Here is a 57,671-nt window from a genome sequence, read left to right as displayed (position 1 = left end):
TCTGCTTCTCTAGCAATATTAGCAGGTAATGCAGAAAAAACAATTTGTACATCAGCTTCTTTCATTGAATCAAAATTAAATTCTTTCATCTTAATATTTTTAATTGAATTTGGCATCTCTAAAGGAAGAATCCAATGAGTAGTTTCAGAGTAATTTAATCCTACTCTTGAAGCAGAAGCAGTTGCATATGCTACATTGAACCAAGGGTGGTCAGCTAGCATCCACATAAATACCTGACCTACTGCACCAGTTGCGCCAATTACAGCTACATTAATCTTTTTTTCCATATCATTTCCTTCTCGGGTTTCCCCTGTTTTTTTTCGATTTTTAACTACATTACATTTTTTTCGTTAAAAAATCAATACATTTTAAAGAAAAATGTTAATAAATTTACAGAATGTTATTATTTTAACATAAAAGTTTATTATATTAAACTTATTCTTTAGGTTATTTGTTCATTTTATTTTTAAAGATAGTTAAATAACTTTCTTCAAAAATGTGCATTTTGATTAATAAACTCCTATTGGTAGGTATGATTTTGCATTTGATAAAAAAAGATTATAAAAATTTATTAAAATATAAAAATGAATAAATGATTGTTAATATTTATAAAAATTTAAGATATTGAACAAAAAAAACTCTACTTTTTTTATAAGTAGAGTTTAAATTCAGTTAAAATCACAGTTAATTTGAAATTTTATTACCAATTTCTTTTAAATTAGCAATAGTAGAATCATCTGGTTCTAGATTAGTAATAAAGCCTTCAGAAACTAAGTTTAAATTATTACTTTCACATCTGTTTTGCCAATTTCTCATCCATTCACCATCGCCCCAATCATATGATCCAAATAAAAAGACTTTTTGTTTTTTTAATAAAGGAAGCAGTTCTTCAAAGAAAGGTTCAAATTCATTTTCTTCTAATACTTCGTTTCCCATTGCAGGACAACCTAATGCTATTGAATCATATTTAGCTACATCACCAGCATTAGTTTCATTAACTTCAAAGATATCACAATTTTCACCACCACCATCTTTGATAGCATCTGCCATTTGCTTTGTATTATCCGTCATTGACCAATAAACTACTACACTTTTCATAAATTTTCTCCTTAAAAAATAGAATATAATATAAATAAATAGTTAGTATTAACTAACTATATTTAAAGTAATAAAATTAAAGTAATAAGTCAAATAAACAAGAAAGAATTATAGTATTTTATATAATTGTTGGATATATAAGGATATAAAAAATATAGAGACTACTTATAAATAGTCTCTATACAACAGGGAAAAATAATGGAGTGACAAATTAATAACATTCTTTATATATTAATTATTATATTATATTATTTTGTTAGCAATATGTAACTTGTGATTTAAATATAATACTACAATGTTAATTTGTCAATATTTTATTTATTAATTTTTTAAATTTTCTAATAAAGTTAATTCAGCTCTCTTTTGAGTATCATTATTCTTTATTAGGATTATAGTATGAAGATGTTTTGTAGTATTATCAAAGCGATAAATATATTTAATTTTCCCCCACTGAAAACCTTTAAAACGATTTGTTAAGGATCTATATCTAATATCAAATTCATTGTTATCTGGAATAATTCCGTTATATGTATGGTTAAAGGTTTTGTTTTTTTCATCTAATAAAAGGTCTATATCATCATTATGGATTACATTATTAATTAAAAAATCAAAATTATTATTTTTTGAGTTTTCAACAAAATCTTTTTGTCTAGTTGGAGAAAACATGAATATTGGTCTATTTGTAAATGAATCATATTCTCCAATAAACTCATAATCTGAAATAATTATTTTAATTAATTCTTGATGTTTATTAAATTTAACTAATATATTTTTTATATCATTTATGTTTGTGATAATGCATAATGCTTTTATTGGCATAGAATTGTTAAAAAGAGTATAACTAATTACTTGATACCAACCAATTTTATTATTCTTTAGGTTTACTCTTCCAATCCATTTGTTTTTTTGTTGTTTTAAAGTTTTATTGTAAAAATCTATAAAACTTTTATTATCATCTTTATATATAATATTTTTTTCTAAAAGAGAGTTTGGTAAGTTATTTATATATTTAGTTGAAAACTTTATTCGTGAATTTTCAAAAACATCTGTTTCAAATCTATTATTCACCATATCTACAATTAGAAATTTAGAATCAATATCATCTTGTAAAAGTACAGAATCAATTTCATTTGCTTTTGAATTATTAATATAATCTAATTCTTCAACAAGTGCTTTTATAATGATTTTATTTGATTTTCTAGTTACTGTTGATAAATTTTCTTTTACCCAAACAATTTTGTTATTCTTATCTATTAATCTATAAGCTACATAGTTTTTAGGTCTATTAGTTGAAAGTTTATTATAGATTTGCTTAAGATATTCTATATCATTTTTATGAACTAAATTAAAATAATCATTTTTAGCATACTTTAATAGTTCATCAGGTGTATAACCTAAAATCTGACAAAATTTATTATTAATTTTTTGTATTGTAAATTTATCATTCATGATATTTTCATGTGTACCAAATTCAGAATAAATTTCTTTCGGGTTAGATATTTTTATTTTGTTTTTATATTCATTGATTTCATCAGCTTCAAGTGGTTGAATAACCATAAAATATTTTTTTGTACCTGATATTTTTTTTAATACTATAGTAGCCATAATTTGAGAATAAGTATCAACTAATTTCAACCTACATTTATAAGAAAAAGGTAAATTTACTTTATTGTTGTTGAATAATTGGTGTTTAAATATAGCAACATCTGCTGTATGAATATATTCAAAGAAGTTTGTATTTAGTATTTTTTTTTCATCATTTAAAGTTAAATTAAATAATGATGCAAATTGGTTGTTTATTGATTCAATGGAAATATAATTTTTATTTTCATGCTTTGCAATTAATAATCCACCTTTTATATGTTGTTTAAATGCACCAGAATTATGCTTTGGCGGAGTTATATAATCAAATTTTAGTGATACTATTTTAGGAATATCTTCTTTGTATAAAATTGTTGAAAATAAACTTAATTCAAAACTAATATTTTTTTGTTTATTATTGAATCTTGCATTATAGTGAACATTATATACATTTTCAGTAACTTTATAAGAATATTCTGATATTTCTTTTATTGTAAATGAAGAGGGTATTAATGATATATCTAGTAAAAAAATAGCTTCTAATTGTTCATAGTTCGAAATTTCTGATAATTTATTTGGACCACACCATAAAACTTCATCTGAAAGATACTTAAATGTACTTTTTATATCTCTTTTTTTGTAAAAAGAAATACAAAAATTTTTTATTAATAATAATGCTTCTTTATTTTTATCAACCATAATTTTCTCTGTTTTTGTTTTCTTTATTATATTATCATTTTTTCATTTATGATATAAGGCATTTTTTTTTAATATTGTGATTTTGTTACTGATTTAAAAATGAATTTATTGTTTATTGATTAAAAATCATTAGTTGGAGTAAATAATGTCAATTGAAGTAGATAAGAATAGATGTCCTCAAAACCATCCATGTCCTGTAGTTAGAGTTTGTCCTACAAAAGCAATAATACAAAAAGGCTATGCTGCCCCTTATATTGATAAAGAAAAATGTATTGATTGTGGTAGATGTATTAGATTTTGTGGTTATGGTGCATTTAAACGTGCTTAAATTTTTTATTTAAGTAGATTAAAAAGCATGTTATTATAATTGTATGGAAAAAAAAGATATTGTTGAGAGATTACAAGAGTTATATATTTATGATTTATATGGCTTTAAAAGAGAATTGAAACCTTTAGCTATGATATTATTAATTGATGAAACAATTAATTGTATGGCTACTGCAATTATAGAAGGCAAGAGAAGACTTGTATGTGTAACTAATTTTAGAGTTATCATCCTATTTACTCCTCTTGTAGGTATTCCAGAAAATACAATTATTTTACGCAAAGCTATTGTAGATTATTCTGCTAATAAAAAATTCTATAATTCTTCATTTTCTTTTTCTACTAAGGATCTAACCTTTGAATGTAGAAATACACAAAAAAGAATAATAGATTTGTTTTTATGGTCTATGGAACAACCCATAAAAGAATATGAAGAATAAAAAAACAACCCCTTTGGTTTAAAAGAGACCAAAGGGGTAATTAATTTACTAAGTAATTAGCTTTATTTCACAATAGAATCTTCTTCTAACATACCAAGTTTTTTAGCAACAAATGTTGTACATGTTAAGTCACCAAATACGTTAAGAGCAGTTCTACCCATATCAAGTATAGCGTCAATACCTAAGATTAAAGCATAAGCACCAGCAATAGCAGTACCAGGTTCAATAGGCATTCTAACTTGTTGCATTACCATAGCTAACATAATAGCACCTGCGCCAGGAACACCAGCAGTACCAATTGAAGCTAAAGTAGCTGTAAGTACGATTAATGCTAAATCACTAGCTCCAAATAAGCCATGACCAACAGATAATGCTATAAAGATTGAACAAACACCTTGATAAATAGCTGTACCATCCATATTAATTGTTGCACCTAAAGGAAGTGAGAAAGAATAAACTTCTTTTTTAACACCTAATTCTTTAGCAGCTTCAATAGTAACAGGTAATGTACCACTTGAAGAACGAGTTACAAAAGCTGTAACAAATGGATTTCTTGCTGATTTCCAGAATGTTGATAATTTGATTTTTCCCATTCTTAAAATGCTTGTGTAAACTAATAAAATATGTAGGATATAACCTAAGAAACAAGCAATTGTAACAATAGCTAAGGAACCAGCTACAGAAGCACCTTGTTTTGCGAATACTCCACAAATTAATGCAAATACACCAATAGGGGCATATTCCATAATTCCTTTAACCATTTTCATCATGATTTCAGCAAAGCCATCAAAGAAGTCAAACATTACATTTCCAACTCTGTTTAATCTTTCGTCATCAGAAACTTTTAGATAAGATAAGCTAATACCAAAGATTATTGCAAAGAAAATAATTTGAAGAATAGCACCTGAAGTTAATGCAGAGAAGATATTCTTTGGAATGATTCCAGATAATGTATTCCATACAGAAACATCAGCGGTTTTACCAGCAGCTTCAGCAGCCATTGTAGCAGCAATTTGAGCATTAGGTCTAAAAATAACACCCATTAATAAACCAATAGCTACAGCTACAGCAGATGTTACTAAATAAATACCAACAACTCTTAAACCAACTTTACCTAAGTTTGCAGGTGAAACAGAAGCAGAACCAACAACTAATGTTGAGAAAACTATAGGAACTAAAATCATTTTTAATAGTCTAACAAAAATGTCCCCAAGCATTTGTAGCCAACCAGGAATTTGTGTAATACCACTAGCAGCTAAAACGATACCAACAATTGCACCTAAAACTAAACCAATTAAGATTCTGTACAATAAATTGAAATTGAAATACCAACCGAATAACCCATTTTTTTTAATAGGTGCATCTTTTGCCATAAAAAACCTCCATCAATAGTTAATTACTAACAAACTAATCTTATCATAAATTTCATATTTTGCAATTTTTTTTATATACAAATTTATGTGAAAAAGGTTACAAAAGTTTAGAATTTGAGTTAAACACAAAAAAACCTTACTAAAATTTAGTAAGGTTTAAAAGTTCGAGAGCGACGGGGATCGAACCCGCGATCTTCGGCGTGACAGGCCGACGCGATAACCATCTTCGCTACGCCCCCAAAGGACAAGACTTAAACTATAGAATTTATCAGTTATTGTCAATAGGATTATTACATTTTATTTATTTTTTTGTAGTTTATTAGCGATATCAAACAAGAAACTAAAAGAGATTTTTCTGTAAATCTTTAAAATTATAGTAAATTAATATTTTAGTTTTGACTATTTTAATTATATGACTTTATTTTAATACATTCTAAGTTTAGCTAATTATATTATTTGTTAAATTTAATTAATCTTAGAGCATTTAAAATAGCTAAGAACGTTACTCCTACATCTGCAAAAATAGCAAACCACATGTTTGCAAAACCTAAAGCTCCTAAAAGCATAACTAAAAATTTTATCCCTATAGCGAAAATAGTATTTTGTTTTACTATTCTCATTGTTTTTCTTGATAATTTAATAACGGATGGGAGTGTGTTTATTTCTTCACCCATTATTACAACATCACTAGCTTCAATAGCTGCGTCACTTCCCATTGCTCCCATTGATATTCCAACATCACTTATAGCAAGAGCAGGGGAATCATTTATTCCATCTCCAACAAATGCTACCGATTGATTTTTTCTTATAATTTTTTCTAATTCAGTTACTTTATCCTTTGGTAACAAATTAGACTTAAATTCATTTATTCCAACTTCCCTAGCAATTGTTTTTGTTGTTTCATAGTTATCACCACTTAACATGTATATGTTTTTGATTTTGTTTTTCTTTAGACTAAGTATTGCATTTTTACTATTCTCTTTTATTTTGTCTCCTATTGAAACAAGTCCACTAAATTCATTATCTATTGCAATATATATTAATGAATCAGTTAAACTTATATCTTTGTAATTTAGAATTTCTATTTTATTATTTATTAATAATTCCTTTTTACCAATAAGTACTATTTTATTATTTACAGAAGCTTTAATACCTAATCCATGAATTTCAATTAAATCTTTAGCCACATAATCTTTTGTGTCATCTTGTAATTTTTTGTATTCTTTAGTAATTGATTTTGCTATTGGATGATTTGATAATATTTCAACACTGTTTAGATAATTAAATAATTCGTTTTTTTCTATATTGTTACATCGGATATCATTGATTTTAAATGATCCTTCTGTAATAGTTCCTGTTTTATCAAAAACTATTGAATCTATTTTAGATAATTTTTCTAGATATATACTTCCTTTAACTAATATACCTTTTTTTGATATAGCACCTATTCCACAAAAATATGATAGAGGAATAGAAACAACAAAAGCACAAGGACAAGAAACAACTAAAAACATTAATGCTCTATATATCCATGTTGAGTATGTGGCATTGGTGATTAATAAAGGAGGTATTGTAGCCAATAGTAGAGCTGAATATACAACAATAGGTGTGTAATATTTTGCAAAACGTCTTACAAAAACTTCATTCTTAGATTTCTTTTCATTTGCAAATTCAACAAGTTTTAATATTTTTGATATTGTTGAATTTTCATATGTTTTATTAACTTTTACTTTTATAGGTGATGTTAAGTTCAAACTACCACTTAATACTGTAGAATTCTCACTTATATCTTTTGGAAGTGATTCTCCTGTTAGTGGGGAAACATCTAATGAAGAAGAACCTTCGATTATTATTCCATCGAGAGGAACTCTCTCTCCAGCTTTAACTAAAATTATATCATTTATTTTTATTAAATTTGGGTTAATATCTATTGTTTGATTATCTTTAATTAAATGTGTAATTTCACTTTTTAATTTTAATAACGATTTAATTGAGTTTCGTGATTTTTTTACTGCATAGCTTTCAAAACTTTCACCAATTTGGTAAAAAAGTAATACAGCAACACCTTCAGCAGAACTTCCTATAATAAAAGCTCCAATAGATGCTATAGCCATTAAAAATGTTTCATCTAAAAAATGTCCACTTTTTATATTCTTTAGTGATTTTAGTATAATATCGTATCCTATAATTATATAAGATACTAACATTAAATATATTTTGAAATCTTTGAATAATGTTAATGCTAATATAAAGAAAACAAAAGTTACAATTATTCTTTTTACTTTAAAATTCATCTTTTTTCCTTTATATATGAATATATATTCATATGTTATGCTAAAAATAAGAATTAGTTGATATCTAATTCTAGATGAATAATATATGAAAAAGTATTCATGTGTCAATTGAATTATTATTGATACTTATGATTTATATGTTTTAAAGCAATACTTATAATATCTTCAACATGATTATCATCGAAAGAGTAGAAGACATTTTTACCTTTTTTTTGAGATTTTATAACTTTTGCTTTTTTCAATATTTTTAGTTGATGAGAAATTGCAGATTGTTCCATGTCTAATTGATCTTTTAAATCATTTACGCATAGAGGCCCATTTGTTAATGCTAATATTATTCTCATTCTAGTTGGATCTCCAAGTACTTTGAAAAATAAACAACAAGAATCAAAATTCGAATTAACTTTGTTTTTTTCTATCATAAAATCTCCTGATATTTCATTCTATAACTTTTTCTAAATACATGTAAAGTATTTTAGATTTTGCACAAAATAATTAATTATTTGTTCAATATGTTAATTTAATTTGACCCTATATATTTTAGTTGTTACACTAAAGCTAACTTTTAAGTTAAAGATAGGAGAGTTTTTATGAAACCAACATTAGTTGTATTAGCTGCAGGGATGGGATCCCGTTATGGGGGAGTAAAACAAATCGACGCAGTCGGTAAAAACGGAGAAACTTTATTAGACTATGGTGTATATGATGCACTACAAGCTGGATTTAAGAAAGTTGTGTTTATTATTCGAAAAGATATTGAAAAGGATTTTAAAGAAAGATTATTTAACAGAATTAGTAGAAATATGGAAGCTGAATATGTTTTTCAATCTATGGATTCTTTATTAAGTGAAGAACAAATTGCTTTAAGTAAAGATAGAAGCAAACCTTGGGGTACTATCCATGCAGTATTATGTGCAAAAGAAGCAGTTAATGAACCATTTTGTGTTATTAATAGTGATGATTATTATGGTAGAGAAGCTTTTGAAATTATGGCAAAGCATTTATCTTCATTAGAAGAAGGTAGTACAGAACATGCTTTAGTGGGTTATGTATTGAAAAATACTATGAGTAAATCTGGAAGTGTTTCTAGAGCTGTTTGTACTGTTAATGATGATTATTTAACAAGTATGAAAGAAAATACTAGGATTGAGTTTGTTGGGGATAAAATAATTAGTTATCTTGATGGCGAAGAAATTGAGATGAAAGGTGATGAATGGGTTTCAATGAATTTCTTTGGTTTTGCTCCTTCTGCATTTGATTCTTTTGAAAAATATTGGCAAGAGTTTATTTCTAAAAATATTTCAACTGAAAAAGTAGAATGTTATTTACCTGAAGGTGCTAGCGAAATTGTAAGATCTAATCAAGGTAAATTGAAATTCTATACAACTGAAGAAAAATGGTTTGGAATGACATATAGTGAAGATAGAGAAAATGTAAAGAAAGAATTAGCAAATAAAACCGAAGAAGGATATTATCCTCAAATACTTTGGGAAAAATAATCTACTTAATTCTAAATAAACCTCTAGTTTTTTCTAGAGGTTTGTTATTATATATGTTTTGTTCTCCATGCAGCAGTTGCTATAGGAGTAAATCCCTCCCCCATGACTTGATAAGCATCATGAACTATTACAAAAGCATCTTTATCTATTAGATGAATATGGTTAATAAATTTTCCAACTTTATTATTAGTTATAACCGTCATTATTACAGGTCTTTCTTGATCTGTATATAATCCTTTTCCTTCTAATACTGTGCCACTATGATCTAAGTCGTCTAAAATGACTTTTTTAATTTCGTCTTTTTTATTTGATATAATATATAGCGTTTTAGAATTATAACTTCCCAATCCTAATAATACTTTATCTATTCCTACACTAGTTATATAAATTGTAATTACTGCATATAAAGCTGCTTCGATACCAAAAATAAATATACTGCTTCCAACTATTAATGCATCAATTATAAACATTGCAGTACCTAATGATAGAGAAGTAAATCTATTTAAAATTTGTGCTAAAATATCTGTTCCACCGGTGTTAGCACCACTTTTCATCACAAAGCCTAATCCAGCACCAAATAGGATTCCGCCAAAAATTGCAGATAATAAATAAGAAACATGAAAATCGTAATTTATAACACCTTCAAAGCCGAACATTCTAGTTTGAATAATTGTGAAACCTGAATATAATAAAGTTCCAATTAATGATTTTAATCCATATTCTTTGCCAAATATAAATAACCCTAAGAAAAATAAAGGTATACTTAATATCAAAATGGTTATACCTAAATCAAAATTTAATGTATGGAAGAGGATGATAGCTATACCAGTTACTCCTCCATTTGCTATTTGAGCAGGATTTGCAAATAATACAGCTCCAAGAGCTGTTAAAAATGTACCAATAATTATATAAAAATATTCTAACAGTCTATATTTTAATGGTTCTTTTTCCATTTTTTCCCTCCTAAACTTTTTGAGGTATATTTAATTCTTTGTTTTTCATATCTGTTATTAGAGTTTCAATATCTGTTGCTATTGATAAAGACTTTAATATGTTTTCTTTCATAAAGCCTTTTTGGCAAGCATGTTCTAAAAATTCATATAATGGTGTATAAAAATTATCTATATTTAATAAACCTATAGGTTTGTTGTGTATATTTAATTGCAACCAAGTATATGATTCAAAGAATTCTTCAAAAGTCCCTATTCCTCCAGGCATCGCTATAAAAGCATCACTTCTTTTATACATTTCTTTTTTTCTTTCATGCATATCTTCAGTAATAATTCTTTCTGTTTCGATATCTTCATTACAAACTTGTGGTAAGTTTAGTCTTTTTGGAAGGACTCCTATAACTTTAGCACCCTTTTTAGAAGCTGATGATGCAACAAGTCCCATTAGTCCAATATTACCTCCACCATAGATTAAATTAAAATCATTCATTGCGATGTAGTTTCCTACATCTATTGCGGCTTCACTATATATAGGACTGTTTCCTTTAGAAGAACCACAAAAAATAGCTATATTTTTTATTTTATTCATATTATCAAGATACATCATTAATAATGAAAGTTGCAAGCAATTAATCTTTTTGCTTTTATATTAAATTAAACGAACTTATTTTCTATTAAATACTCTTCAAACTTTTGTAGACTTTTTTCAAAATTATCTCTTCCAAAGCCCATTCTAAAATAATTTTCATCTATAGAATATATATTAGCAGGTAATAATAAAACGCCTTTTTCAGAAACTAAATTAGAACAAAATTCTTGTATTGAAAAGTCGATATTCATTTTAATAAAACAAACTGGACCCGCCATAGGTTTAATAAAATTGAATAAAGTTGGATATTTACTAAAAAAACTTTCAGCAATATCGATGTTCTTTTGAATAAGATTTAAGTTTTTATTTAATATTTGATCACTATATTTTAATGCTACTGTTGATAAAAATTCAGATGGAGCACTACAACAAATACTTGTATAGTGTTTCATTTTAGTTAGTTTCTTTAATATTTTTTTATCTTGAGTTGCAATCCATCCAATTCTAAGTCCTGCTAATCCGTATGATTTAGACATTACACCTAAAGAAATACCTTTTTCATATAGGTCAGCTAACCAATTTCTTTTCTCTCCATCTAATTCTAAACCTTTATAAACTTCATCACAAAAAATGTATATATTATTTTTTCTTGATATTTCTACTATTTTGTTTAATTCGTCATTCGTAAAAGTGTATCCAGTTGGATTATTTGGAGAATTAAGAATAATTACTTTAGTGTTTTCTTTAATTAAATTCTCTAACTTCTCTATATCCATTGTCCATTGATTATTTTTAAGTTCAATATTCCAATTTGAAATTTCACAACCAATGCTATTAGCTACTTCAAATAATGATTGATAAGTTGGGAATTGAGTAATTATATGATCATCTTTTTCTAAAAGAATATTCATAGTATTAAATATTGCTTCTTGAGCACCTGTATGGATTAATATATTATCATCCTTGATGTTAGAATATAGATTAGATATTCTTTTTCTTAGCTCTAAACTCCCACTAACTTCTGTATATCCTAAATATGATTCTAGAAATAATTCTCTTGAACCTTTTTCATAGCTTAATAATTCATTAATAGTCATAGATTGACAATCTGACTGTGTAAGTAAGTAAGGTGCACTAAATTCATACTTATTAAAATATACTTCTAATTTAAAATCATTTATTTTCATTTTTTAACCTATTTTTGTTTATATATATATAGTATTCAACTATATAGTATTCAACATATTATTTAAACAATGTTAGATAATATAAAAATTAAATTGTAAAGTAAATAAGATTATGTACATCAAAGAAAAAGTTATAATTGATTAGTTTACAAGCTTTTATCTTTTGTTCTTTGCATTTCTTAAAAATAGTATTATTATAATTATATTAGAAACTTTATCGAGAAAATAAATATATATAAAAAGTTATTTATAATTAGCAAATTGTTAATTTTTGTAACAAAAAGTATATTTTTTTGTTATATTTTATATGTTTAAATAAGAATTTTTACATCTATTTTTATTTTTGAGTTGTTTGGTTCATTTTTATTGTGTATTATGTAAAAGACTTCAAGTATTAAGAGAAGGAGAAAAGGGGAAAATATTTTCCCTAAAAGAAATTATGAAAAAAAGATTTATAACATTATTAGCTTTATTAGTATTATTACCTGTAATGGCATTTGCAACAGAAGTTGTAATTACATGGGAATGGATGCTTGATGATCCTCAAATTACTGGTTTTAGATACCAATTAGATGGTGAAGATCCTGATAATTGGACAGTAGTTGATGGTATGACTTCTTCTTGTGTAATTCAGAATTTAGATGGATCAAAAGAATATACCCTTTATTTACAACAAACATATGATGGTGTTAATTGGTCACCTAGTGCTATTTCAATAGCAATGCCTTTATATGCTAGTGAAACTGTAGAAGCTGTAGATGAATTAGTTGAAGCAGATGATACTGTAGTAGTTGCTGAAGCTGAGACTGAAACTGTAGGAGAAGTAGCAGCAGATTCAGAAATGGTTAGTGAAGAATTAGTAGAAGCTGATGTAGAAGAAGTAAAAGTTGCTAAAGTAAAAACACCTAGTGATTATTATACTGGTATTTCTTTAAGAGGTACTGCAGGATATACTATGACTGAAATCTCTGGTGTATCAACAAATTATGATCAATATAGTATCGCAGCAGGATTAGGTTTAGGATTTAATAATATTCTATCAGTTAAAAATGTTGGTTTCGGTTTAAATATTGATACTGACTTATTAGTATTACCTCATGCTGGTCATGCTAAAGACTCATTATTGAGCGTATTTACTGATACTTCAATTACTGATTATAGTTTAAGAGTGACACTAGCTCCTGAAATGCAATTAAACTTCAAAAAGGCAGAAATAGAATTAGCTCCTTTTGTGGATGCAATTTTAGTTGATTATCCTTATATTGGTTCAGCTGATTTAGAAGCAGATTATTTTGGCCATTTATCAATTGGATATGGTGCTCAATTAGGATTTAATTATAATGTTACTGATTTATTACAATTTGGATTAACCGCTAAGGCTAGACACAATAGTGATATTTTAGATTGGGATAATTTAGATTATTGGGGTGTTGAAGTAACTCCAGCTATTACATTTACACTATAATTATATAAGTAATAGTTTATAGGGTCAGTTGTTAACTGACCCTTTTCTTTGTACTACTTTAATGAAATTTAAGTTATATACCTTGCCAAAAATTAATGGTGTTTGTATTATTATATAGAATAAAATATTATATTAAGTAAGGAGACGGAGGTTTTACCTCCTATTGTAAAAAGAGATGAGAAAAAGCCGTATGCAACGTTGCATCGACTATATTAGATTTACTTATGAATCAGAAGGGTTTTCACTTTCTGATGACGATGAGGCTGATATACGAGCAGTATTAGACAAAGATATAACTGCTGATAGTTTGATTGAAAAATATATTATAACCAATTCATTAACGAATCATGACTACGTCGCAAGCGATGATGATTTTAATTATTATGAAAATACAAGATGTCTTTTTAATTTCTTTGATATTAAAGACAGAAAAAAATTGAGAGAAGTTGCAATATATATTACTTCAATTAGGACGGCTGAATTGATGGTGATGCCTATCGATGGTCCTTTTGATTTAGAAAAGTTAGAAGCTATTCATTCATCCCTTTTTAGTGACATTTATCCATCTGCAGGTACACTAAGGACAAAAATGGCTGCAAAACGTACTGAATTTTGTAGACCTGCATATATTGTAAGTTCTTCAAGAGATCTTTTTAATAAATTAAGTAAAGATCATTATTTAAGAAAATTAACAAGAGAAGAATTTATTAATGATCTTGCTTATTATATGGGTGAATTAGAAGCAATTCATCCTTTTAGAAATGGTAATGCTCAAGCCACTAGATTATTCTTTTGGGAATTAATATTTTTTGCCGGTTATGTAATTGATTGGAGAAATTGTGATCCTGATAGATTTTTAGAAGCTGATATATGTGCAATTGATGGAGATTATCAACCCTTAATTGATGTTCTTGAAGAAGTTGTATACGAAAAATAAATTATGATAAAGCAAACCATTTTGGTTTGTTTTTTAATGCTATTTTTAATTATTTATGTTTAGGATATTAAAAACAGAAAAGGAAGGAACAATGAACAGTTTTACTTATTACACTCCAACTAAAGTTATATTTAAAGAAAATGGAGAAAATGATGTTGCAAAAGAGCTATTAAACTTTAATGTGAAAAAAGTTTTAATTCATTATGGTGGAAAAAGTGCTATAAAATCAGGATTAATAGACAGAGTTAAAGCTTCATTAGATAAAGAAAATATCTCTTATGTTACATTAGGTGGTGTTGTTGCAAATCCTCTTTTATCAAAAGTTTATGAAGGTATAGATTTATGCAAAAAAGAAGGTGTTGATTTCATATTAGCTGTTGGTGGTGGTAGCGTAATTGATTCTTCAAAAGCTATAGCTATGGGTTTATATGATGGTGGTAATTTATGGGAACTTTATGAAGGTAAGCGTCCTGTAACAGGCTCTTTACCGGTTGCAACAATTTTAACTATAGCAGCAGCAGGTTCTGAAATGAGTAAAGGTAGCGTAATAACTAAAGATGAAGGAATGTTAAAAAGATCTTGTGGTCATGAAGATGCTGCATGTAGATTTGCTATTATGAATCCTTTATTAACATTAACTTTACCAAAATATCAAACTTTTAGTGGAATAGTAGATATTTTGATGCATACAATGGAACGTTATATAAATACTGATGGTGATCAAAATTTGGATATAACTGATGAAATAGCAGAAGGTTTAATGAGAGCTGTAATTAAAAACGCTATGATTTTATTAGAAGATCCAAATAATGTACAAGCTAGATGGAATATTATGTGGTCTAGTAGTTTATCACACAATGGTCTAACTGGTTGTGGCACTAATTCAGGAGAATGGGCAGTTCACAAAATTGAACATGAATTAGGTGGAAAATATAATGTAGCTCATGGAGCTGGATTAAGTGCAGTATTTACTGCTTGGGCTTTATATGTTTTCGATAAAATTGAAGATAGATTAGAAAAATTTGCTATTAAAGTATTTGATGTAGAACCTCAAGCAACTGCTAAAGAAACTGCATTACTTGGACTAGATAAATTAAATGAATTCTATCGTGCTGTAGATATGCCAACAAATCTAAGAGAATTAGGAGTTACTCCTAATGATAAAGAAATTGAAGAATTAAGTGTTAAGGCAACTAATTTTGGTGGTAGATTGGTTGGTAATGCTATAGGTCTTGATAAAGATGATTTAATCAAAATCTATACAATGGCAAAATAAAGTATTTTGTTTATTTATATTTGATAATAATTCCTTTTGTTGGATTTTTTCTAGCAGAAGGAATTTTTTTTAGTATTAGACAAATATTCTAATAAATTATATTATAATATTGAAACGTTACAAAATAAGAGGAAAATTATGCCAACAATTAAAGATATTGCTCATAAAGCAGGTGTTTCACACGGTACAGTCTCGAATGTATTAAATAATAGAGGCAATGTTAGTGTTGAAAAAATGAATTTAGTAAAAAAAGCAGTTGAGGAATTGGGTTATAAAGTAAATGTTCAAGCAAAAAATTTAAGACAAGGGAAAACTAATCAAGTTGCAATAATTATTCCTAGAGTAGATATAAAGAGATATATTGACTTATATATCGGGATAAATACTGTTTTATCTAAAAAAGGGTTTGATGTTACAATCCATTGTAGTAATGATTCATTTGATCAAGAAATAAAATTTCTTAATACAATAAGTGCTTCTAATCCCACGGCTATTGTTTTGATTAGTACATCTCAGAAAAATAAATTTTATGAAAATAATAATATTCCGTTATATTTTGTTTTGCAACAAGTGAAATTTCCGCCAAAAAATTCTGTTTATATAGGTTTTGATTACTATAAAATAGGATATGAATTAACTTTAAAAAGTATTGATGAAGGGAATACTAATATTTCTTGTTTTTGTGGTCTTCAAAGTTATTACAGTGATTTTTTATTTTATAAAGGTTATTGTGATGCTATAGAAAGATATGATTTTAAGAAAAAAGGCTTTTTTTCAGAAAATTCTACTAGCTTTCATAGAGCTTTTAAAATTATTAATGATTTGAAAAGTTATGATTCATGTATAGTGTTAGGTCAAGAAAGAGTTGAAAGTTTGATTTCAGCTTTAAAGATAAAACATAATGTGGAAGTTTTAAGTATTTATAGTGCAACAAGTAAGAGCTTTAATGAAAAAAATCAAAATTGTTATTATGAATTAAATTATAAATATTGTGGTACATTAGTCGCTAATAAAATAATTAATGAAGATAAAAATGATTTAATAATTAAAGTAAATTCTATTAATAACCATAAGAATAATATTGTAGTAAAGGATAATTTTAAGCAAATAAATTTTTTAGCTTTAGAGAGTCCTACAAGTGATGCATTGAGCTTGTTAGTGCCAAAATTTGAAGAAAAGACAGGTATAAAAGTTAAAATTATTAAATATCCATATCAAGAACTCTATAATAAAGCTCAAAAAGCACAAAATACGAAAGCGTACGATATTATTAGAATTGATATGGCTTGGTTATCAACATTTGGTGAAAAATTGTTTACCCCATTAGATTTGGACAGTAGTCCCTATAAAGATATTTGTGATTCCTTTATGCCAGGGATTCCAAATAATTATTTTTACTCTTATGGTCAGAGTTTTTCACTCCCTTTTGATACTAGTATACAGTTATTATATTATAGGAGAGATTTATTTGAAAATGCTTTGGTAAAGCGTGAATTTTATGAAAACACTAAAAGGCAATTAGAAGTCCCTCAAACTTATGAAGACTTTGATTTTATTGCAAAATATTTTACAAAAGCTTTTAATCCTAACTCACCTACGAAATATGGAACATCAATGATTAAAGGGTCTTCTGTTGCTATAGCTTGTGAGTTATTACCTAGAATAAAAGCTGCAGGTGAAAGTGTTGTATCAAAAGATGGTAAAATTGTAGTAAATACACCAAAAATAAAAGAAATAGTGAAAGAATATTTAACCTTATCAAATTGCACAAGTAAAGGCCAATATTCTTGGTGGGAAGATTCTATCGAAGAATTTGCAAATGAAGAGATTGCGATGACAATAGTATTTGGGAATCATGCCTCTAGGTTAGTACAATCACAAAATACAGAAATAATTAATAAAATAGGTTTTGCTCCTATCCCAGGTGGAGCTCCGATGTTAGGTGGTGGAGTTTTAGGAGTGTCGAAAAATTCAGAAAAAAAAGAAGAAATAGATCTTTTTTTAAAGTGGGTTTATTCAAGAGAAACAACAGATTTTGTTAACTATTTAGGTGGATATATAAATTCTAAAAATAATATAGAAAATATTGATGCGATAAATTTATATCCTTGGACAATAGGGATAGAGACTTCTTTAAAAAATGGATGGAGAATCCCACAGGGTGTAAAATCTAGTTTTGATGAATTTGAATTCGAACAAACTTTTGGTTCAGTTTTAAGCTCTATAGCTTCTGGGTTATTGGATGTTGATGAAGGTTTAAGCGAGGCTCAGAGAGCAATAGATTTACAATTCAATCAATAAAATTGAACGTTCCAATAAATATTTACGTAAATAACCTACATATTAGATCTAAATATGTAGGTTATTTGTATTAAGAGTAAAAATTTTTATTTTTTTTGATTGACACGTTCCAATAATATGGTATTATATATTTATTATTAGGAGTAATTTGATGCGAATTAATAAGAATAATGAAAAAATTGTAAAAAGTTGTATTGAAAATAACTTTTTAATTGCTGCTCATAGAGGGACAGTTGGTGGAAATATTATACCAAATACAAGTCTCTCTTTCAAAAATGCACTTCTTCATGGTGCAGATATAGTAGAAATGGATTTAATTTTAAGTAGCGATAATATTTTTTACGTATTTCATAATGGTGAAGAAAAAAAAGTATTAGGTATTGAAAAAGACATTAGAAAAATGAGTTCAAAAGAGATTGATGAACTGAATTGTTATAATAGTTTATTTTTGAAAACTTCAAAAAAACTAGAACGAGCTGAAGATGTTTTAAAGAAATTGGAAGGTAAATGTTTTATTAATATTGATAGATCTTGGTTTTATTGGAAAGAAATTATTCAATTTGTCGATTCATTAAATATGGGAAGTCAAATAATGATTAAATCTCCTGTTGAAAAAGAATTATTAGATATTTTGGAACAATCTAATTCAAATGTAATGTATATGCCAATTATTAAAAATATAAAGGAATTAGAAATTGTAAAAAGGTATAATATTAATTTAGCTGCAGTAGAATTAATTTTTGAATCTTTAGATTCAGATTTATTAAATAAACAAATAATTAATGAATTACATAATCAATCAATATTGATTTGGGCTAATGCAATTACTTTAGATAATACAATTGTTTTATCAGGATTTCTAGATGATGATATATCGATAGAAAAAGGGTTTGATGCTGGTTGGGGTAAACTTTTGGAATATGGATTTAATATTATTCAAACAGATTGGCCAGCTTTATTAAAAAATTATAGAGATAATATAAAAAATAAAAATTAGGAGAGTTATATGAAAAAAATAATTACTTTATTAATGGTATGTTTAATGGTTTCTTCTTTTTGTTTCTCAAATGGAACTACAGAAAAGAATGATGAAAAATCTGAAGATCAACAATTAGTTATTTACTCAAATTCAAGTAGTGAAGGTAGAGGTGAATGGTTAACAGAAAAGGCTAAAGAAAACGGGTTTGATATTGCAATTGTTAGTATTCCTGGTGGTGAATTAACAAATCGTTTGATTGCTGAAAAAAATAACAGCTTAGCTGATTTAGTATTTGGATTAAGCAGTGTTGATTATGAAAAATTAAAAAAAGAGAATTTATTAAAACAATATAGACCAACATGGGCTGATAATTTTGATACTACAGTAATGGGAGATGCTCAAGGGTATTATTATCCTATAGTAGTTCAACCTTTAGTACTAATTTATAATACAGATATTGCTGATGCACCTAATGATTATATTGATTTATTAAAACCTCAATATAATGATAGATATAATATCTTTCAATTATCAGGTGGAACAGGAAAAACTATTTTTTCAAGTATTTTGTTAAGATATGCTGATGAAAACGGAGAGTTAGGTATTTCTGATGAAGGTTGGACTGTTGCAAAACAATTTATTCAAAATAGTCACATGCATGTTGATGGTGAAGATTTTGTAGGTAATGTGGTAGATGGCTCTCGCCCAATGTCTGAATTATGGGGTAGTGGTGTTATTCAAAATCAAGTTGAACGTGATTATAAATTTGGAATTATGACTCCAGAAATTGGTGTTCCATATGTTGTAGAGCAAGTTGCAATTATATCTTCTTCAGAAAAAACTGAGTTAGCAGAGGATTTTGCTAATTGGTTTGGTTCTACAGAAGTTCAAGCTGAATGGAGTGAGCAATTTGGTTCGATTCCAGCAGATCCAGCTGCTTTAACAAACGTAACCGAAGATATTAAAGAATTTATGGGGAAAGTTCATCCTCAAGATATGGATTGGGGATTAGTAGCTGAAAACTTGGATGCTTGGATTGAAAAAGCAGAGTTGGAATTTGTGCTATAATTATTAAGTTTAGAAAGGAGATGTATTATATCTCCTTTCTAATTAGGAGTATTTAATGATTGATTTTAACAATGTAGAAATTTCATATGGAAAATTTAAAGCAATCCAAAATTTAAATCTTACGATAAATGAAGGTGAATTTTTTACTTTTTTAGGGCCTTCAGGTTGTGGTAAGACAACGACATTACGTTCTTTAGTTGGTTTTTTAAACCCTTCAGCAGGAACAATTTATGTGCAAGGGGAGAATGTTACTCAAATGCCTGTTGAGAAAAGAGGTATTGGTATGGTTTTTCAAAGCTATGCTTTGTTTCCTACTATGACGGTTTATGAAAATTTAGCTTTTGGATTGAAAGTTAAAAAATTGTCAAAAGAACAAATAGCTGTAAAAATAAAAAATATAGCAAAAACAATTTCAATTTCTGAGGCTCAATTAAATAGAAATGTATCTGAATTATCAGGAGGTCAACAACAAAGAATTGCTCTAGCAAGAGCAATAATTTTAGAACCTAAAATTCTTTGTTTAGATGAACCTTTATCTAATTTAGATGCTAAATTACGTGTGGAAATGAGAGCTGAATTAAAGCGTTTACAAAAAACTCTTGGAATTACAACTTTGTATGTTACTCATGATCAAGAAGAAGCTTTAACTTTATCAGATAGAATAGCTGTTTTTAATAATGGTTTTATAGAACAAGTTGGTACTCCATCGGAAATCTATAATAAGTCAGCTTCTAAATTTGTATGTGATTTTATAGGTGATATTAATAAGATAGAATTAGAGTTAATTAAATATATAAACGAAAAAAGTCTTTATAAATTAGATGAAAATAATGTTGGATATATAAGAATAGAAAGATTAAATATTAATCAAAAAGAAAATTATATTAGTTTGCCTTGTATTGTAAATGATTATGAATTTAATGGTGTTATGACTAAATATAATCTATCTTGTTTTAATCAAAAAATAAAATTCATTGAAGTTAATGATGGATATAAACAATTAGAAGAAGGTCAAAAATTGAATATATATATTAATCCTAAAGATATTATGCAATATGCTGATGAAAATTAGAGGTCATAAATGTTAAAGAAAAATACAAATATTGGGTCACTAATTATAAAAGGCTTTTTAATTTATTTAATAATAACTTTTATACTTTATCCTAATATTAATTTATTAATAAGCGTGTTTTTTAAAAATGGGCAATTCTCAACTGATGCATTTTATAAAATTGCAAAATCAACTAGAGCTATAAACAGTATGAGAAACAGTTTTATTTTAGCTGTTTCAATGATATTTACAGTTAATATTATAGGTGTCTTTATTGTATTATTAACTGATTATTGGGATATTAAAGGTGCTAAATTCTTAAATATTGCTTATATGAGTACCTTAGTCTATGGTGGTGTAACTTTGGTAACTGGCTATAAATTTGTTTATGGATCTGATGGTATATTAACAAGACTTTTAGTTAAAATTATTCCATCATTAAATCCTAATTGGTTTACTGGTTATTGGGCTGTTATTTTTATTATGACTTTTGCATGTACTTCTAATCATATAATCTTTTTATCAAATGCAATAAAAAGTATAGATGGACATATAATTGAAGCAGCAAAAAATATGGGTGCAAAGGGCTCGACTATTTTCTTTAAAATTGTATTACCTACTTTAAAACCTACATTATTTGCAATAACTATTTTAACGTTTTTAACAGGATTAAGTGCTATGAGCGCTCCATTAATAGTGGGTGGAGTTTCTTTTCAAACTATAAATCCAATGATAATTACATTTTCCAAAAGTCCTTATTCAAGAGAATTAGCGGCATTATTAGCAGTTATACTTGGTTGTTCGACAATTGTATTATTGGTAATAATGAATAAAGTTGAAAAAGGTGGGAATTATATTTCTGTTTCGAAGACAAAAATAAAATTAAAGAAACAAAAAATAATTAATCCTATATGTAATGTTTTAGCTCATGGAGTTGGATATTTTTTATCTATTATATATTTAGTGCCCATAATTCTAGTTGTTGTTTTTTCTTTTTGTGATTCTTTATCAATTAAGACAGGTAATATTACTTTTAATTCATTAACTTTGAATAATTATATACAATTTTTTACTCAATCTAATTCGTTTAAACCTTATTTAGTAAGTATTATTTATTCATTGACTGCTGCTGTTATAGTTGCTGTTTTTTCAATAATTATTGCTAGAATAGTAGTAAAAACTAAATCAAAATTAAGTCTATTTTTTGAATATAGTGCTATATTCCCATGGCTTTTACCTGGTACTTTTATAGCTTTAGGTTTGATGATGACTTACGATACGCCTAGAATGATTATAAATAATAAAGTATTAATTGGTACTTTAGGTATATTATTAATAGCTTATGCTGTTGTAAAACTACCATTTACCTATAGAATGATAAAAGCTTCATACTATGGTGTTGATGATAATTTAGAAGAAGCCGCAAAATGTATGGGAGCAAATTCTTTTAGAACAATGGTTCAAGTAATATTACCAGTAATAATGCCAGCTGTGGCTTCAGTTACTGTTTTAAATTTTAATAGTTTATTAAGTGACTATGATATTTCTGTATTTTTGTATCATCCTTTATTCCAACCTTTAGGAATAGTAATGAAAGCTGCTAGTGATGAAACAGCTACTGTTAATGCTCAAGCAATGTCTTTTGTTTATGCAGTTGTTTTGATAATTATTTCTTCATTTGCATTGTACTTTACACAAAGAGATAAGAAAAAGGTGAGAAAATAATGGTAGATGCAATAATATATGAAGGAAATATAATTGATAAAAGAAGAATAGTAGAATTAGTGAATTATTTGAAAAAAAGTAGCATTAATACTGTATTAATTACTAATGATTCTTCTGAATATGATATAGATTGCTATATTAACTCAAAAGGTAATCCATACGAAGCTTTTTTAAAAGCAATTTATGAACTTAATGCTGATAATAAATCTTGTATTGTTTATGATTTTTCAGAAAATTTGCAAACAAGAGCAGATGGATTAGGCTTTTTTACATGTGGCATAAATAATAAATGTAATAGAATTCTTTCTAAATTTTCAATTGAAGAATGTGTTAGAGGATTATTTCTTAATATTCCTTCAAAAATTGATAATATAGATTTATTCATATTAGATGCTGGAAATGTCTTGATATTTGATATTGATTGCATGCCCTCAATAGTAGAAGAATATTGTGTTGATGATGAGTATAAATCAGAAATAATTAAAGATTATTTTGATTATCAAGCTCCTCTTGATAGTGGAAATATGAGTACAGAAAGTTATTGGAAGCATATAGAAAAAGATTTTAATATCAAAGTTGTTGATAATCCTTTTGAAAAACATTTTTGTCCTAGGATAAATAATACTATGCAAGATGTTGTTTCTAAAATAATAAATAGAAACAAGAGAGTAGTTTTAGGCTCTAATACTTTTGCTCCACATATGATAAAAATTACAGCAACTGGAGCTTTAGATAAATTATCTAAAATATATACTAGTTATGAATTAGGATATTATAAACCTCAGAAAAGTTTTTTTGAAGCAATAATGAAAAAAGAAGGGGTAGCACCAAACAGAGTTTATTTTATTGATGATAATTTTGATAATATTGTAGCAGCTTCCTCTATTGGTATTAATACTTTTCATTATTATGGTGAAAATAAAGATGAGGTGCTTTTAAGTTTATTTAAAGATTTATAGTAAAAAAAGGAGATCCAAATAATTATTAATTAATGGATCTCTTTTTAACGCTTAATATTTATTAGATTTTATAATAAATCTTTTTTGATTACTTTTTTAGGATGTTTTCTGACTTTAATTTTTTGTCTTTCTTTAATCATATAACATTGGTGAATTCTTGGGTTTCTTTCAAAATCTAAACCAATAGAATCTGCTGTGATATCTTTTACATCATAATCTTGATAAATATAATCATCTAATTTGAATTTTCTATTATTGTTACTAAATATAAGAATACCATCTTTATCTAAGTGTCTCATACAAAGGTGAATAAGTCTTTTATGATCTCTTTGAACATCAAAAGAATCTCTACCTTTACCATTAGAGAATGTTGGAGGATCACAGAAAATTAAATCATATCTATCATAAGAATTATATAGATAATCCATACAATCTTCTTTGTAATAGAAGTGATTCATAGTTTTAAAGTTATTTAATTCCATATTCTTTATAGCCCAATCTAAATAAGTAGCTGAAGCATCAACTGATACTGTGGAAAGAGCTCCTCCCATTGCAGCTTGAACAGTTGCTGTTCCTGTGTAACAGAAAAGGTTTAAGAATCTAGTATCTTTAGCAAGTTCTTTAAGTTGTTTTCTAATAGGTCTGTGATCTAAGAAAATACCAGTATCTAAATAATCATCAAAGTTAACTAAATATTTAGCATCATTTTCTTTAACTATAATAAAGTGATTTTTGCTATTTAACTTCTTATATTGGTCTTTTCCTTTTTGCTTAGATCTGGTTTTTACATAGATTTTATCAATATCAATACCGGTTGCTCTCTCTGTTGCTAATACTAATTCTTCTAGATGTTTTTCAGCAACTTCTTCTTCAATATTAGATGGTGCAGCATATTCGCTTAATACTATATATTTACCATCATAAATATCGATTGATGCACTATATTCAGGCATATCAGCATCATATATTCTATAGTTAGTTACATTTTCTTTTTCCATTAATGGAGTAATAATATCTAAATTTTTAATTAGTCTATTATAAGCCATTTGAGAGCCTTCACTTAACGGAGCTGATAATCTTTCACGTCTTCTTTCTTCAGCTTTTTTAATAAATTCTTCTCTTTCAGCTTCACTAAAAACATAATAGTGAGCTACTTGGCAAGAAATACTTCCATTCATGACTGAATTAGTTCTATTAGGTTTCATATTAACATAACCTAATAATTCTTTTTCTCCACAAACTATAGTTGCATGCCAACCACCAAAATATTCATTTAAAGTTTTACCCATTTGTGAATATAATGATTCAATTGATGTATTTTCTAATCTAATACCATATGGTGGGTCTGTTACTATATATCCAGTTTCGCAAGGTACATCATCTTTAGTGACTTTTGTAAAATCTTTTACACTAAACTCAATCTTATCTTCAACGCCTGCAGCTTTTGCATTTTTTTGTGCAACTTTTATAGCTTTAGGATCAATGTCCCAACCATAGAATTTAAATTCTCTTTTAGCGCCTTCTTCTTCTTCTAGAATTGCTTGATTTAATACTTTTGTCCAAATCTCTTCATCATGAATAGGAAGTTTTAAAAAGTCATATCTTTCAGCATCTATTAAACCTGGAGCAACTTTGCTTGCCCATAATGCTGCTTCAATTAATATTGTACCAGCTCCACAGAAAGGGTCTAATAATGAAGGTATTGTATCTAATTCTTCATCTTCTAATATTCTTCTATATTCACTTCTTTTTAAAATAGTTGCTGCTAGAGTTTCTCTCATTGATGCATCAATAAAAGATAAACGATATCCTCTTTTATGTAGTTTTCTACCAGAGAAGTCGACAAAATAGATTACACTATCGCCTTTTACATGAAGATGGAAAGTAACGTCTGGGTTATCTTTTTCTACATTAGGTCTTTCCCCATCATACTTATCTTTTATTCTATCAACTACAGCATCTTTAATTCTAATTGCTGCAAAGTGAGCGTTTTTTAACCATCTGCAATGTTTAACTGTTTGAGTTATTGCAAAAGTTTTTTCAGGGTTAACCCAATTTTCCCATGGGATTTCCATAGCACTTTGATAAAGTTCATCAGCGTTTATTACATCATCATCATGGAATAATGCTAAAAGCAATCTAGAAGACACTCTAGTATATAGTGAAAATTTATAAGCAGTTTCTAAATCTGCTTCGAATTCTACACCACCGTTTGTGATGTTTGTTTCTTCAATACCTAGAGCTTTAATTTCATGCTCTAAGATATCCTGTTGGTTTGCTGCGCACGTTGCAAAAAAAACCATAATTTCTCCTCACCTCTGAATCCCCAGAGATTTTAATTATATTTTCACTTACATTTCGTTTGTAAGTAATTATCTTAAAATATTTCTTTTATTTCCTTCTTACTAAATTCATAATGACTGTTACAGTTAAAACAAGTTAGTGTAAGAGGAAATGGTCCATTTTCTAATATCGCATTTTTTTCAGTTTTAGGTAAACTTGCTAAATGTTTAGAAAAGTTGTCTCTTGAGCAAGGACAAGAGAATCCAACAGTCTCATGAGCTAAGTGTTTAGCTGTTGGAAAATTTGCAATAATATATTCTTTTATATTTATATCTTTAGTAATGTTTTTCCCTAAAGAAGGTAATTTTGAAGCAATTTCTTGCATCTTTAATAAATCTTTATCTTCACAGTCAGGTAAAGCTTGAATGAATAAACCACCAGCTCCAACAATTCTACCATCTTTATCAAAATCAATTGATAAATTAAAAAGGGAAGGTGTTTGTTCACTTTCACTAAAATAAATTGCTAAATCTTGTGATAAATTTCCACTTTGTAGCATGACTTGACCTGTAAAAGGTGTTTTATTACCTTCGATAAGTTTAGAAATAGATAAAAAACCAGGTCCATATAAATCGCTGGTATCAAAACTGGTTAAAGGTTTTTTTAATTCAATCGGATTATTCTTTAAATAACCTCTTACAGCACCACAAGCCCAAGCTTCAGTATATATACCTTCTATTGGACCTCCACATTCAACTGTTAATTGAATACGATCATTGCCTTTTACAGTTGCTGATAAAAGTCCACTTGCTATATATGCTTGACCAAGAATTAATGATTCTACAACACCAAGATTATGGTTAGCTCTCATTTGATTTAATAAATGGGTTGCACTAATTATAGTTGCTCTAAATTTATCGTCTTCTAATAAGAATACTTCTCTTGCATCATCCCTAAGATTTGCTAAATGTTCTACTAAATATTTATCTGTTATTTCTTTTTTAATCATAGCGCACAAAGAGTAGGGTAAAAGGTTTATTTTTTCAAGATTGATATTGCTTTTATGATTTAGAAAATTAGTAATTTTTAATATTTTTTTAAGCTTGTATTTCTTGATATGATGAAAAATATGTAAATTTATTGTTTTTTATATATATTTTTGATGGTGGAAATATTATATTATTATTAATAGAATTGTGAAATAAAAATATAAAAAAGGTTTATTGATTATTTTTGTTAGCATAGATTTTAGATATTTATATTAAATTGTTAAAAAAATGAAGAAAAAAAGAATAATATTAATAACAGGAGCAGCTACCTCTTTAGCAAAAGAAGTAGCTAAAGAATTAGCAAAAGATAATTTAGTAATAATTCACTATAACAATAGTGAAAAGGATGCTTGTAATCTAAAAAATGAGAAAAATATAAAACTTATAAAAGCTGATTTTTCAAGTGTTGAACCTTCAGCTTTTTTTAATTCAGCTTTATCTTTATATGATGATATCGATGTAATTATAAATGCAGCATCTATCTTTAAAAAGGTGAAAATAGAAGATTTAAATAAAGAGAATTTAAATATGTATTATAATATACACTCTGTTTTCCCTTTGTTGTTAACTGTTGAATTTTATAAGTATTTGAATCTTAAAAATACAAGAGGATGTGTAATTAATATAACAGACTCTCAAATTAATGATTTTATTGAAGGGCGAATTCCATATTATTTGTCTAAAAATTCTTTATCATATCAAACAAAATTACTTGCAAGTTCTTTAGCTCCAACTTTAAGAGTTAATGAAATAGCACCAGGTTTTACTTTAGCTAAGGAGTATGAAGAAAAGTATTTTGAAAAAGTAGATAAGGTGTTACCTTTCAATATTACAAACGTATTAGAAATAGTTAATGCTATTAACTATTTTCTTAATAGTGAACAAGTTACTGGTCAATGTTTGAAGGTCGATAGTGGTCTTTCAACATTACCGAAGAGAATATTATAAGAGGAGGCCAAGTTTTCTTGGTTAAATTAATGAAAAAAATAAAAGCTTTATTATTAGGTCTTATTGTTTTATTTAGTTGTAGTTTTTTAAGTGCAAATACTCTTGAAACCTTAGTAAATAATTCAATTGATAAAAGTGACCAAATAACAAATTTGAAATTGAATAGGGATTATACTCTTTTAACCGTAGAAGCAAGTGAATTAGATTCTAAAACAGTAGTGACTATAGCTCCTAAAATATATACAACAAGTTTTGATGAATATGTTTTAGAAACTAATAGTAGTAGTTTAGTTTCAGTTGTTATACCAGGAGACTATGTTCCAACTACTTCATCGGGAGTTAGTGATACTACAACTATTTTAGCTGATACAACTTTAACCTATGATGTAAGTGGTAACGATTTTGATATGTCTCTTTCTAGCTTAAATGTATCACACAATTTTTTGTTAGGTGATTATACAAATAATCAAAGAAATCTGAATAATCAACTTACTTTACTTAGTGCAAATCAAGCATATGAAACTGGTATAGTTAATTATAAAAAAAATGTATATTCTTATGTTTCTAATATAATAAGTAATGAAAAATCTCAAAAAGATGTAAAAAAGAATTTTGAAGACCAAGAAAAAATAATTAATGATAGTTTAAAATTAAAACAAATAACTAAAGACTCAATAACATATAAACAATATTCTTTATTATTAAATTCATATAAAGATAGTTTAGAAAATTTAGAAATACAAAAAGAATCATTGTTAAAGAATTTTAAAGATTATACTGGTATTGATTATGAAGAAGTTAATGATATAAGAGAGCCTGTTTTAGATATAGACTCATCAATTGATGAAAGTTTAACAATTCAAATTGCACAGCTAAATGTAAGGATAAAACAAGATACAATTGATCAAGTAGAAAGAGAAAAAACACAAAGTTATATTAATTTAAATACTGCAATTGCTGATTATGGTGTTTATGATACTTCTGAGGATATGAGTATAGGAGTATTAGCTACTTATAATGCTAATAACCTTTCATTCAATGCGGGTACAAATTTTGATTATACATTAGGATCTTCAGCATCCTTCACTCCAGCTGTTCAAGTTGGTGCTACTTGGACTAATGATACTACTAGTGAAAGTGATATTATTGAGAACAAATTAAATGAAAATGCATTAATTAGTTCCCAATTAGATTTAAATTCTGCAATTCAAAGTAAAGAATTAACAAAATTAACATTAAATACTCAAATAGTAAATTGGAAATCACAATATAAGCAATTGTTAGATAATATCCAATACCAACAGGATACTTTAAAACTAAAAAAAGAAATGTTTGATTTAGGTTTAGTATCAGAAAGTGATGTGACTGATGTAGAATTTGAAATAGAACAATTAAATTATGATATGTTAACATTATTGATTGATGGATTAACTATTGAACTTGATATAGAAAAATTAAATCTTTAGGAGGCTTTATGGCTGATATATATAAAAATGACGATGCAGTAGATATGGAAAATACAAAAACTGAAAATGACACAGAATCACAAGTTAGAAAAGAAATAAAGAAAAAAATTAGACGAAAAAAAGTGAAAAGAACTATAGTTTGGTTAATTGTTTTGGCTCTAATTATTGTAGGCTATTATACATACAATTTTTATAACACAAACAAAAGATTACCATGGCAAGAAGAGAGCGTTAATGCGCCAGTTGAACAATCATATACTGATTCTTTAGTAAAAGAAGAGATTACTCATCCAATTGTTAATATAAGTGGTTCATTAAGTGCTTATGACTTACAAAATGTTATTCTTAGGACTAGTGGAGCAATTACTGCTGTTAATTTTGATGAAGGTGATACTGTAAAAAAAGGTGATATTGTTGCAACAGTAGATGATACAGAACAACAATATATGATTGCAAAATTAAAAAGTGATATTGAGAGTGCTGAACTAACTGGAAATCTTAATAATGTTGAATTATTAGAATTGCAATTAACAAATGCTATAAATAATTTAGAATATACAAAAGCTCTTGCAAATTTTGATGGAGTTGTAGCGGTTCAAAACTGGGAAGCTGGCGATTATAATACTGTAGGTGACTCAGGAAATATGATAATTGCTGATTTAAGTAAGTTTAAATCAACAGTTGAAATAGATGAAATGGATATAAATAATATAGTTGTTGGACAAACTGCAATATTAAGTTTTGATTCACTTCCTGGAATAGAAGCTGAAGCAAAAGTTACTAAGATTCCAATGTTAGGAAGATATAATGCCCAAGGCTTTGGTGTTATGGATGTTGAAATAACTATTGAAAATCCACCTTCAAATCTTAGAACCGGTTTTACTTTTAATGGAAAAATAGAAAGTGAAAAAGAAATCAAAAGAGTTATTATAGATCAAGCTACAATTAGCCAAAGTGGTGATGATACAATTGTCACAAAGAGAATGGAAGATGGTAGTTTAATAGATCTTGTAGTAAATGTAAAATATTTAGGCGAAGCTAAATGCCAAGTACTATCAGGTGATATAAAACCTGGAGATACTTTAGTAATAAAAAATGCATTAACTTTTGAAGAAGAAATGCAAAATGGCATGATGGGGAGAAATAACTAATGGATAAAAAGGTTATTCATCTTGAGGATGTAAAAAGATATTATCTAGTAGGTGATTTCTTTGTAAAAGCTCTAGATGGAGTTTCTCTTGAAATCGCAAAGGGTGAATTTACTGCTATAATGGGTCCTTCGGGTTCTGGGAAATCCACAATGATGAATTTAATTGGTTGTTTAGATACAGCAACTAGTGGAAATATTTTTATTGATGGTGAAAATACTGCTGGATTAAATGAAACAGAACTTGCTTATATCAGAAATAGAAAAGTTGGCTTTGTTTTTCAACAATTTAATTTATTAGGAAAAGAAAGTGCCCTAAGAAATGTTGAAACTCCATTATTATATGCAGGTATTAAACCAAGAGTTAGAAAAAGAAGAGCTATGGAAGCCTTAGAAAAAGTAGGCTTAAAAGATAGAATGTATCATAGACCTAATGAATTATCGGGTGGACAAAAGCAAAGAGTTGCTATCGCTAGAGCAATTGTAAGTAATCCTGCCATATTATTAGCAGATGAACCTACTGGGGCTTTAGATTCTAGGACAGGTAATCAAATAATGGAAATATTTGAAAACTTGAATGAAGAGGGTAGAACTGTTGTTTTCGTCACTCATGATAGAGATTTAGGAAATAGATGTAGAAGACAAATCCATATTAGAGATGGAAAGATAGAGAGATAGTATATGTTTTGGGAAAATATAAAATTAGCATTATCTGCAATGATTAGTAGCAAAATGAGGACTGCTTTATCTCTATTAGGAATTGTAATAGGTGTTGGTGCAGTTGTTGCTATATTAAATCTAGGTGATAGTGCTACAGAAAATATAACAAAAAGTATTAATGCAGGTGGAACAGATATAATCCAAATTTGGACACAACCAAATGAAAGAACAGAAGATGTTTTCACTAGTGAATTTTCACAAACAATAAAACAAAGTGTTTCAGGAATAGATGAGGTTATTCCTCAGATGATGAGTTCTGCATTAATTAGAGCCAATCAAGAAGGCGTAAATGCACAAATAATGGGTACAGAAACTTCTTTTTTTGATGCACAGCAATTAGTTTTTGAAAAAGGGTCCTCATATACAGTTCAACAAAATATTAATAATGAAGAAGTTGTAGTTTTAGGAAATGAAATAGCAAAAGATTTATTTAATCTTGAAAACCCCATTGGAAAAAGAGTTAATTTTATTATGAGCTCTGGTATAGTGAAGAGTTATGAAGTTGTAGGTGTTTTAGAAGATAAAGAGCAATCCTTTACGATGAGTTTTAATAATTCTGTATATATTCCTTTTAATACATTTACTACAAAGCTTGTTCATGTTAAAGTCGTTTCAAGTTATATAGTAAAAACTAATAAAAATTATAATACTATAGAAGTAAGTGATAATGTAAATAAGTTTTTAGATACTTCTGTAGGTAATGATAGCTATCAAAGTTTCTCTCCTGCAATGATAACCACAATGGCAAGCGAAGTTACTGCAACACTTAGTTTATTTTTAGCTGCAATAGCTGGAATATCTCTTTTAGTAGGAGGTATTGGAATAATGAACATTATGTTAGTATCTGTTGCGGAAAGAACAAAAGAAATTGGTGTTAGAAAAGCTTTAGGTGCTTCCCCTTCTGTAATTAGAGGACAATTTATTGTAGAAGCTGTAACTCTTACCCTTATTGGTGGTTTTTTAGGTATATTATTCGGTAGTTTTATTAGCTATGCGGTAACTAATATAGCGGGATGGACATTAACACTTTCATATAAATCATTTATAGTAGCTGTAGGATTTAGTATGTTTGTTGGAATATTTTTTGGATGGTATCCTGCAATGACAGCTTCAAGACTAGACCCTATTGAAGCATTAAACTATGAATAGAAAGAATTAGGTATAAAATGAAGAAATATAATAATTCAATAATTAATGGTAAAGAACACTTATTTGTAATAAGTGGTCTTGCTGTTGCTTATGCTTTAATATTGATTTTTGTAATTTCTTTATTTAATGCTTTTCAAGATAGAGAATATTTAAAACTTCAAATGGAAGCTGAACAAGCTTTTAATAGTGTCTTTTATTATTTAAAAGATGATCCCATAACTGCTAATGATGAATTACAAAGTGAAGGGATAATTGGAGTTGGTGTATATTCTTTTACAGGTAAAGAAGTTTTATCTTTAGGTGATGTTCCAAGTATTTTATCACAAAGTATTATAGATGATTTTAGTAAGTGGAGTGATGATACTAGTGGTGGAACAGCATTATATAATGAAGAAGATGATACAATTGAATATATAAGATTTATTAATAGATTAACTGTCCTTTGGGATGTTATAGATCCTTCATTAGTATCACTTTCTGATTTTAAAGCACCAACAGTTAGTTTTCCTGATGTGTTATATATTGTTTTAGAAGGTAAAGAATATCAAACTGCACAAAATAATTTAAGAATGGCATTAATTGGTGCTATTGTTTTGATAACTATTTTATTTGTATTTATTTTTAGAATATATAGTAGTAATAGAAAATATAGGATTAAATTAGAAAGCCAAAGAAATCTTGTTAATTTAGGACAAGCTGCAAGAACATTAACTCATGAAATAAAAAATCCTTTAAGTTCTATTAATATACAGATTGCGATTTTAAGAGTAAAAGTTAACCCTTCTTATAAAGATAATCTTGAAGTAATTCAATCTGAAGTTGATAGAATAAAAGTATTAACTGATAAAGTAAGTGAGTTCTTACATAATCCAAAAGGGATTCCAAGTGACTTTGAATTAGTCAATTTTATAAATGATATTATATCAAAATTCCCAAATACAATTAAATTGAAATCGTATTCACAGTTTTTTGTAAATATGGATAAACAACGAGCTAGAAGTGTTTTTGAGAATTTAATAAAAAATGCAATTGAGAGTGGAAACAATCCTCAAGTTGAGGTTATAATAAAAAAAGGTAATAAGCCTAAAACTGTTGTTATTGAAGTTCTAGATAGAGGTGAGGGTCTTCCAAACGGAGTTAAAGATAAAATTTATGATCCGTTTTTTACAACCAAAACCACTGGAAGTGGTATTGGACTTTCAATTAGTAGACAATTTATCAATGCAAGAGGTGGCAGTATAAACTTATCAAACAGAGAAGGTGGGGGTACAATTGCTCAAGTTGTTTTACCAACCATTACCTCTCATACTTATAGGAGAACCCCTTGAGAGTTTTAATAGTAGATGATGAAATAAATATAAGAACATCGCTAAGTCAATTTTTTAGTGTATATGAGATAGATAGTGAATTAGCTGAAAATGGATTAGTAGCTCAACGGCTACTTTTTTCAGATACATTCGATGCAATGGTTGTCGATCTAAAGATGCCAGGTATGGATGGATTAGAACTAATTAAATGGATGAGAGAAGAAGGAATTGAAATTCCTGTTATCATGGTAAGTGCACATGGTGATATTTCGGATGCTGTTTCAGCTCTTAAAGGTGGCGCTGCTGATTATATTGTAAAACCTTTCAACCCTGAAGAATTAGTTAATAAAATAAAAAAAATGGTTGAAGCTAAAAAAGTAAATCAATTAGTAGCTGAAGAGATTTTTGAAAATCCTTCTTTTGTTGGTCAATCTTCTCAAATGAAAGATATAAAAAAGACAATAACTCGTTGTGCTAAAACAAAAGCAAATGTATTGATTACAGGAGAAAGTGGTACAGGTAAAGGTGTAGTTGCTAAAGAAATACATCGTCAAAGTTTTGGTGATGATGGTCCTTTTCAATCAATTAACATTGGAGGAGTTCAAGCAAATCTTCTTGAAAGTGAATTATTTGGTTATGAAAAAGGTGCTTTTACAGGTGCTGTTGGAAGAAAGATTGGTTTATTTGAAGTAGCTAATGGTGGAACTCTCTTTTTGGATGAGCTAGGAGATCTTCCATTAGAATTACAAGTTAAATTATTAACAGTAATAAATGATAGACAAATTCAAAGACTTGGTGGAACAAAAAAAATAGATATAAATGTTAGAATTATTGCAGCAACAAATAAAGATTTAGAATCTATGGTTAACGAAGGAACTTTTAGAGAAGATTTATATTTTAGATTAAATGTTTTAAGAATTAAAATCCCACCATTAAGAGAGAGACGTGATGATATTCCATTATTAGCTGCTGGAATTTTAAAAAGATTAAAAAAAGAGCAAGGCTATGATGTAATTGAAGGTTTTTCTCCTAACGCAATAGAAAAGTTGAAGAATGGAAAATATTATGGAAATGTTAGAGAGTTAGAAAATGTTGTTGAAAGATCATTGATTTTTTGTGATGACGTATTAATTCATGAAGATGACATAAATTTAGATGATAATGTTAAAATTACTAAAAACTCTTCATATGTTGCATCTCAAAAATCTTCATCGGAAGTTAAATCTTTGAAAGAAGTTGAGAGAGAAAAAATTATTGAATCTTTATTAAGATGGGCTGGCAATAAAACTAAAGCTTCAAAAGAACTAGGCATTAGTAGAAGAACATTAATTAATAAAATTAGTGAGTATAATATCGAAGAATATAAAAAAACAAAATAAAATATAAGAAGGCATATGTGCCTTCTTGTTTTTTTACTAAATTCGATAAAAAAGTATCTAAAAGCCTTTTATAAAGTTTTCATTTTTGTTATATTCTCAATAGATAAAAATATACTTATTGGAGAAATAATTATGGCAATGATAATTGGCGGACCAAGTAGATATGTTCAACAACAAAATGCATTAGGCGATTTAAGTTCTTTTGCTAAAAATCTAGGTGATAATCTATTAGTATTAATTACTGAAAGTGGTAAAAAAAGATTAGGAAATATTATTGAAGATGGTTCAAAAGATAGTGATGTTACAATAAACTTTACATATTTTAATGGTGAATGTTCTAAGAAAGAAATTTCTAGAGTACAAGAAGAAGCTAAAAAATATGGTTCTAATGTTATTGTTGGTATTGGTGGTGGTAAGACTATGGATACTGCAAAAGCTGCAGCATATTATGAAAAACTACCTGTAATTATTTGTCCAACAATTGCAAGCAGTGATGCTCCATGTTCTGCACTTTCTGTTATTTATTCAGAAGAAGGTGTATTTGAAGAATATTTATTCTTAAGTGAAAATCCTAATATGGTATTAATGGATACTTTAATTATTGCAAAAGCTCCATCTAGATTAATTGTAGCTGGAATGGGTGATGCTCTTGCAACTTATTTTGAAGCTAGAGCATGTAGTGCATCTAATGCTATTAACTGTTTAAACGGAACTGGGTCTTTAACTTCATCTGCATTGGGTAGATTATGTTATGAAACTTTAATAAAGGATGGTTATAAAGCAAAATTAGCAACTGATAATAAAGTATGTACAAAAGCTGTAGAAAATATAATCGAAGCTAATACTTATCTCTCTGGTGTAGGTTTTGAATCAGGTGGTATTGCAGCAGCGCATGCAATTCATAATGGATTGACAGCTATTGAAGAAACACATAGTATGTACCACGGAGAAAAGGTTGCTTTTGGAACTTTATCTCAGCTTGTATTAGAGAATGCTTCAACTGAAGAAGTTAACGAAGTTTTATATTTCTGTAATAGTGTAAATCTTCCTATTACTTTAGCTCAATTAGGTATTAAAGAAATAAAAGAAGAAGAAATAATGCAAGTAGCAACTTTAGCTTGTGCTGACGGTGATACAATGGGAAATATGCCATTTAAGGTAACTCCAAATGATGTTTATGCAGCTATTTTAACTGCAAATGAACTTGGAAAAGCCTATAAAAACTAAAATAAATTGAATTACTAACAAGAATTCTTGGATATCCTAATATTTAGGGTATCCTTTTTATTTGGTTGACCACTTATATATTTATATGTATTATTAGAGGTGTAAATATATTTTAATTCTTTATTCTATAAAGAATTAAATGGTAAATATTCAAATACTTATCAGATAAAGATTTAGAGAGCTTAATATATAATAATAATAATATAAGGAGATTTGAAATGGGATTACCACATTGGGATTTAAATGAGATATATACTGGTTGTGATAGTGATGATTTTAATCTAGCATTAAGAGATTGCAATGAAGATTGCACTAGGATTAAAGCTTTAATTAAAGATAATGCTTCAATTGAAGAAGTAATTAAAACTTGGGAGAAAGTTTTAGATACTTTTGAAACTTTAGATGCTTATACCTCTGTATTATTATCAGTTGAAACAAATAATAGTGACTACATGTTAGCTTTAAATAGAGTATCAAAATTGAGTTTAAGCGTTAATAATTTAGAAGTTACTGTAATTAATTATTTAGCAAATAATAAAGATAAAGTCTTAAAAGCTCAAGAAAATGAGTTAAGTGAATATGGATATGTATTAAATGAATTGTTAGAAAAACATAATCATATGAAGAGTAGTGAAGTAGAAGCTGTAGCTGCTGATTTAAATAGAAGTGGTACAGAAGCTTTTGAGAGATTGCAAGAAGCTTTAATTAGTAGGACAACTATAGATTATTTAGGTGAAGAGAAAACAGTAACTGAATTGAGAAGTCTTGCATTTGATAAAGATCAAAACGTTAGAAAAGAAGCTTTTGAAAAAGAAGTTCAACTATTAAAGAATAATGAAATAGCTTATGCAGCTAGTTTAAATGGTGTTAAAGGTGCAACAATTTCTTTAGATGAATTACACCTTTATGATTCTTTAGGTAGAAGTCTATCTCAATCAAGAATAAATGAAAAAATAATAAATGCACTAATTACAACTTTAGAAAAAAATTTACCATTATTTAGAAAATATTTAAATAAAAAAGCTGAAATCTTAGGTCAAGAACATTTAGCTTTTTATGATATATTTGCTCCTATAAGCGATAATGTTAAAAGATATGAATTTGAGGATGCAAAAGCTTTTATTTTAGATAAGTTTTATAATTTCTCTAAGGAAATGGGAGATTTTGCACAAAATGCTTTTGACAATAATTGGATTGATGCAGAACCTAGAAAAAATAAAGTTGGAGGAGCCTATGATGTAGGTTTTCCTGATGCAGGTGTTTCTAGAGTTTTATGTAATTATGATTATACTTATAATGGTTTATCAACATTAGCACATGAATTAGGTCATGCATATCATGATAGTGTTGTTCTTCCTAAATCGCATTTGCTTAGAACATATCCAATGACACTAGCAGAAACTGCTTCTATTTTTAGTGAAACTATTGTATTACAAGGAGCTTTAGAAAAGGCTAGTGAAACTGAAAAGTTATCATTAATAGAAACTTTCTTACAAGATACAACTCAAGTTTGTGTTGATATCTTATGTAGATTCTATTTTGAAAGAGAAGTTTTTAAGAGAAGAAAGGAAAGTGAATTAAGTAGTGAAGATTTCTGTGAAATTATGATCGATTCACAAAAAAATACATATGGAACTTTAAGTGAATATCATCCCTATATGTGGGCTGTTAAAGGCCATTATTATAGTAGTGCTTTCTCTTTCTATAATTATCCATATGCTTTTGGACAATTGTTTGCTTTGGGTGTATTTGCTCAGAAAGAAAAGTTAGGTGATAGCTTTACTAATAAGTATAGAAATATGTTAGAGAATACCGGAAAAGATAGTGCAAAAAATGTAGCTGCTTTGTTAGATTGTGATATAGAAAGTGAAGAATTTTGGCAATCAAGTATAGATATAGTTGCTAAATATGTTGAGGAATTTGTTAATGCAAGTAACAATTAGTAAAATGGCCCAAGGTGGAGAAGGAATTGCTTCTTTACAAAGTGGTAGGACAGTTTTTGTTGATGGTGCTTTAGTTAATGAAGTAGTTGAAATTGAAGTATATCGTGAGACAAAGTCTTATGCAAAAGCTAAAGTTATTAATATAATTCATGCTTCAAAAGATAGAGTAAATCCTTTTTGTCCTTATTATGGTGAATGTGGAGGATGCAATCTTCAACATTTAAAATATGAAGAACAAGTAAAATTAAAGGAAAATCTTGTATTAGAGCATTTAAAAAAAATTGGTCAACTAGATTTAAATAATGTAAAAATTTTATCAACTGAAATATCAGATGATAGAAATTATAGAAATAGAGTTAGATTTCATGTTTCTATGGCAGATAAGAAAGTTGGGTTTTTAAAAAAACATAGTAATGAATTGTGTGAAATAGATAATTGTCCTTTATTGGTAAATAAAATAAATGAAGCACTTAATGATGGTGATATATTAAAAGCTGCAAGAGCTAATATGTTTAGTAACAATACAAGGGGTAATTATATTCAAGTCCCTGTATTTGCTGGAGATGATGAGTTAAGTTATTCAAATGAAAAAGTGCAAATTAATATAAATAATCACAAATTTATTGTAAATGCTAATGTCTTTTTTCAATCAAATCCTAAGTTATTATCTAAATTAGCTAATTATGTTGTATCTAAAATTGATAGTGATTCTGTTATGGATTTATATAGTGGGGTTGGAACCTTTTCTGCTTTTTTACCTAAAAACACTATTGCTGTAGAAAAACAGAGAGAGTGTTTATCATTAAGTAAGCTTAATGCTTCAAATGCAGTATCATATACAGGAGAAGTTGAAAAATGGGGAAGGAAAAATAAAGAAAAAGTTGATACAGTTGTTGTTGATCCTCCTAGAACTGGATTATTTGAAAGTGTTCCAAAATTAATTAAAAAATTTGGTGCTAAAAAAATAATTTATGTATCTTGTAATCCTGTAACTCTTTCTAGAGATGTAAAAGCATTTTTAAGTCTTGGATATAAGGTTGAAGAAATAAAAATCTTCGATTTTTATCCTCATACTCATCATGTTGAAAGTGTTGTTGTATTAAAAGAGGAAATATAATTAATATTAACTAAGCTAACTTCTGAGATAATAATAAATTATACTTAGATAATATTTTATAAATTGATTTTTTTTCAACTTCAGTAATTGGTATTATTGGAGTTGGATTTTTTTCAAAATCTAAGATATTTTTTTCGTACCAAACTACATCTCTCCAAGCATTGAATTTGTTTCCGGTGTTATGGAAAACTCCAATCTTAGAAAAACCTAATTTACTGTGAAGATTTTCACTTTTCTCATTTGGTTGTGTTATTACTCCATAAACATTATGTATATTTTGAAGTTTTAGCATATCAATTAAGGCACAATATAATAATTTTCCTATTCCTAAATTTACATATTCTTGATTTAGATAAATTGATAATTCTGCATCCCATTGATAGGCTTCTCTTTCTCTTAATCTACTACCATAAGCATAACCGATAATTTTGTTATCAACTTCGCAAACTAAATAGGAATATTTTTTAGAAATATTTATAAGTCTTTTTTCAAAATTGACTAATGTTGGGACCGTGCATTCAAAAGTGATTGATGTGTCTTCTATATATGGTTTATAAATATTTAGTATTTCTTGTGCATCTTTAATTTCCATTAATCTGAATTTTATATTATTCATTTATGACTCCTATTCTTCTTTAATTAAAGCAATAATTTTTAAATTTGACAATCAAGAAGAAAAAAAAAGTTATAATCTATATGTTTTATAAAAATAAAATATGATAATATTAATAATTGATTAAAAAAGGAGTATTTATGGTTAATTTTGCAATATATGATTTTATGTTTGGTAAACTAAAAATAGGATATGAAGATGATTGTTTAACTTATCTCAAATTAGTAAAAGGCGATATTGTTGATATGGGCCATAAATCAGATTTTAGTAATTATGTGTATAAACAGTTAAATGAATATCTTGAGGGGAAAAGGAAACTCTTTGATGTAAAATATAAGATAGAGGGGACGGAATTTCAAAAAAAAGTTTATAAGGCTTTATGTGATATCCCTTATGGTGAAACTAGAAGTTATAAAGAAATAGCTATTGCTATAGGTAATGAAAAAGCTGTTAGAGCCGTAGGTATGGCGAATAATAAAAATCCAATTACTATTATAGTCCCTTGCCATAGAGTAATTGGATCTAATGGAAAGCTTGTGGGTTATGCAGGTGGGCTTGATATGAAAGAATATTTATTAGATTTAGAAAAAAGGAATAAATAGTAATTATTATGGTTTTAGAGACAAAAAGATTAATATTAAGGAATTGGAGAGATTTAGATGCTAAAGATTTATATATTGAGGCAAAAGATCCAAGAATAGGCCCAATTGCAGGATGGCCACCACATACTAGTGTTGAAAATAGTTTAGATATAATTAGAAACGTGTTAAACAAAAAATACACTTTTGCCCTAGAATTAAAAAGTGAAAATAGAGCAGTTGGTAGTATTGGATTAATGCTTAAAGAAGATAGTAATCTTGATATTGGTGAAAATGAAGCAGAAATTGGATATTGGATAGGTGTACCGTATTGGGGAGAGGGTTTAGTTCCTGAAGCTATTGATGAGATTATAAGATTTAGTTTTGAAGAACTTAACTTAAATAAAATATGGTGTGGATATTTTGAAGGTAATTTAAAATCTAAGCGAGCACAAGAAAAATGTGGATTTAAGTACCACCATACAAATAATAATGTTTATTGGTCTTTGATGGATGATATAAGGACTGAACATGTTTCAGTTTTAGAAAAAGATATTTGGTTAAAAAACTAATGTCCCAAGTTTGGGACATCTTACTAGAGCAATTTAGCAATGGATTTTGCAGAGTTTTTTACTTGAATTATAGTATCTTCAAATTGGTTTATTTTTCCTCTTTCAAAACAATTTAATACTTTAATAACATCAACAACTTCATAGCCTAAAGCTTCAAGAGGTTTTTTCATAGCTTCAGCTGTATATCCCATATCAGCTTCATCTTCTTGTTCGCAAATAGCAATTACAACAGCTTTACGATTTTGATTTGCAAGTGAACTTGACCATTTACCTGGTCTTGGATTTTCAAAATTGTAAAAGCAATATAGTCGATCAATAAATGCTTTCATCCAAGCTGTTATATTATAATTATGCGTTGGACATACTAATACTAAAGCTTCGCTTGAAATAATATCAGGATAGAAATTAGTCATATCATCTTTTAATCCTGTGCATATTTTATCTTTTCTACATCTTTCACAACCTACACATCCAGAAAAATTATAATCTCTTAGATTAATAGTTTTATTGTTTATTTTATTTTTTTCTAATTCTTCCATAAAGTATGAAAGAATTATGTCAGAATTTCCCTTTTTTCTAGGGCTACCATTAATACCTAATACTTGTTTTTTAATTTCTATATCCATAAAATCCTTTATTTTTTTTATAATCAATAAGCATATAATGAATGATAGCATAAAGTAAAAAATTGGGCAAATTGCAAAAAAAACAATGTGTGTAAAATAATGCTTGACAAAAGAGTATAGTATGTATACACTATTATTGATATGAAAATTGACAATATGAATTTCAAGAAAAATACAAAACTAAGTTATACATTTTTGAGACTGGTTACAAAGATTTCAGAAATTGATAAAAAAACTAGGAATTATGAAACAGATCAAAAATTACATACTGCTGAAATTCATATGATAAAAGCTATTTATGAAAACAAAGGTATTCATGTTACAGCTTTAGCTGATATGTTAGGGGTGACAAAAGGTGCTATCTCCCAAGTATTGTTGAAGCTACAAAAAAAAGAGATGATTTTGAAGAAAAGTGATCCAAAGAATCTCTCTAGATTATTATTGTATGTAACCCCTAAAGGCGAAATTGCTTATAAAGCTCATGAAAAAATCCATAGGGATTTTAATGTAACTTTTTATAAAGCCTTAAGTGAGTTTGATGATGAGCAAAAACAAATTGTTAAAAAGTTTTTGGATAAGTTAGAAACAGGAATTGAAAGATTTGAGGAAAATGAATCTTTTTAATATTAGTGGTAATTTTATTTATATAAAGAGTATAGGTGCTAAACTGTTTTTTTTTATTAAAAGTGTATAGTAGCTATACAAATAATAAAGGAAGGAATATATGATTTCAAATGACAGAAAAATTAAGATGATGAGAGATGGTTCAATTAATAAGACCCTTTTAAGATTAGGAATTCCTACAATGATAGGTATGATAATTAGTGCATTATACAGTGTTGTTGATGCATACTTTGCAGGAAATTTAGGTGTTCAACAAGTTGGTGCTATTTCAATAGTGTTCCCTATTGTTCAGATTATTATAGGTCTTGGTATGATGTTTGGAACAGGAGCTGCTTCATATCTCTCAAGATTATTAGGAGATGAAGATAGAGTAAAAGCGAATAAGGTTGCAAGTTCTGCATTATTTTATAGCATATTTGTGGGACTATTATTAATAATTATATCGCTATGTTTTTTAACTCCTTTACTAAAAATTCTCGGAGCAACAAATACAATATTACCGTATGCAAAAAGTTATGCAATTATTTTTATAAGTGGGTCAATACTTAATATTTTTAATATAACCATGAATAATCTAGTTGCAGCAGAAGGTAGAACAAAATTAACTATGACCTCAATGATAGTCGGAGGAGGTCTAAATATTATATTAGATCCTATTTTTATTTTTGTATTTAATATGGGTATACAAGGAGCAGCTATAGCTACAGTTGTATCACAAGCAATAACAAGTCTTATCTATGTTAATTATATATTAAGAAATAAAGGTTGTTTAAAATTTCATTACTCATTTGTTGAATTTGATAAATCTACTTTGAAAGAAATATTGAAAGTTGGGATACCAATTCTCATATATCAATTTTTAACAAGTTTTTCTATGGCTATGATGAACTCAAGTGCAAGTAATTATGGAGATTCTGCAATAGCTGCATTTGGTGTTGTAATGAGATTAATGACATTAGGAACTTATGTAGTTTTTGGCTTTATGAAAGGGTTTCAACCTTTTGTTGGGTATAATTATGGTGCTAAAAATTATAGACGTGTAAATCAATCAATTAAAACAGTTCTTATTTGGACAAGTTGTTTTTGTTTCCTATATACCCTTATAGTTTATATATTTAGCCAATCTATTATTACAATTTTTAGTAAAACTAATGATTTAAAAATGATTAATATAGGCATAAAAGTTTTAAGAGTTAATTGTTTCTCAATGTTATTTTTTGGATTTGAACAAGTTTATTTGTCTCTATTTTTAGCTTTAGGGAAAGGTAAGCAAGGAGGCTTGTTATCATTAGCAAGGCAAGGTTATTTTTTAATTCCTCTAATTATAATTTTACCTACTTTTTATGATATAAATGGTTTAATCTTTGCTCAACCAATAGCTGATATTTTAACAAGCTTATTAACCTTGAAATTCTCACTAGATTTTTATCTTGATTTTGTACCTAAGTTGAGTAAAAAAATATAAGTAATTATAATATAAAAGTTGAAACCAAAATATAAGATTAAATGTTTAGCTATCTATTAGGATAGCTATTTTTAACTATATATTGTTAGTAGCAACAAACATATATAGCTAATTTATAATAAAATAATAAATAAAATGGCAAGTAAAGGGTTATTTTTTTATTTTAATTGTTGACAAGTTAGTTATTGTTAACATATTATATTAGTAATGTATGACTTAGTGAGGTTTGTATGATGAAAAAATGTTTAATTATTTTTTGTAGTTTTTTCTTTGTTGCATCTTTAGGGGCAAAAGGTGTTAATGAAGAAAATACTACACAAAAATATGGTGGGGAAGAAGGCAAAATTACTGCTTATATTTCAGGTCCTGAGAATATGTTAAAAGAACTTGAGAAAACTTTTGAAGAAGAAAGAGGAGATGTATTAGATATTGTACAATTAGGATGTGGACCTTTGAGACAAAGAGTTTGGGCAGAATCTGAGACAGGATGTATTAATGCAGATGTATTTTGGGGTTCTGATCCTTTATTATATGAAGCTTTAGCTGATAAAGGTTTATTAGAAGATTATAAACCTAAAGGGTATGAAAATATAGATGATAAATATAAAAGTGATAAACCCTATGTATTAGTTAGTGAAAGATTTGGTGTTATTATTTATAACAAAGATAAAGTAAACTCAGATATCTCTTCATATAATGATTTATTAGATAAAGATTATTATAATCAAATTGTTCATTCTGATCCTGCACAATCTTCAACAGCGTTAGCTATAATTGCTAGTTTATGGGATTTAGAGGATGGAAGTGGTTCATATTATAGTAAATTAATTGAGAATGGCTTATTTTTAGCAAAAAAAAATAGTGATGTTCCATCTAAAATACAAGAGGGTGAATTCTTATTAGGTATTGCCCCACATGATGCTGTATGGAGATTACAGAAGTTAGCTATAAAAAAAGGTTATGAAACACCTTTAGCAATTAGTTGGCCAAAAGAAGGTGCAATAGCTATACAGAGACCTGTTGCAATAAGTAAAAATATCAATAGGTATGAAGAAAATGAAGTATTATCTCAAGAATTTGTAGATTTTCTAATATCAGAAAAAGCACAGAATATCATATTAAATTATGGATTTATAAGTGTATTAAAAGATTTTGATCTACCTGCTGGCTTGTCACAAGATATAGTAACATTAAATATTAATTGGGAAGACTTAGCAAAAAAACAATATGAAATAAATGAAGACTTTGAAAAACTCTATTAATAAAAATATCTTTGTGATAGGAGCAATAATGCTTTTATCAGGTATTTTAATATTATTTTATATTTTTCCAACTATCTATTTATTTTATAAGGGTGTTGTTGGATCAAAATTTACTCTTTATAATTATCTAGGTCCTTTATTCAATTCCATAAAAATATCTATTTGGGTATTTTTATGGACTAGTTTAATTGGGTGTATTTTAGCTTGGTTAGTAGTAAAAACAGATTTTCCATTAAAAAAAGTAATTGATGATTTTTGTATAGTTGCTTTTGCAATTCCTCCATATATTATAGCCTTATCATGGTTACAAATATTTGGGAGAAATGGTTATTTTGAAAGGTTTATTAAAGTTGTTTTACACTTTGATAATTATACAGCAACTCCTTATTCTCTTAATGCTGCTATTTTTGTATTAACTTTACATTTATTTCCTTTAATGTATTTTTCAGTAAAAAATGCATTAAAAAGTATAGAACCTAGGTTAGAATATGCAGCTCAAGTATCAGGTGCTAAAAATGCATTAGTATTTAGAAGAATCACTTTTCCTTTGATTAAGCCAAGTATTATTACAACAGGTTTATTTATTTTTTCTAGATCTTTGGCTAACTTTTCAGTACCAGCATTGCTTTGCTTACCTGCAAGGGTGGAAGTTGCAACTACTAAAATTTATTCATCATTAACTATGTTAGATTCTTCTAAAGCAGCATTTTATTCTTTAGTATTAGTAGTTTTTTCAACTTTTCTATATTTTTTACAAGCTTTTCTAATTAATAAAAATCAAAAGATTAGTTTAAAAAGTACTATTTCATCTAGAGATATTAGTACTGTAAGATTAAATAAATATAAACTTATTAGTGTTATTATAGTGCTATTGTTTTTTATTTTAGTCAGTGTTATTCCTGCAATTACAATGATAATTTCTTCTTTATTAAAAAGATGGGGATTATCATTAACGATTAATCATTTTACATTAGATAATTATAAAGAAATATTTAGCTTACACTCTAAGTCTCTTTTAGCCTTTAGAAATAGTTTTTTATTTGGATTGATTGCTGCAGTTTTCGCTACAATAATTTCACTATCCTGCCTAATTATATCTCATTATTTAGGTAAAAAATTTAGAATTTTTGAGGCTGTTGCTTCATGGCCAATGGCTATTCCTAATACAGTTTTAGCAGTAGCTACAATATATTGTTTTAATAGCTATCCATTGAAACTATATGGCACAATTTGGGGGTTAATATTTACTTATATGGTTTTATTTACTCCAATAATTATGAATCAAATAAAAGGATTATTGAGTTCTCAAGATATTAAATTGTTACAAGCTGCAAGATTGTCAGGATATAATAGCTTTTTATCCTTTTTTAAAGTTGTTTTTCCTTTTTTACTTCCAGGAGTAAAATCTGGAATAATAGTAGCTTTAATGATTTCATTAAGAGAAATCCCTATTTCATTAATGCTATATTCGACTAATCAAGAAACTGTAGGTGTTTTATTATTTGGAATGCAATCACAATCCTTTGGGTTAGAAATGACCTCGGCTCTTTCTGTAGTTGTTGTTTTAATAATTATTTTAGGAAACTACGTTAATCGTAAAAACAAGGAAGGTAAACATGGGAAATTTAGAAATTAATAATTTATCAAAATATTATGATAAAAATTGCGTAATAAATGAGTGCAATTTAAAAATTGAGAGAAAGAAGTTTTATACAATTTTAGGACCTAGTGGGAGTGGGAAATCAACATTATTATCGTGCATAGCTGGTATTGAAAATCCAACAATGGGTGTTATTAAATTAGATTCTAAAATTCTTTATAATGATGTAAACGAAATAAATATAGTGCCAAATAAAAGAAACATTGGTTTTGTTTTTCAAAACTATGCTCTATGGCCTCATATGACTGTTGAAAAGCATTTAGCCTTCCCCTTAAAAGCGAAAAAAATGGATAAAATTACAAAAAAAAATAAATGTTCTAATATAATGAATTTATTAAATTTAGAAGATAAAATTCATAATTATCCTTATCAATTAAGTGGAGGGGAACAGCAACGTGTAGCTTTAGGTAGAGCTTTAATTATGGAACCTGAGTTATTATTATTAGATGAACCGTTATCTAATCTTGATGCGCTTTTAAGAGAAAAAATGCAATATGAAATTAAGTCTATTCAGAAAAAACTTGGTATTACAACAATATTAGTAACACATGATCAGGAAGAAGCTAAATTAATGTCTGATGAAGTTATTGTTATGAATAATGGTAAAATCGAACAAGTTGGAGAGTTTAATGATTTAGTTTATAATCCTCAAACTGATTTTGTAAGATGTTTTATAAAGAGAAAAAGGCTGTATAAAATGAATAAATGTAAGCATATTATTTAATTTTCTACTTCATAATAATAATGGGTTTTAAAATATCTTGCTATTTATCAAATGCCATAATAGTATTAATTAAGTACTTTATGGGAGTTATTATGAATAAAATTATCATTTATTCTAGCAAATATGGTTCTGCTAAAAAATATGCTTTAGAGTTATCGAAAATGACTAAAATAAATCATAAGTCAGTTAATGAGGTAGATGATGTAAAATCATATGATTTTATAATATATGTTGCTCCATTATATGCTGGTAATTTAAGATCCTTTTCAAAGTTTATTAATTCCTTTGATTTATCAAAAATTTCTAAATTAATAATTGTATCAGTGGGACTTACTAGTCCTAATGATATAGAAGCTTATAAAGGGATAAATAAAGCAATTAGTGATAAATTACCTAATTATTTATTGGATAAATATGAAATTTTTAATTTACAGGGTGATATTGATTATAATAAACTAATTTTTATCCATAAGCTCATGGTGAAAATGCTTTATAGTAATTTAAAAAAATCAGGTAAAAAAGAATCTGAAATTGTTCAACTAATGGAAAATAAAGAAAAGAAATTAAATTTAATAAATTATAACTCTCTAAATGAAATAAAAAAAATACTTCATTAGTTAATCAGAGAGAAAATTTGAGGTGAGATATGAAAGGTTTAATCATTTTTGCTAGTTATTATGGTAGTTCTAAAAGATATGCTAAAGAACTTTCTAATAGACTTAGTTTTGATTTAATTGAGTATAATAAATTAAATAATACTGATGATTATTCTACTATTATATATGTTGGTGGTCTTTATGCAGTAGGTATATTAGGCTTAAAAGACGTAATTAATAAACGCCTTATTAATTTTGATAGACAAAAAGTTGTTATAGCCTCTGTTGGTTTATCAGATCCACTAAGTGAAGAAAATGTTGATAATATAAATAAAGAGTTGGATAAGCTAATTGAAAAAAAATATGATGATATTGTAAAAAGGTACTATCTAAGAGGAAGTATTGATTATAAAAGATTAAGTATAAAACATAAAATAATGATGAAAGCCTTATTTCTAAAAGTAAATAAAATCCCTAAAGATCAAAGGACAAAAGAAAATATTGAGTTTCTTGAAACTTTTGATTCAACAGTTGATTTTGTTGATTTTAATACATTAAATGCCATAGTAGATTTTATTAAAAAGTAAAATATTTGAAAAATTTATATAAAAAATATAGATATTTTAAGAATAACGAATATTTTTTATTGATATTTATCTCTAGTTAGAGTATATTTATCTCTACATAGAGATAAATAAGGAGAACTAGATGGATTTACAATTAAAAGTTTTTATTGCAATGAATAGGGCTTTAAAAAAGATTAATATAAATAATAATAGGGTTTTAAGAGATTATAATCTTACTAGTTCTCAGTTTGCAGTATTAGAAGCTTTATATCACAAAGGTGAATTATCAGTAGGTGATGTTCAAGATAAGATTTTGAGCTCAAGTGGTACAATTGCACTAATTATTAGGAATTTGGAAAAAAATGAATTATTATATAGAAGAACGTGTAAATATGATAAGCGTAAATTTTTATTGCAAATTAGTAAGAAAGGAAAAAGCTTAATTGAAAGTGTTTATCCTATTATAGAAAAAAATATAGTAGATAATATCGACAACTTAGATGAAAAAGAACAAGAGAATATTCTGCTATGTTTGAAAAAAATGAGTGGATATGATTATGAGAAGAAAAGTTGATAAAATTGTAAAAGGGTATAATACAGTAGATGGTGATAATGTTCATTTAACTAGGGTGTTATCAAAAAATACATATAATGATTTTGATCCAATTCTATTGCTTGATTCTTTTGATAGTGAAAATTATGAAGAATATAAAAATGGTTTTCCATTTCATCCTCATCGTGGAATTATTACAATTACATATATTGATAAAGGTGTAATGATTCATAATGATAGTTTAAAGAATAAAGATGAATTAAGTAATGGGGATATCCAAATTATGGTTAGTGGTTCAGGTATTTATCATCAAGAAAAGTTTAAAAAATCAAAATACCTTAAAGGTGTTCAATTTTGGATAAATTTGCCTAAAAAATATAAGATGGTTAACCCTTTTTATAAAAAAATTAAAAAGCAAGAGATTAAAAAAATCTTTTTTGAAGGTGGTGAACTAAAGCTACTATTGGGAAATTATAAAAATTATTCAACCAATATTAATATTTACCACCCAATTGATTTATATCAAATAACTCTAAATAAAGACAAAATGTTTAATCTAAAAGTAGATGAAAATAAAATGGTTGTAGCTTTTATTTTATCTGGAAACATATCAGTTGAAGAGGATAAAATATCAAAAAGATCAGCTGTCTTATTTACTGAAGGTGATGAATTGAATATAAAAACGGATACTAATAAATCAAAATTTCTTTTATTAATTAGTGAAAAACAAAATGAAAAAATAGCGTGGAAAGGCTCTATCGTTATGAACAAAGAAGAAGAACTAAATCAAGCTTTTAAAGATATTGAAAATAATACTTTTATTAAAGCGAATTTAGATAATTAAAAAAGGATACAATTATGAAAATTATTGAAACATTAAAAAAAAGAAGATCGTATTATAAAATAAATAAAAATATTCCAGTATTTGAATCTCAAGTCTTTGATTTGGTAAAAGAAGCAACAGAACTTGTTCCTGATTCATTTAATATGAAAAGTTCAAGGGTAGTTGTCCTTACCAAAGAAAAACATGATTTATTATGGGATAGCATATATGAAGTATTTAATGGACAAGTAGCAAGAGAAAAAATAGATTCATTTAAAAACGGATATGGTACTATACTTTATTTCATTGATAAATCTGTTGTTAAATCTCTACAAGATCAATTTCCACTCTATAAAAATAAATTTGAAATATGGACAAATCAATCAGTTGGTATGCTTGAACTCTCTATTTGGAGTGGACTTAGAGAATTAAACATAGGAGCTTCCCTTCAACATTATAATCCAATAATTGATTCAAAGGTAAAAGAGTTATTCAATATACCAGAAAGTTATGAATTAAATGCTCAAATGCCATTTGGTGGAATAGAAGCTGAAGTCGAACCTAAGGAAAAAGAAAATATTGATGAAAGAGTAACTATTTTATAAATCTTTTAATATATTTAGAAATCATAAAAACCAACATTATACTATGTTGGTTTTTATTTCATATATTTTTAAATTGACAATAGTGTGTGTTATACACTATACTAGATATGAGGTTACTTATGGATGATAAAAAAAAGATAATTGAAAACTTAACAGCAGAGTTGAGAAGGGGGACTTTAGTAATTAGTGTTTTGATTAACTGTTTAAATCCTATATATGGTTATTCTCTAGTACAAAAGTTACAAACTAAAAAAGTAGATGTTGATAAAAATACATTATATCCCTTACTTAGAAGATTAGATAAACAAGAATTATTAACAAGTTTTTGGGATACAAGTGAAAATAGAGCAAGAAAATATTATCAAACTAGTGAATTAGGTAATGAAGTTTTACATAAATTATTAGTTGAATGGAAGAAAATAAATGTGAGTATAGAAAGTATGATAGAGGAGTTGTGATTATGGAATTAGTAGATAAATATATTTATTCAATAGGAAGAAAGCTTCCTTTAAATTCAAAAAAAGAAATCGAAAAAGAATTAAAGTCTTTAATTTTAGATGAAATAGAAACTAAATATGGAAAAAATCCAAGTAAAGAAGAACAATTAGAATATATAAACGAATTTGGATCTCCAAGTGAAGTTGCACAAAAATATAGAAAAAATGATTCATTAATAGCTCCTCATTATTCTCAGGCCTTTATAACGTTAATTAAAATATTGACTTTTGCATTATCAATAGCCTTTATAGTTGTTTTTATAATAAATGTTGTATCAAATATGGATAATCCTGTGATTATAAAAAATGTACTTAAACTTTTCTCTAATATATTTACATCAAGCTTATGTGCTATAGGAGGATTAACTATATTTTTTATTTTCTTAAGTAGGTATTTTAATGAAACAGATATTAATTTTGATATACCTTGGGATGCTAAAGAACTAGAAAGTATAGAGATAGATAAAAAAAGGGAATCTAAAGTTTCTATTGCTTTTGAATTGATTCTTTCAATTATTTTCTTATCATTAATAAATTATGCGCCAAGATTTATTGAATTTGCACAAAGGGTTTTAGATAAAAGTCCTATCCAATTAGGTCATTATATTAATATCGAAATATTTGAAACTATTTTAATTTATATAATTATTGTATGGGTAATAGAAATAATATCCATGGTTATAAAACTAGTAATTGAAAATAATAAAATTATTGATACTGTTGAGTTAATAGTTAATTTATTAAATATAGGATTACTAATATATATAATTCAATTAAATGACTTATACGTAAATTATCAATCATTGATTGGTTTTAGAGGTTTATTTGTATTTGTTTTAATTGTTTCAATAATTGAAGTTATTTCTAATTTGTTTAGTTTTGTTAAAAACTCTATAGTCGAAAGATATAAATAAGAAAGAGAAGATTATTCTTTAAGCTTATTTTAAGGTTCCTCTTTTATGATGTATTTAGGTTAAGATTGATTATAGTTAGGGGATGAAAATGAATAAGAAAAATAATACAGTATTTTTGTATATTTTAATTAGCATTTTTTTATTAGTAAGTTGTAATACTAATACCCCTACTAATTCTTTATCAAATATTATTTATGTAGATATAAATGCAAGTGGTAAAAATGATGGTTCTTCTTGGGAAAATGCTTATAACTCATTAGTTGATGCATTAAAATTTGCGAACCCTGAAAATGATATTTGGGTTGCAGAAGGCACCTATTATCCATGTGAAACTAGTGATACTTCAATTAGCTTTACCATGAAAGATGATGTTGATATATATGGTGGTTTCACTGGAATAGAAGAGAGTTTAGATCAAAGAGATTGGGTTATTCATGAAACTATTTTATCAGGAGATATTGGTATTCGAGGAAATAGTACAGATAACAGTACTAAAGTAGTTATTGCTGCTAATAATATTATAGACGGATTTACAATTACTGGTGGATATTTTGATAATGAATCAAGATTAATGATTGCTAATGCTTCTTTAGATAATATAGATAATAATAGAATGGGCCCTCCAAAAAATAGAGAAAACATAGATGGTTCTAAAGAAATGCTAGGACCTCCTCCAAATGGTGAGAAGTTAGATAGACCAATGGGTCCTATTGATGATCAAAAAGCTTTAGATACTTTAAAAAATGATATGGATATATCTATAGATAATAGTAATGATTTAAATAATTTTTCTACTGAATCTTCTATACAAGATAATAATATGGCAGTAGGCCATATGACTTTTGAATCAGTTATGAGTGGAGATGCGACCTTATCTTCAAATGGTAATGGAATTATTATTTGGGAAGTCGCTCCTACAATTGTTAATTGTACAATTATTGATAATAATGGTAGTAAAGGTGCTGGTGTATACATTATTGGCACATCTGATTTAGATAACATACCAACATTTATAAATACTATTATTAGTAATAATACTGCGGAAGGTCGTGGTGGTGGAGTATCAATTGATATGAAGAGCTCTGCTTATTTTATTGATTGTATTTTTGATGGGAATTCTTGTTCTAATGGTAAAGGTGGGGCAATTTATAATGATTATGGTGGCTCTCCTTTATTAGAAAATTGTTTATTTGTTAATAATTTTGCTCAATCGGGTGGTGCGATTGCTAATGATGGTGCTTCAAATCCAATTGTTTCAAATTGTACTTTCTATAATAATACAGCAAGTGAAGCAGCCGCCGCATTATATCAAGGTTCAGGACCTTTCAATGATCCTGTAATAATTGATTCAATTATTTGGTCAAATTATTGTGAATTAGATGAAGTAAGTATATATAATTGGAATGAATGTAATCCAAGAGTTGAATACAGTATTGTTGAAGGTGGATATGATGGAATTGGCATTTTAGATATTGATCCTATGTTTATTGATCCATCAGATTATAATTTCTCATATAGTGTTGAATCTAATTTAAATAATGCTTCACATGATAATAGTATGATAGGCTTTGATTCAGATTTATGTTTAACAAGAAGTACTGAAGATTATAATACTATTAAGAATTATTTAAATTCTATTGAATTAAATAAAGAACCTGTTCAAATAAATGTGAATAATCCATCATTAGATTCCCAAATAGATATAAATTTAAGAACATTATTTGTTGATATTTCAAATGGGGATGAAGGTGATGGAAGTAGTTGGGATACTTCTTTTAATTCACTTCAAACAGCTATTAACACAGCAAATGCAATATATGAAGTAACAGGTGAGACTGTAGATATTTGGGTTTCTAAAGGTACTTATTATCCAGGTCAAAATAGGAGTGATTCATTCATTTTGCATGAAGGAGTTAATATCTATGGTGGGTTTAATGGTACTGAAAAAAGTTTAAGTCAAAGAAATTATGAAAAAAATATTACAAGATTGAGTGGTGAAATTGGAGATAAAAATAGTTTATTAGATAATTCTTATCATGTTTTAGTCGGTAGTGATAATGCATTAATTGATGGATTTACAATTAGTGATGGATATGCTGATGGAGTAGATGGCGAAGTTTATGATAATAAGGGTGGAGCTTTAATTAATTATTTAGCAGGTAATCGCGTAAGGCCTGATATAGAACCAACTTTAGGTTTTGATACTGAACTATATAATGTCATATTTATAAACAATTATGCTAATGAAGGTGGGGCTGTATATACTTACCATGGGGGAAACCCAACATTCACTAATTGTAGTTTTATAAATAATAGTGCAAAATACGGAGCTGCAGTTTTAGATAGAGCTGGTACTAATGCTATATATACTAGTTGTAGTTTCCAAAACAATTTTTCAATTTATAAAGGTGGTACAGCTTTTTGCGACTATGGGTCAATGCAATCTTTTTATAATTGTGAATTTATAGATAATGAGTCAGAATCAGCTGCAGGAGCTATATATATAATTGATAGAGCTTCACAAGCAATACCGAATGAAACTGACTTTGATTTAATTGATGAAACTTGGGCAAATTTAAGCGATATATTCTCTTCAGTTTATATTGAAAATTGCGATTTCATTAATAATACTGCTAAAACAAATGGCGGTGCAATATATGTATATGAGAGTGGATATGCTAAAATAGTAGATTCAACTTTTATTAATAATACGGCTGATGATGCAACAGTAGTAGCAAATAACTCTGGGAAAATCTTTATAACAATCACAACTACATTTAAAAACAATTCCCTAGCAAATACATTAAAAATAGGGTCAAAATCTTCTATTGTTAATATTGATTAACCGTATGGTGTGCCTCTTTTATTAGAGGCACACATTTTTTATTGTTATAATCTATTTTCATGATACATTAAGTACATGATAAGTTATAAAAATATAATAATTGAGTTTGATGATGTTCTAATACAATCTTTTTTACAAGGTTATATGGGCTATTCAATTTTTGAGGATAAAAAGAATCCTAAAAGTGTACAAATAGTAGTTGGCGATTTTTGCTTTTTTTCTGGAACCCCAAATGAACATTTTATAAAAGAAGCTAAAGCTGATATTATTACTTTTCAAAATGAAGCATGGGAAAATTTAGCTGAGAAGTCTTTAATAAATAAAGTAATAAAAAGTAAAAGATACAAAATGAAAGCTGAATTGAATTCATTTAAAAAAGACCAACTAAAATATTATGTAGAATCTTTAGATAAAGATTTTATTATTACGAAAATAGATGAAAACATTTATAAAGAAGTTTTAAATAAGAAATGGTCAAAAGATTTCTGCTCTTTGTTTAATTCTTATAATGAGTTTAGCAAAAAAGGTTTAGGTTTTGTAATTCTTTATAAAAATCAAATTATATCCGGGGCTTCATCCTATGCTTATGCAGATAATTGTATTGAAATAGAAATAGATACTAAAAAAGAATATAGAAATAAAGGATTAGCAAAAGCTTGTGGTTCAAAATTAATTCTTGAATGTATAAGTAGAAATATTTATCCAAGCTGGGATGCTCAGGATTTAAGATCCGTTCATTTAGCTACCACACTTGGATATAAAATTGATAAAGAATATAATGTTTTTATAAAAAAGAACTAAAGATATATTCCTAAACTTAATGTTAAGTCAGTAGAATATATAAATGAACTATTTGCATAAGAAAAATCATTATTTATAATAAATGCATAAGCAATATCGTTTTCTTTTCCTCTTAAGTTATTCATTTTGGCTTTTATTATTCTTCCTAATTTTAGTGAAATTGTTGGTTCATCCCAAATGTAGGAATAAGACAAGTTATTATTATAGTCTATATTAAAATTAATTAATGGAACTGAAATTCCATAAATTAAACCTGTAAAATAGTTTTTTGAATATGGACTGTCTATATTAATTATGTTTGTGCCAATTTCAATTCCTAAATCGTAGTCAATATTAGTATTGTTATTATTATAAGATTGATGATTAATTCCTATATAACTATATGAAGTTTTTTTATCTTTTGTTTGTTGATAAAAAGGGACTTTTATACCTAAATCAATTGTTGAAGATGAATTATTTGAATTAGTAAAATCATAAGAATAATTGAGAGTGTTATAATCAATAAAGATGTTTGGAGCTTTGTAAGTAGAAGCAAAAAGAAAAATTGATTGAACTGATATTAATAGTAGTGCTAATGTTTTTTTCATGATATAAAAATCCTTTTTTAATAAATAATATTTAGAGTATATAAATAAGTTATAATGAATTGCAATATAATATTATAGTTAATTATTTTTATTGTGTATTAAATATAGAATATTATATGTTAGCATATTGTAACAATTAAAGTTTAGATATATATTTTATTTGGAAAATTTTAAAAAAGCAAAAAAGGATGGAATATTTTATGGAAAGTGTTAAATGTGCATTTGGAACAGATGACGGGATTGATTTTACTCAAAGACATTTTGGTGATTCTAATCGTTTTGATATGTATGATATTAGTAAAGAAACTGTTACCTTTATTAAACAAATTGAGAATAATAGTGAAGAAGAAAGAGTTCATGCAGATCCAAGGAAAGCAGGTAGTATTGCTAATATTTTAAAAAAGGAAGAAATACAAGTTGTTGTATCAAAACAGTTTGGGCCTAATATTTTACGTATTAAGAAGAAATTTGTTTGCATAAAAGTATCTGCTGATAAAATTGAAGAGGTGAAAAAGGTTATTCAAGAAAATTTTGACTTTATTCAAAAAGTAATAAATGAAAAAGAAGAAAGAGGTTATATAGTTCTTAGAGATGATTTCTCAATTAGCTATGTGAAAAAGTAAAAACACTTGTTCTTTAAAAAAGAACAAGATATTTTAATTATTTAATGCAAAATCTACAGCAGCTTTTGAGTGTATGCTAGTTGTATCAAAAACCTCTATATCTAAATCATTTTGATTGATTAGTAATGGAATTTCAGTACAACCTAGAATAACCCCTTCTATATCAAGGTCTTTCATTTTGTTGATTATATTTAAGTATTTATTTTTACTTTCTTTCTTTATTATACCTTTTACCAGTTCATTATAAATAATATTATGAATAATCTCTCTATCTTCTAAATTAGGTATAAGAGTATCAATTTTATTTTCACTTAAAATATCTTTATAAAAACTTCCTTCCATAGTAAATTTAGTTCCTAGTAATAGTACTTTTTTTAAATTTTTATTATTAATAGCAGTTGCTGTTGCTTTTGCTATGTGAAGTACTTTAAGATTTGTTTGTTTTTCAATTTCATTTGCCATTATGTGCATTGTATTTGTACAAATTACTATAAAATCAGCACCAGCTTTTTTTAAGTTATTTGCCTCATTTACCATTGAAATAGTTAGTTCATCCCATTTCCCATTATGTTGTAATTCTTCAATAAGCTGAAAATCATAAGAATAC

At 27.1% G+C, this 57,671-nt stretch carries 54 protein-coding genes and 1 tRNA gene (1 of these 55 running past the window's edge); 39 read left to right on the top strand and 16 right to left on the bottom strand.

Going from position 1 to position 57,671, the window contains the following annotated elements; all coding sequences use genetic code 11:
* From asd to ACPKM0_RS10725, 3 genes are all read right to left on the bottom strand, one after another.
* Window positions 1-287, bottom strand: partial view of an aspartate-semialdehyde dehydrogenase gene (asd, locus tag ACPKM0_RS10735; RefSeq protein WP_472475833.1) — the 5' portion only. Its footprint begins 739 nt before the window's first position; 287 of the gene's 1,026 nt are visible here — the first part of the coding sequence; it begins with the start codon at window positions 285-287; its stop codon lies off the left edge, out of view.
* Between the two features lie 397 nt (window positions 288-684).
* On the bottom strand, window positions 685-1,098 hold the full coding sequence (locus ACPKM0_RS10730; RefSeq protein ID WP_472475831.1) for a flavodoxin: 414 nt from the start codon (window positions 1,096-1,098) through the stop codon (window positions 685-687).
* 321 nt (window positions 1,099-1,419) lie between these two features.
* Complete coding sequence (locus ACPKM0_RS10725; RefSeq protein ID WP_472475829.1) at window positions 1,420-3,378, bottom strand: PAS domain-containing protein; 1,959 nt, start codon at window positions 3,376-3,378, stop codon at window positions 1,420-1,422.
* A gap of 145 nt (window positions 3,379-3,523) precedes the next feature.
* Between ACPKM0_RS10725 and ACPKM0_RS10720 the strand changes: the two genes are divergently transcribed.
* Both ACPKM0_RS10720 and ACPKM0_RS10715 read left to right on the top strand, forming a co-directional pair.
* A complete protein-coding gene (locus ACPKM0_RS10720) occupies window positions 3,524-3,706 on the top strand; it encodes a 4Fe-4S binding protein (protein ID WP_472475828.1) in 183 nt (60 codons plus the stop codon).
* Between the two features lie 43 nt (window positions 3,707-3,749).
* Window positions 3,750-4,142 (top strand): hypothetical protein, encoded by a 393-nt coding sequence (locus ACPKM0_RS10715; RefSeq protein WP_472475826.1) that lies wholly within the window; start codon window positions 3,750-3,752, stop codon window positions 4,140-4,142.
* A 62-nt stretch (window positions 4,143-4,204) separates the two neighbouring features.
* Here the strand turns inward: ACPKM0_RS10715 and ACPKM0_RS10710 are convergent, their stop codons facing one another.
* The 4 genes from ACPKM0_RS10710 to ACPKM0_RS10695 all read right to left on the bottom strand — a co-directional run bounded on the left by ACPKM0_RS10710 (window position 4,205) and on the right by ACPKM0_RS10695 (window position 8,231).
* Window positions 4,205-5,515 (bottom strand): dicarboxylate/amino acid:cation symporter, encoded by a 1,311-nt coding sequence (locus ACPKM0_RS10710; protein WP_472475825.1) that lies wholly within the window; start codon window positions 5,513-5,515, stop codon window positions 4,205-4,207.
* A 165-nt stretch (window positions 5,516-5,680) separates the two neighbouring features.
* Window positions 5,681-5,754, bottom strand: a tRNA-Asp gene (locus ACPKM0_RS10705).
* A 213-nt stretch (window positions 5,755-5,967) separates the two neighbouring features.
* Entirely contained in the window at window positions 5,968-7,809 is a 1,842-nt protein-coding gene (locus tag ACPKM0_RS10700) for a heavy metal translocating P-type ATPase (RefSeq protein ID WP_472475823.1), read from the bottom strand.
* A gap of 116 nt (window positions 7,810-7,925) precedes the next feature.
* Window positions 7,926-8,231: an ArsR/SmtB family transcription factor gene (locus tag ACPKM0_RS10695; protein ID WP_472475821.1), complete on the bottom strand. Its 306-nt coding sequence runs from the start codon at window positions 8,229-8,231 to the stop codon at window positions 7,926-7,928.
* 168 nt (window positions 8,232-8,399) lie between these two features.
* Here ACPKM0_RS10695 and ACPKM0_RS10690 point away from each other — a divergent pair, with 168 nt between their 5' ends.
* Entirely contained in the window at window positions 8,400-9,308 is a 909-nt protein-coding gene (locus ACPKM0_RS10690) for a nucleotidyltransferase family protein (RefSeq protein WP_472475819.1), read from the top strand.
* A 47-nt stretch (window positions 9,309-9,355) separates the two neighbouring features.
* Here ACPKM0_RS10690 and ACPKM0_RS10685 read toward each other — a convergent pair whose 3' ends face one another.
* From ACPKM0_RS10685 to ACPKM0_RS10675, 3 genes are all read right to left on the bottom strand, one after another.
* On the bottom strand, window positions 9,356-10,261 hold the full coding sequence (locus tag ACPKM0_RS10685; protein ID WP_472475817.1) for a YitT family protein: 906 nt from the start codon (window positions 10,259-10,261) through the stop codon (window positions 9,356-9,358).
* Window positions 10,262-10,271: 10 nt separating this feature from the next.
* A complete protein-coding gene (locus tag ACPKM0_RS10680; RefSeq protein WP_472475815.1) occupies window positions 10,272-10,847 on the bottom strand; it encodes an LOG family protein in 576 nt (191 codons plus the stop codon).
* A 65-nt stretch (window positions 10,848-10,912) separates the two neighbouring features.
* Window positions 10,913-12,034 (bottom strand): aminotransferase class I/II-fold pyridoxal phosphate-dependent enzyme, encoded by a 1,122-nt coding sequence (locus ACPKM0_RS10675; RefSeq protein WP_472475813.1) that lies wholly within the window; start codon window positions 12,032-12,034, stop codon window positions 10,913-10,915.
* A gap of 439 nt (window positions 12,035-12,473) precedes the next feature.
* Here ACPKM0_RS10675 and ACPKM0_RS10670 point away from each other — a divergent pair, with 439 nt between their 5' ends.
* From ACPKM0_RS10670 to ACPKM0_RS10630, 9 genes are all read left to right on the top strand, one after another.
* The gene (locus ACPKM0_RS10670; RefSeq protein ID WP_472475811.1) at window positions 12,474-13,499 is read left to right on the top strand and encodes a fibronectin type III domain-containing protein; all 1,026 of its coding nucleotides are present in this window, start codon (window positions 12,474-12,476) and stop codon (window positions 13,497-13,499) included.
* 175 nt (window positions 13,500-13,674) lie between these two features.
* Window positions 13,675-14,436, top strand: a complete 762-nt coding sequence (locus ACPKM0_RS10665; protein WP_472475809.1) for a Fic/DOC family protein — start codon at window positions 13,675-13,677, stop codon at window positions 14,434-14,436.
* A 91-nt stretch (window positions 14,437-14,527) separates the two neighbouring features.
* Window positions 14,528-15,712 carry an iron-containing alcohol dehydrogenase gene (locus ACPKM0_RS10660; protein ID WP_472475807.1) on the top strand — a complete coding sequence of 395 codons (1,185 nt, stop codon included), beginning with the start codon at window positions 14,528-14,530 and terminating at the stop codon, window positions 15,710-15,712.
* Window positions 15,713-15,850: 138 nt separating this feature from the next.
* Complete coding sequence (locus ACPKM0_RS10655; RefSeq protein ID WP_472475805.1) at window positions 15,851-18,013, top strand: extracellular solute-binding protein; 2,163 nt, start codon at window positions 15,851-15,853, stop codon at window positions 18,011-18,013.
* A gap of 151 nt (window positions 18,014-18,164) precedes the next feature.
* Window positions 18,165-19,010 carry a glycerophosphodiester phosphodiesterase family protein gene (locus ACPKM0_RS10650; protein WP_472475803.1) on the top strand — a complete coding sequence of 282 codons (846 nt, stop codon included), beginning with the start codon at window positions 18,165-18,167 and terminating at the stop codon, window positions 19,008-19,010.
* A gap of 9 nt (window positions 19,011-19,019) precedes the next feature.
* Window positions 19,020-20,060 (top strand): extracellular solute-binding protein, encoded by a 1,041-nt coding sequence (locus ACPKM0_RS10645; RefSeq protein WP_472475801.1) that lies wholly within the window; start codon window positions 19,020-19,022, stop codon window positions 20,058-20,060.
* Between the two features lie 55 nt (window positions 20,061-20,115).
* Window positions 20,116-21,132 (top strand): ABC transporter ATP-binding protein, encoded by a 1,017-nt coding sequence (locus ACPKM0_RS10640; protein ID WP_472475799.1) that lies wholly within the window; start codon window positions 20,116-20,118, stop codon window positions 21,130-21,132.
* A 9-nt stretch (window positions 21,133-21,141) separates the two neighbouring features.
* Window positions 21,142-22,836: an ABC transporter permease gene (locus ACPKM0_RS10635; protein WP_472475797.1), complete on the top strand. Its 1,695-nt coding sequence runs from the start codon at window positions 21,142-21,144 to the stop codon at window positions 22,834-22,836.
* Window positions 22,836-23,795 (top strand): HAD family hydrolase, encoded by a 960-nt coding sequence (locus ACPKM0_RS10630; protein WP_472475795.1) that lies wholly within the window; start codon window positions 22,836-22,838, stop codon window positions 23,793-23,795. Before ACPKM0_RS10635 ends, ACPKM0_RS10630 begins: the two co-directional genes overlap by 1 nt.
* A 68-nt stretch (window positions 23,796-23,863) precedes the next feature.
* Here the strand turns inward: ACPKM0_RS10630 and rlmKL are convergent, their stop codons facing one another.
* Window positions 23,864-26,098 (bottom strand): bifunctional 23S rRNA (guanine(2069)-N(7))-methyltransferase RlmK/23S rRNA (guanine(2445)-N(2))-methyltransferase RlmL, encoded by a 2,235-nt coding sequence (gene rlmKL / locus ACPKM0_RS10625; RefSeq protein ID WP_472475793.1) that lies wholly within the window; start codon window positions 26,096-26,098, stop codon window positions 23,864-23,866.
* 74 nt (window positions 26,099-26,172) lie between these two features.
* Window positions 26,173-27,087, bottom strand: coding sequence for an Hsp33 family molecular chaperone HslO (locus ACPKM0_RS10620; protein ID WP_472475791.1), 915 nt, complete (start codon window positions 27,085-27,087; stop codon window positions 26,173-26,175).
* A gap of 268 nt (window positions 27,088-27,355) precedes the next feature.
* Here ACPKM0_RS10620 and ACPKM0_RS10615 point away from each other — a divergent pair, with 268 nt between their 5' ends.
* The 10 genes from ACPKM0_RS10615 to ACPKM0_RS10570 all read left to right on the top strand — a co-directional run bounded on the left by ACPKM0_RS10615 (window position 27,356) and on the right by ACPKM0_RS10570 (window position 39,530).
* Window positions 27,356-28,075 carry an SDR family NAD(P)-dependent oxidoreductase gene (locus tag ACPKM0_RS10615; protein ID WP_472475789.1) on the top strand — a complete coding sequence of 240 codons (720 nt, stop codon included), beginning with the start codon at window positions 27,356-27,358 and terminating at the stop codon, window positions 28,073-28,075.
* Window positions 28,076-28,104: 29 nt separating this feature from the next.
* Window positions 28,105-29,541, top strand: a complete 1,437-nt coding sequence (locus ACPKM0_RS10610) for a TolC family protein (RefSeq protein ID WP_472475788.1) — start codon at window positions 28,105-28,107, stop codon at window positions 29,539-29,541.
* A gap of 8 nt (window positions 29,542-29,549) precedes the next feature.
* Window positions 29,550-30,692 (top strand): efflux RND transporter periplasmic adaptor subunit, encoded by a 1,143-nt coding sequence (locus ACPKM0_RS10605; protein ID WP_472475786.1) that lies wholly within the window; start codon window positions 29,550-29,552, stop codon window positions 30,690-30,692.
* Window positions 30,692-31,366, top strand: coding sequence for an ABC transporter ATP-binding protein (locus tag ACPKM0_RS10600; protein ID WP_472475784.1), 675 nt, complete (start codon window positions 30,692-30,694; stop codon window positions 31,364-31,366). Before ACPKM0_RS10605 ends, ACPKM0_RS10600 begins: the two co-directional genes overlap by 1 nt.
* Window positions 31,367-31,369: 3 nt before the next feature.
* Window positions 31,370-32,557: an ABC transporter permease gene (locus ACPKM0_RS10595; protein WP_472475782.1), complete on the top strand. Its 1,188-nt coding sequence runs from the start codon at window positions 31,370-31,372 to the stop codon at window positions 32,555-32,557.
* A 17-nt stretch (window positions 32,558-32,574) separates the two neighbouring features.
* Window positions 32,575-33,885 (top strand): sensor histidine kinase, encoded by a 1,311-nt coding sequence (locus tag ACPKM0_RS10590; protein ID WP_472475780.1) that lies wholly within the window; start codon window positions 32,575-32,577, stop codon window positions 33,883-33,885.
* Window positions 33,882-35,243: a sigma-54-dependent transcriptional regulator gene (locus ACPKM0_RS10585; RefSeq protein ID WP_472475778.1), complete on the top strand. Its 1,362-nt coding sequence runs from the start codon at window positions 33,882-33,884 to the stop codon at window positions 35,241-35,243. Before ACPKM0_RS10590 ends, ACPKM0_RS10585 begins: the two co-directional genes overlap by 4 nt.
* A gap of 132 nt (window positions 35,244-35,375) precedes the next feature.
* Complete coding sequence (locus ACPKM0_RS10580) at window positions 35,376-36,470, top strand: glycerol dehydrogenase (RefSeq protein ID WP_472475777.1); 1,095 nt, start codon at window positions 35,376-35,378, stop codon at window positions 36,468-36,470.
* A 218-nt stretch (window positions 36,471-36,688) separates the two neighbouring features.
* The gene (locus ACPKM0_RS10575; protein ID WP_472475775.1) at window positions 36,689-38,413 is read left to right on the top strand and encodes a M3 family oligoendopeptidase; all 1,725 of its coding nucleotides are present in this window, start codon (window positions 36,689-36,691) and stop codon (window positions 38,411-38,413) included.
* The gene (locus ACPKM0_RS10570) at window positions 38,397-39,530 is read left to right on the top strand and encodes a class I SAM-dependent RNA methyltransferase (protein ID WP_472475773.1); all 1,134 of its coding nucleotides are present in this window, start codon (window positions 38,397-38,399) and stop codon (window positions 39,528-39,530) included. Before ACPKM0_RS10575 ends, ACPKM0_RS10570 begins: the two co-directional genes overlap by 17 nt.
* A gap of 10 nt (window positions 39,531-39,540) precedes the next feature.
* On the opposite strand, the gene ACPKM0_RS10565 is transcribed toward ACPKM0_RS10570, so the two are convergent.
* Window positions 39,541-40,146, bottom strand: a complete 606-nt coding sequence (locus ACPKM0_RS10565) for a GNAT family N-acetyltransferase (RefSeq protein WP_472475772.1) — start codon at window positions 40,144-40,146, stop codon at window positions 39,541-39,543.
* A gap of 137 nt (window positions 40,147-40,283) precedes the next feature.
* On the opposite strand from ACPKM0_RS10565, the gene ACPKM0_RS10560 reads away from it, so the two are divergent.
* Together ACPKM0_RS10560 and ACPKM0_RS10555 are read left to right on the top strand one after the other, a co-directional pair.
* Window positions 40,284-40,745, top strand: a complete 462-nt coding sequence (locus ACPKM0_RS10560; RefSeq protein ID WP_472475771.1) for a methylated-DNA--[protein]-cysteine S-methyltransferase — start codon at window positions 40,284-40,286, stop codon at window positions 40,743-40,745.
* A gap of 8 nt (window positions 40,746-40,753) precedes the next feature.
* Window positions 40,754-41,293 carry a GNAT family N-acetyltransferase gene (locus ACPKM0_RS10555; protein ID WP_472475770.1) on the top strand — a complete coding sequence of 180 codons (540 nt, stop codon included), beginning with the start codon at window positions 40,754-40,756 and terminating at the stop codon, window positions 41,291-41,293.
* A gap of 23 nt (window positions 41,294-41,316) precedes the next feature.
* On the opposite strand, the gene ACPKM0_RS10550 is transcribed toward ACPKM0_RS10555, so the two are convergent.
* A complete protein-coding gene (locus tag ACPKM0_RS10550) occupies window positions 41,317-41,919 on the bottom strand; it encodes a flavodoxin family protein (protein WP_472475768.1) in 603 nt (200 codons plus the stop codon).
* A gap of 141 nt (window positions 41,920-42,060) precedes the next feature.
* Here ACPKM0_RS10550 and ACPKM0_RS10545 point away from each other — a divergent pair, with 141 nt between their 5' ends.
* The 14 genes from ACPKM0_RS10545 to ACPKM0_RS10480 all read left to right on the top strand — a co-directional run bounded on the left by ACPKM0_RS10545 (window position 42,061) and on the right by ACPKM0_RS10480 (window position 55,854).
* Complete coding sequence (locus tag ACPKM0_RS10545) at window positions 42,061-42,543, top strand: MarR family winged helix-turn-helix transcriptional regulator (protein WP_472475766.1); 483 nt, start codon at window positions 42,061-42,063, stop codon at window positions 42,541-42,543.
* Window positions 42,544-42,643: 100 nt separating this feature from the next.
* Window positions 42,644-44,008, top strand: a complete 1,365-nt coding sequence (locus ACPKM0_RS10540; protein ID WP_472475764.1) for an MATE family efflux transporter — start codon at window positions 42,644-42,646, stop codon at window positions 44,006-44,008.
* 230 nt (window positions 44,009-44,238) lie between these two features.
* Window positions 44,239-45,270, top strand: coding sequence for an ABC transporter substrate-binding protein (locus tag ACPKM0_RS10535; RefSeq protein WP_472475763.1), 1,032 nt, complete (start codon window positions 44,239-44,241; stop codon window positions 45,268-45,270).
* Window positions 45,245-46,906 (top strand): ABC transporter permease, encoded by a 1,662-nt coding sequence (locus tag ACPKM0_RS10530; RefSeq protein ID WP_472475761.1) that lies wholly within the window; start codon window positions 45,245-45,247, stop codon window positions 46,904-46,906. The genes ACPKM0_RS10535 and ACPKM0_RS10530 overlap by 26 nt, the downstream gene beginning before the upstream one ends.
* On the top strand, window positions 46,887-47,654 hold the full coding sequence (locus ACPKM0_RS10525) for an ABC transporter ATP-binding protein (protein ID WP_472475759.1): 768 nt from the start codon (window positions 46,887-46,889) through the stop codon (window positions 47,652-47,654). Before ACPKM0_RS10530 ends, ACPKM0_RS10525 begins: the two co-directional genes overlap by 20 nt.
* A gap of 92 nt (window positions 47,655-47,746) precedes the next feature.
* Window positions 47,747-48,271, top strand: coding sequence for a flavodoxin domain-containing protein (locus ACPKM0_RS10520; RefSeq protein WP_472475757.1), 525 nt, complete (start codon window positions 47,747-47,749; stop codon window positions 48,269-48,271).
* Window positions 48,272-48,300: 29 nt separating this feature from the next.
* Window positions 48,301-48,837: a flavodoxin domain-containing protein gene (locus tag ACPKM0_RS10515; RefSeq protein ID WP_472475755.1), complete on the top strand. Its 537-nt coding sequence runs from the start codon at window positions 48,301-48,303 to the stop codon at window positions 48,835-48,837.
* A 121-nt stretch (window positions 48,838-48,958) separates the two neighbouring features.
* Window positions 48,959-49,390, top strand: coding sequence for a MarR family winged helix-turn-helix transcriptional regulator (locus ACPKM0_RS10510; protein ID WP_472475753.1), 432 nt, complete (start codon window positions 48,959-48,961; stop codon window positions 49,388-49,390).
* A complete protein-coding gene (locus ACPKM0_RS10505; RefSeq protein WP_472475751.1) occupies window positions 49,374-50,213 on the top strand; it encodes a pirin family protein in 840 nt (279 codons plus the stop codon). The genes ACPKM0_RS10510 and ACPKM0_RS10505 overlap by 17 nt, the downstream gene beginning before the upstream one ends.
* A 14-nt stretch (window positions 50,214-50,227) precedes the next feature.
* Window positions 50,228-50,797 (top strand): nitroreductase family protein, encoded by a 570-nt coding sequence (locus ACPKM0_RS10500; protein ID WP_472475749.1) that lies wholly within the window; start codon window positions 50,228-50,230, stop codon window positions 50,795-50,797.
* Window positions 50,798-50,916: 119 nt separating this feature from the next.
* Entirely contained in the window at window positions 50,917-51,255 is a 339-nt protein-coding gene (locus ACPKM0_RS10495) for a PadR family transcriptional regulator (protein WP_472475747.1), read from the top strand.
* A gap of 2 nt (window positions 51,256-51,257) precedes the next feature.
* Entirely contained in the window at window positions 51,258-52,208 is a 951-nt protein-coding gene (locus tag ACPKM0_RS10490) for a hypothetical protein (RefSeq protein WP_472475745.1), read from the top strand.
* A gap of 88 nt (window positions 52,209-52,296) precedes the next feature.
* A complete protein-coding gene (locus ACPKM0_RS10485) occupies window positions 52,297-55,053 on the top strand; it encodes a right-handed parallel beta-helix repeat-containing protein (protein ID WP_472475743.1) in 2,757 nt (918 codons plus the stop codon).
* 75 nt (window positions 55,054-55,128) lie between these two features.
* On the top strand, window positions 55,129-55,854 hold the full coding sequence (locus tag ACPKM0_RS10480) for a GNAT family N-acetyltransferase (protein ID WP_472475741.1): 726 nt from the start codon (window positions 55,129-55,131) through the stop codon (window positions 55,852-55,854).
* On the opposite strand, the gene ACPKM0_RS10475 is transcribed toward ACPKM0_RS10480, so the two are convergent.
* Window positions 55,851-56,441 (bottom strand): hypothetical protein, encoded by a 591-nt coding sequence (locus tag ACPKM0_RS10475; RefSeq protein WP_472475739.1) that lies wholly within the window; start codon window positions 56,439-56,441, stop codon window positions 55,851-55,853. The two genes, ACPKM0_RS10480 and ACPKM0_RS10475, sit on opposite strands and share 4 nt — an antisense overlap.
* 200 nt (window positions 56,442-56,641) lie before the next feature.
* On the opposite strand from ACPKM0_RS10475, the gene ACPKM0_RS10470 reads away from it, so the two are divergent.
* Entirely contained in the window at window positions 56,642-57,064 is a 423-nt protein-coding gene (locus tag ACPKM0_RS10470) for a NifB/NifX family molybdenum-iron cluster-binding protein (protein ID WP_472475737.1), read from the top strand.
* Between the two features lie 33 nt (window positions 57,065-57,097).
* On the opposite strand, the gene ACPKM0_RS10465 is transcribed toward ACPKM0_RS10470, so the two are convergent.
* On the bottom strand, window positions 57,098-57,671 hold a 574-nt coding region (locus ACPKM0_RS10465), incomplete at its 5' end, for an aspartate/glutamate racemase family protein (RefSeq protein WP_472475735.1).

This window comes from Pleomorphochaeta sp. (assembly GCF_050031695.1).
In the GTDB taxonomy this organism is placed as follows: domain Bacteria; phylum Spirochaetota; class Spirochaetia; order Sphaerochaetales; family Sphaerochaetaceae; genus Pleomorphochaeta.
This window is presented reverse-complemented; position numbering and strand designations above follow the sequence as displayed.

Bases quoted from the DNA above. Each gene is read 5' to 3' on its own strand.
- ACPKM0_RS10635 (WP_472475797.1), top strand. From the start codon at position 21,142: ATGTTAAAGAAAAATACAAATATTGGGTCACTAATTATAAAAGGCTTT.
- ACPKM0_RS10560 (WP_472475771.1), top strand. From the start codon at position 40,284: ATGGTTAATTTTGCAATATATGATTTTATGTTTGGTAAACTAAAAATA.
- ACPKM0_RS10545 (WP_472475766.1), top strand. From the start codon at position 42,061: ATGAAAATTGACAATATGAATTTCAAGAAAAATACAAAACTAAGTTAT.
- ACPKM0_RS10595 (WP_472475782.1), top strand. From the start codon at position 31,370: ATGTTTTGGGAAAATATAAAATTAGCATTATCTGCAATGATTAGTAGC.
- ACPKM0_RS10650 (WP_472475803.1), top strand. From the start codon at position 18,165: ATGCGAATTAATAAGAATAATGAAAAAATTGTAAAAAGTTGTATTGAA.
- ACPKM0_RS10685 (WP_472475817.1), bottom strand. From the start codon at position 10,261: ATGGAAAAAGAACCATTAAAATATAGACTGTTAGAATATTTTTATATA.
- ACPKM0_RS10725 (WP_472475829.1), bottom strand. From the start codon at position 3,378: ATGGTTGATAAAAATAAAGAAGCATTATTATTAATAAAAAATTTTTGT.
- ACPKM0_RS10530 (WP_472475761.1), top strand. From the start codon at position 45,245: ATGAAGACTTTGAAAAACTCTATTAATAAAAATATCTTTGTGATAGGA.
- ACPKM0_RS10680 (WP_472475815.1), bottom strand. From the start codon at position 10,847: ATGAATAAAATAAAAAATATAGCTATTTTTTGTGGTTCTTCTAAAGGA.
- ACPKM0_RS10500 (WP_472475749.1), top strand. From the start codon at position 50,228: ATGAAAATTATTGAAACATTAAAAAAAAGAAGATCGTATTATAAAATA.
- ACPKM0_RS10555 (WP_472475770.1), top strand. From the start codon at position 40,754: ATGGTTTTAGAGACAAAAAGATTAATATTAAGGAATTGGAGAGATTTA.
- ACPKM0_RS10520 (WP_472475757.1), top strand. From the start codon at position 47,747: ATGAATAAAATTATCATTTATTCTAGCAAATATGGTTCTGCTAAAAAA.
- ACPKM0_RS10525 (WP_472475759.1), top strand. From the start codon at position 46,887: ATGGGAAATTTAGAAATTAATAATTTATCAAAATATTATGATAAAAAT.
- ACPKM0_RS10540 (WP_472475764.1), top strand. From the start codon at position 42,644: ATGATTTCAAATGACAGAAAAATTAAGATGATGAGAGATGGTTCAATT.
- rlmKL (WP_472475793.1), bottom strand. From the start codon at position 26,098: ATGGTTTTTTTTGCAACGTGCGCAGCAAACCAACAGGATATCTTAGAG.
- ACPKM0_RS10480 (WP_472475741.1), top strand. From the start codon at position 55,129: ATGATAAGTTATAAAAATATAATAATTGAGTTTGATGATGTTCTAATA.
- ACPKM0_RS10590 (WP_472475780.1), top strand. From the start codon at position 32,575: ATGAAGAAATATAATAATTCAATAATTAATGGTAAAGAACACTTATTT.
- ACPKM0_RS10550 (WP_472475768.1), bottom strand. From the start codon at position 41,919: ATGGATATAGAAATTAAAAAACAAGTATTAGGTATTAATGGTAGCCCT.
- ACPKM0_RS10490 (WP_472475745.1), top strand. From the start codon at position 51,258: ATGGAATTAGTAGATAAATATATTTATTCAATAGGAAGAAAGCTTCCT.
- ACPKM0_RS10620 (WP_472475791.1), bottom strand. From the start codon at position 27,087: ATGATTAAAAAAGAAATAACAGATAAATATTTAGTAGAACATTTAGCA.
- ACPKM0_RS10670 (WP_472475811.1), top strand. From the start codon at position 12,474: ATGAAAAAAAGATTTATAACATTATTAGCTTTATTAGTATTATTACCT.
- ACPKM0_RS10715 (WP_472475826.1), top strand. From the start codon at position 3,750: ATGGAAAAAAAAGATATTGTTGAGAGATTACAAGAGTTATATATTTAT.
- ACPKM0_RS10700 (WP_472475823.1), bottom strand. From the start codon at position 7,809: ATGAATTTTAAAGTAAAAAGAATAATTGTAACTTTTGTTTTCTTTATA.
- ACPKM0_RS10535 (WP_472475763.1), top strand. From the start codon at position 44,239: ATGATGAAAAAATGTTTAATTATTTTTTGTAGTTTTTTCTTTGTTGCA.
- ACPKM0_RS10640 (WP_472475799.1), top strand. From the start codon at position 20,116: ATGATTGATTTTAACAATGTAGAAATTTCATATGGAAAATTTAAAGCA.
- ACPKM0_RS10505 (WP_472475751.1), top strand. From the start codon at position 49,374: ATGAGAAGAAAAGTTGATAAAATTGTAAAAGGGTATAATACAGTAGAT.
- ACPKM0_RS10570 (WP_472475773.1), top strand. From the start codon at position 38,397: ATGCAAGTAACAATTAGTAAAATGGCCCAAGGTGGAGAAGGAATTGCT.
- ACPKM0_RS10600 (WP_472475784.1), top strand. From the start codon at position 30,692: ATGGATAAAAAGGTTATTCATCTTGAGGATGTAAAAAGATATTATCTA.
- ACPKM0_RS10675 (WP_472475813.1), bottom strand. From the start codon at position 12,034: ATGAAAATAAATGATTTTAAATTAGAAGTATATTTTAATAAGTATGAA.
- ACPKM0_RS10660 (WP_472475807.1), top strand. From the start codon at position 14,528: ATGAACAGTTTTACTTATTACACTCCAACTAAAGTTATATTTAAAGAA.
- ACPKM0_RS10630 (WP_472475795.1), top strand. From the start codon at position 22,836: ATGGTAGATGCAATAATATATGAAGGAAATATAATTGATAAAAGAAGA.
- ACPKM0_RS10615 (WP_472475789.1), top strand. From the start codon at position 27,356: ATGAAGAAAAAAAGAATAATATTAATAACAGGAGCAGCTACCTCTTTA.
- ACPKM0_RS10645 (WP_472475801.1), top strand. From the start codon at position 19,020: ATGAAAAAAATAATTACTTTATTAATGGTATGTTTAATGGTTTCTTCT.
- ACPKM0_RS10575 (WP_472475775.1), top strand. From the start codon at position 36,689: ATGGGATTACCACATTGGGATTTAAATGAGATATATACTGGTTGTGAT.
- ACPKM0_RS10610 (WP_472475788.1), top strand. From the start codon at position 28,105: ATGAAAAAAATAAAAGCTTTATTATTAGGTCTTATTGTTTTATTTAGT.
- ACPKM0_RS10510 (WP_472475753.1), top strand. From the start codon at position 48,959: ATGGATTTACAATTAAAAGTTTTTATTGCAATGAATAGGGCTTTAAAA.
- ACPKM0_RS10730 (WP_472475831.1), bottom strand. From the start codon at position 1,098: ATGAAAAGTGTAGTAGTTTATTGGTCAATGACGGATAATACAAAGCAA.
- ACPKM0_RS10565 (WP_472475772.1), bottom strand. From the start codon at position 40,146: ATGAATAATATAAAATTCAGATTAATGGAAATTAAAGATGCACAAGAA.
- ACPKM0_RS10605 (WP_472475786.1), top strand. From the start codon at position 29,550: ATGGCTGATATATATAAAAATGACGATGCAGTAGATATGGAAAATACA.
- ACPKM0_RS10495 (WP_472475747.1), top strand. From the start codon at position 50,917: ATGGATGATAAAAAAAAGATAATTGAAAACTTAACAGCAGAGTTGAGA.
- ACPKM0_RS10655 (WP_472475805.1), top strand. From the start codon at position 15,851: ATGCCAACAATTAAAGATATTGCTCATAAAGCAGGTGTTTCACACGGT.
- ACPKM0_RS10695 (WP_472475821.1), bottom strand. From the start codon at position 8,231: ATGATAGAAAAAAACAAAGTTAATTCGAATTTTGATTCTTGTTGTTTA.
- ACPKM0_RS10475 (WP_472475739.1), bottom strand. From the start codon at position 56,441: ATGAAAAAAACATTAGCACTACTATTAATATCAGTTCAATCAATTTTT.
- ACPKM0_RS10710 (WP_472475825.1), bottom strand. From the start codon at position 5,515: ATGGCAAAAGATGCACCTATTAAAAAAAATGGGTTATTCGGTTGGTAT.
- ACPKM0_RS10580 (WP_472475777.1), top strand. From the start codon at position 35,376: ATGGCAATGATAATTGGCGGACCAAGTAGATATGTTCAACAACAAAAT.
- ACPKM0_RS10665 (WP_472475809.1), top strand. From the start codon at position 13,675: ATGAGAAAAAGCCGTATGCAACGTTGCATCGACTATATTAGATTTACT.
- ACPKM0_RS10720 (WP_472475828.1), top strand. From the start codon at position 3,524: ATGTCAATTGAAGTAGATAAGAATAGATGTCCTCAAAACCATCCATGT.
- ACPKM0_RS10470 (WP_472475737.1), top strand. From the start codon at position 56,642: ATGGAAAGTGTTAAATGTGCATTTGGAACAGATGACGGGATTGATTTT.
- ACPKM0_RS10515 (WP_472475755.1), top strand. From the start codon at position 48,301: ATGAAAGGTTTAATCATTTTTGCTAGTTATTATGGTAGTTCTAAAAGA.
- ACPKM0_RS10485 (WP_472475743.1), top strand. From the start codon at position 52,297: ATGAATAAGAAAAATAATACAGTATTTTTGTATATTTTAATTAGCATT.
- ACPKM0_RS10690 (WP_472475819.1), top strand. From the start codon at position 8,400: ATGAAACCAACATTAGTTGTATTAGCTGCAGGGATGGGATCCCGTTAT.